This is a genomic window from Sphingomonas sp. EU05-FHT14C10, assembly GCF_058790595.1.
Window position 1 is genome coordinate 1 of sequence record NZ_JBYTEN010000012.1, and the last position, 52,953, is coordinate 52,953.

Sequence of the window (52,953 nt, forward strand, 5' to 3'; positions counted from 1 at the left end):
GCTTCCGCTTCATCTGTCCGTCCCTTTGTCGGGTCGGACTCTAGCTCCAACTGGAGGAAAAAGCGGGGGTCACGTCAGAGCCGGACTCTTCCTCTGAATGGTAACAATCAGGGGAGCATGTCACGCGTTTTCAAATGGACTTTGAGTGTTGACGGCACCAAGCATATCCGCAAATTTATCGAATGGCCGTCAAGTCTTTGGGGGTGAGTTGTTCGCTATTTGTCGCGATTGTTCGGCGAGTTCGAGAACGATCTCATTCATAAGCTCCAGCCTGCGGCATTGAACCTGATCCCTTGCGATGCGTCCGCGCTTTAGCCATGCATAGAATTCGGTTGTCGGGTTCTCCAGCCGGCGCTCCACGCGCAAATCCAGATAGCCGAGTTCCGACAGCTCAACGATCATCAGCTCGAAGCTCGCTGGCGTGAATATCCAAGCATGAGCATCTACATACTCATCTTTTTCGGCCATGGTCCAATGCGCTGACGCCCCCGCAAGATCTGAAGCGAAGCGAGACTCGCGCGCGTCAGTTTCGAGCCATCCGGCGTCACTGCCTCGATTTACCACAAATGCCGCATTATCGAAATGAGTCTGTGCCGTATGCCTGTCCCTGCATTCGTGAAAGGCGACTAAAGCTTGAGATGTGGTCGAAACGGGGCGAAAAAAGTCAAAGCTCTTTCGCTTGTCTGGGACAGCGAGAACGATCAGTCCGTCCGCCGAGGTAAGATTCTGCGCCGACAACAAAAATCGAACAACATCCGTCGAGTGTTCTATAACATGGCTCGCTATGAACCCCTTGAAAGTACCATGATGCTCTCGCGGAACGGCATCTACGATCGGACCTGATTTCCATACAAAGTCGACATGCTCGATCAACGTTGTATCGATTCCCATCGATCTATATTTTATCGCCAGATTTTCACGTACGTCGTGATCCAGCGTAAACGAATTCCATCCATCACTCTTCGGCGCGAGTGGGGCGTGGCTCGGCCCAATTTCTATAATCTTATCGGTTCTTGCCAATCCTTTCAGAAGAGTGTTTGTTCTATTCATGTGCACCATGCTCACTTATCAGAAAGATCAAAGTCTCGACCATTGATGTCTTATCTTGCAAGAATCTAGCGAATTATCCACCCCTACTGCGGCGACTTTTCGAGAATGGCGCAAAATTCAAATCGGTCTCGAGGTGTGTCGTAGACTCGAATCGGCTTGAGTCCCGTGAGATGCAATTCGAATAGTATAGAAGTTATCGATCGAAATGATTGAGGCGTAAAATACCAAGCGTGCGTATCAATGTAATTATCTCCGGCCTCATCGAAGGCGTTCATCCAAAATGTTATGCTTTCCGCCAATTTTCCGGTAAAAGATGGCGGAGATATTCCTTGCCAGTGCAGCGCCGGGTTGTTGTGAGTAGAAAATAAATTATATTCTATGACGCTTTGTAATGTATGTCGCCTCCGCTTTTCGCTAAAGGCCGGCAACACAGACCCGACCGTGCTTTCAGCTTTCAGGGCATCAAAGCAGAATCGCTTGTCCGGGATCATGAGGTAATATTTACCGCCATAGTCTAGCAACGCAGATACGGATTTCAGATGATGGACGAGATCAGGTGAATGTTCGATTGTATGGCTGCTCAGGACAAATGCGAACTTGCGGTCCACATTCTCGAGATCACCAACGAAATCTATGGTTTCCGGGCATAGCTGTGGGTCTAGCCCATGCTGTCTGGCCCGGGTCCGCAATTCCGGCGCATCAAAAGCATCCAAATATGCGACATTCGGCCCGCGGAGTATCGGACTACAGAATGGTCCAATCTCAAGGGCGTTTCCCGTTTCGTGGCTGACCAGTTCTTTTATGAACTCTTCCCGACGAGCCATCGGCGAGCCCTCAAGACCCGCCGCTGCGCCGTGTTCCCGAAAATGAGATTCGGCCTGCGAATCACTTGCCGTGGCGAGTTCCGGGTAGCGCGCCTTATAATATTCTGCATCAAATTCAGGCGGATAATCTTTGAGATTTTTCATAAAGCACCGACGGTTATGTGATTGATCGTGGACTGATCTCTATCAATCGCCAATCTAATATGTTCAAAGCTTGGGAAAATCCGACGGCCGCTTGCCAAATAGCTCGAAACCTGCCGCGATAATCTCCTGATTCTCCTGCGAGAGCTGTTCGAAATTCGTCCATAAGGACGTGTCGCGCTTGCTGGGATCCCGCCAAATTTCGACGAGCTGCCGGATAGGCGCAGCCATGAAATCTTCTGCAGCCCGATCCGACAGGTCGCGCCGCAGCGCCGCCTCTGCCTCGGAGGCGACCCAGGCAAGAGTGTGATTGGGACAGAAGTTCGTCGAAACGTGCAACAATTCTGTTTCGAATGCCTCGAACCAGCGCTCCATCCCATGCCGCGTGCAGTTGTAGAAGTGATAGGGCTTCTCGTGCAGCGGCTGCAGGAATGCGGTGCGGACATGTATCCGTCCGCCCGGTTTCAGCACCCGGTGCAATTCTGCGGCGACCCGGCGAGGATCGTGGTAATGTTCAAAGGCATTCATCACCACGATGGCTTCGAAGCTCTCGTCATCGAAGGGCAGGTGGTGTGCATCGCCGACGATGTCCGTGTGTCGGAACACGGCAAACTCCATCTCGACAACATGGTCGAACTTATAGCGCGAGCCGCCGGCGCTGAGGTTGAGCACCCAACCCTTGGTTTCGCGGATCACTTCCAGCGCTTCCTCAGGCAATTCGTTGCTGATGTGATCCGCAGGCATAACCTGCGGATCAGCCAAATCCTGCGACAGGCAGGGGCGTCCCTCCTTGATCGGCCAGCGCATTGCGCCATCGTAGCTGATTAACGCTTCACGTGCTTCGTCATAAGCGAGCTTCTGTCCAGTTATCGGGCAGCGCAGAAGCGTCAACAAATCGTCGAGTCTGGTCCGCTCACCTGAGGCGGTGATCCGCGGATCTCCATTGTACGGGTGTCGGCGCGTCTCGGTATCGACCAACGCGACCCAGGGGTGGCGCTGGGCGAAATCGCGGTGAAGCTTGCGATAATTGCCATCGACAACGGTCTGGGTTTTCATCATCGACGTCTGGTGCACGCGGTAATCCGCGAGAACTTCGGGCAGCCATTCGCCCGCCAGCCCGATTTCGGCCAGTCGGGCCCAGAAGTCATAATCCTCCCACCCGAAGCGTACATGGTTGTAGCCGCCTATCATGGCCCAGGCCTCCTTCGAGACCAGCGCCATAGCATCGACATAATTGCCAGCCGTGAAGCGCTGCGCACGATAAGGTGTGTTTGAAATCTGTGCGGTCGACGCACCGAAATGCTGGATCGTCGGGTAGACATAAGCTGCACCGCTTTGTTTGATCGCGGCCAACAGCCGTTGGCAACAATCAGGGCGCAGGCGGTTGTCGGCATCGAGGGGAAGCACGTAGGGCGTGTCCGCCGCGTCGAAACCGGAATTGCGGCAAAGGCCGAGACCGTAATTGGCAAGATTCTTGAGGACGGTGATACGGTTAAAGCGATCAGCATTACGCTTCGCCCATTCGAGCGCGACGTCCAGGGAATCGTCCGTCGAAAATCCGTCGACAATGATGAGATCGAGATCGCGCATCGTCTGATCGCGAACAGAATCGAGTGCTTCGACCACGACCGATGCATAGTTGTAGAGCGGAATGATGACGGATACTTCAGCCTGCCCGCCCTTGTCGGCCTCGAAGACCGTTGCCGAAGGATAGATCCCCGGAAGTGTCGATGGCTGACGAGCATTACTCGCGCTCAGCGCGAAGGCGCGCGCAGCGCTTGGGCCGCCCTGAAGCTGATCGAGCACGCAACCAAACTGGAGCGCCCGACGGCGCGGACCGAAATTGGCGAGAGCGGCCAGATAGGCATTGCGCCCGACCCTCTCTCGCAATCCGGCATCGTTTACGAGCCGCTTCAGGCAGGCATACCAATCATCGCCAGTGGCGGCGAGGAAGCCTGTCTTGCCGTGCGAGATGGAGTCGCGAAATGGCCCGGTAGGCGATGCAACGGTCGTGCAATTGACCAGGCCAGCTTCGAAAAATTTGAGCTGGCTCTTGGCCTCACAGAATGGATTTCCGACTTCAAGGGGCGCAAGATTGATGTCAAAGCGCGCCATCTCAATAGGCAGATTCCTGAGCGGCTGGATGGGCCGCCACTCGATTTGGTCGTGCAGATCGTCGAGTTCGGGATATTCCTCGATGTCCACGAGCGGCCGCAGCTCGTCCGGCGTGCGGAACAGGACTAGACGACATTCGCTATGCTCCCTCAGAATTCGACAGATTGCGCCCATCGCAACGCCGAGATCCTTCTGGTGAGTGCGGGAACCGCCAGCATAGCCGATCCGGATCAATCCGTCCCGCTGCGACACCCATTCTCGCGCGGCTCGGCGGGAAAGATCGTGAGTGAATTGGGTGAAGCCGTTGGGGTTGACGAATGTGGTCTTGTCGCTCCATCGCATGTGAAAAGCGAGCTGATCGGTAGTGGTAAAGCACAGATCGGCCGCCAACATCGACTCACGGATGCGTGAGAAATGTTCCTGCACGCCCTGTTCGGTCAGAAGGTTGGAACGGATGCCGTCGATGAACTGCAGCGTGGCCAGCCGCGGTTCCGTCATCAGATCGTCGCAATCGAAAATCACCGTTCGACCGAGAGAGCGCATTGTAGAAACTGCATCCTCCAGATTGGCGTCCCAAGACATCCGCCAGACGGCGAGGATATCGAACTCGCGAATTTCGGCCATGCGATTGGCCAGTTCATCTCCCCTTATCCAATCCGAGCGCCATCCATTTGCCCGAGCGGCTTCCACATAGTTGATCACTCGATAAAAATTACCCGGCGTATCAGGTTCGCCGGAAACGAACATTATGCTTGGCGATGCGGCGCCGGACTCAACCTGCACAGCTTCCGCGCTGCTCGGCAAATCGACCGGAGCGGGGCGAGCGACAGGGCCGTCCAGAGCAGTCCTTGGCAGTTCGCGAAGCTGCGATGGAGGCGGCACTGCATAAGCGACGCGACCTTCGTTTTTGCCGAACCGCAGATAGTGGACCAACGGATTTTCGCCTGCCTCGGCGACATCAGGATAGGCCGCCAGATAGCGTTGCCCTGAGAAGGCGGGACCGGGGTCATAGCCGGCGTGTGCGCCGATCGTCAGATAGTGACGGACCAGATCGGTTGTTCTGGCGTTATTGAGATAGGCTTGCACATACCAGTCGCCATCAAAGAGATCGGATGTACGAATAAGCTCCGCCTGCAATCGAAGCGCCCTTCGACTTGGCTTTCGCAGCGGCGGTGAGGGCGGCCGCGCCGTTAAGGTGGGCTTTGCCCCTGCTGCCGCCCGGCGCGCGGCGACACTGATGGCCGGCTGCGGCGCCATTGGATCATCCGAAATGACCCGATTCTCGCTGCGGCCGTGCAAGATGTAGTGCACCAGCGGATCGATGTCATGAGCGGCTACATCGGGGTAACGCTCCAGATAGTGTCGGCTCGAAAAATTGGGGCCCGGCTCGAAACCATAACGGCGGCCATAACGCAGATAATGAGTGGCGGCATCACCGCTGACGTGCAGCCCGCCGACATTTTCCCTCACATACCATTCGGCATCGAACAGTTCCGAGCCGCGGATGATATCGGCGGCGGCTGCAAGCTTGCGCGCTTTGGCACGTTTCCGGAACAGCAGGGGCAAGCGCAATCCTTTCTTCGTAAGAGAGCTGATCTGGGACGAGGCAGATTCAGATGTTCTTATTGTCGCTTTCGAGCGGTTGACCCAAGTTTTAAGACCATGAACGGTGGCTTGGGAAGTGCCGGTGGACAAGCTGGGCGCATCAAAAACTCGCGTCGCGGCGCAGGCGCGCGCTCCATTGATCTCCGCCAGCCCTTTTCACGGGCAGGTTTAGCGATTTTAACTTCATATTCCGTGATAGATTGCAAGCTGTCTCGGTAATATATTACCAGAAAGCTCAGTTGAGGCCGCGACTCCGTCTCTCGCTCATACCGTGGGTGATATAGTGGTGAAGAGGGTCCATTCCCGACGCCGCGACATCGGAATGGCACGCGAGATAAGCTGCATTGTCGAATAGGCCCGCCCTGCGCAGCAGGCCATATTCGCGTTTGCGCCGCGATGGTGCCGGCAAGAGATGCCACCAGAACGGTCGACCGTTCAACGCTATATGGACAGCACGAAGCCATTCCATGTCCACTTGATGGCGTTGCGCTTGTCGGAGCCGACTGGAGATGTCTTCAATTTCTCTCTGACGGGCGCCGGCCTGGGTTTCGGCTTCGATGCGCCGCGCGTTCCCGGCCTCGATCATTGCGCCAAGTTCATGTTCGCGCGCCTGGAAGTGCGCGAGTTCGGCGGACGCACGATCAATATGTGACTGATACTCTGTGCGAAGGCTGGTATGCTCTGCACGAAGGTCGGCATGTTCGACACGAAGGTCGAAATGCTCCGCACGAAGGCCTGCCAGGTCGCCCTGCAAGGATCCGATCAACGTCTGATCGCGTTCCTGCGCGCGCGCCAGGATGTCGCTCTGGGCCTGCAATGCCGTTACGAATGCCTCGATCTGCCGCTCAAGGCTGGCTGCCGTCGAGCGCAAATGTCCGGTTTCCGCTTCCGAGATGCGAAGGTCGCCGGCCAGCTTCTCCTTTTGTCGTTCCGCCTCAGCTCGTTCCGACGTGAGCTGGTCAATTGCGCTGAGGTGCCGACCGATCTCTTCCCGGCTTTGATGCAGGCCGTTTTCCGCAAGAGCGAGCTTTTCGCCGACGTTTGCAAGTTCCGCAGAAATGCCGCTCAGCCTGCCTTCCTGTTCGGCGAACTGTTGTCGCAAATCTCGTACCCGTTGCATGTCTTCCGGAGCGGAATCCTCAAAAAACAATGTTGGAGAATCCCAGGTCCGCGCATTATTCGAAGGATAGCGCTTGTATACGAAGTCACGATTCAAAGGGGCCTTGCTTGGACCTTTGCGGAAAATGGCGACGAAATCATTCCAGCCATCCCAGGCGTCGGAGGATTTTCGTCCGACGAAGCTTTCGACAAGCTGGATATCGATCCCCTGGGCTTCGGCGTAACTCACCAGAGCGATGCCTGCGTCGGGATAGAAGCGCCAGCAATCCAGAGGGTAGCGATGCACCCCGCCGTTCGATGGCACATTGACATAGATATGTCCGCCGGGCTGGGCCACGCGGCACATCTCGCCGAATGTCTCCCAGAAGCGCGGATCATGCTCGAATGCCGACGACGCCATGATAAGGTCGAAACTGTTGTCGTCGAACGGCAGCTCTTCACCGGGTTGGATGACGACATCGACACCTTTGCCGGCTTCAAGATCAAGGCCCACATAGCGCGTAGTGGGCGCGGCGGCATCGCGCAGGCTCCCATTGACGTCCATGGAACCGATCTCAAGGATCCGTGCGTTCGGAAGATCACAATAGGTTTGCATGACCAGTTCGCCAATCCGGTACGCGGAATCATGCATGTGATTTCAATCTCCTCCCACCCCAGGCTAGCGCGGACATCTGCCCGGCTGGACCGAGGTCACCTTCTCGGCCTCGCATTATCCATTATTGATCCTCGTGCAACATCGCAAACCAGGCACCGCGATGGACGGCCGGACGTGCAAACGAGTCGCCCGGGCGAAAATCGGATATTTGGGTCCGATACGGTCCATGTCGTGCAGTTTGTCGCAAGCAGGATTGGAACTTCGGCATTCACCCCGGATGATTTGCACTGGATCCGTGCGCTGCGGGCCATGAAGCGGCGTTGATCGGAGGCGCGCAAGGCTTCCGCCACGGCTAGGCGCCCCCCTCCTTCGGGAGGGGGCTCCATTCTTGCCGGGGCAATCCGAACCCGTTGACATATCGCCTCGGGAGCGGCTTACAGCGGGCATCCTTCGGGCCCGAAGCGGCTCGGGATGTTGCATGAAGTTCGCGCGCTACGCGGGTTTATTCCACGAGGACACATCCAAAAGTGACAATGCATATGATTGCCGGGGGGGCGGGTTTCATCGGCGTCAACCTCGCCGCCGCTCTGCTGGATCGTGGAGACCATGTGCTGGTCGTCGACGATCTGTCGCGCGGCACTCGCGAGGCGATGGAGCGCTTCAACAACAATCCGGCCTTTACCTTCGTTCAGGCCGATTGCAGCGATCCCGATGCGTTGGAGCCGATTCTCGCCGGTCAATCGATCGATGAAATATGGCATATGGCCGCGAATTCCGACATTCCAGCGGGCGTCGCCGATTATCGCGTCGATCTGCGGCAGACGTTCATGACCACAGTTGCTCTGCTTGACGTGATGAAGCGCCTGGGGATCGGTGTGATCCATTTTGCCTCGAGTTCGGCGATCTACGGCGATCAAGGCGATGCGCTGATCCACGAAAATATAGGCCCGTTGCTGCCAATCTCAAATTATGGGGCGATGAAGCTCGCATCGGAGGCGCAACTGCGCGCAGCTCACGAAGCCTATGTTGGGCGGGTTTCGATATTCCGCTTTCCCAATGTGATCGGCGTGCCTGCGACCCACGGTGTGATTCTCGATTTTGTCGGCAAGCTGAAGGCCACGCCCGACCGGCTCGACGTGCTTGGCGATGGCACGCAGCAGAAGGGTTATCTTCACGTCAGCGATCTTGTTGCGGCAATGCTGCATATCGCTGACCGTGGTGAGCCGTTCGCTGTCTATAATATCGGACCCACGGACGAGGGCGTGACCGTTCGCTTCATCGCGGAATCCGTGCGCAACGTCTTCAAGCCCGCTGCAGCTATCCATTTTGGCGAGGGTAATCGTGGCTGGGTAGGGGATGTGCCGCGCTTTCGCTATTCGGTGCAGCGGCTGCTCAAGACGGGCTGGGCGCCGGCGCTTGATTCACGGGGTGCCCTGGCGCGCGCGGTCGAGGAGATTGTCGATCAGGAGCGCGATCGGTGACGCAGGCCGTCATCCTGGCCGGCGGTAAGGGAACCAGGCTTGCGAGCCGCCTTGCAGGCAAGCCGAAACCGCTGGTCGATGTCGACGGTGTGCCGTTGCTGCGCCGTCAGATCGAAGCGCTTGCCGAATATGGCGTCGATGACATCGTGCTTCTGGTGAACCACGCCGCCGACCAGATCGCGGAGTTCGTCGCCAGGGCAGATCTCCCGGCGCGCATCGCGTTGATCGATGACGGCCAGCCGAAGGGAACGGCGGGAGCGACGCTGGCCTGCCTCGATCGCCTGGAGGATCGCTTCGCCGTCGTTTACGGCGACACGCTGTTCGATCTCGATGTCGAACATATGATTGCCGAGCACGTCGTTGCGGGGGCCGATGCTACATTACTCCTCCATCCGAACGATCATCCTGCCGATTCGGATCTGGTCGAGATCGACCGGGATGGCTGGATCACCGCTTTCCACCCATATCCGCATGATCATGGCCGCAATCTTCGGAACCTCGTCAACGCCGCCTTCTACATCGTGGAGAAGCGTGCTCTGGAGCCGTGGGCAGGGAAGATGGGCGTCGGTGATTTCGCGAAGGATCTCTTCCCTGCGATGTTGACCGAAGGCGCGCGCCTCAAGGGTCATGTCTCGTTCGAATATATCAAGGACATCGGCACGCCGGCACGTCTCGACAAGGCCGAGAGGCATTTGCGCAGCGGTCTCGTGCGCCGCGCGCGGCGCGATCGTCGGCAGCGCGCAGTTTTCGTCGATCGCGACGGCACGCTCAACCGGCTGAACGGCCATATCAGCCGCGCGGACGATCTCGAACTGTTCGCGCATGTGGGTGCGGCAGTGAAACGGCTGAACGATGCCGAATATCGTGTGGTGGTCATAACCAACCAGCCGGTGCTGGCGCGCGGCGAATGCGACGAGACTGGCCTGGCGCGGATTCATGCCAAGCTCGAGGCCGGACTTGGCGCGGACGGAGCCTATCTGGACGCGATCCATTATTGTCCGCATCATCCGGATCGCGGCTTTGCGGGCGAGGTGGAGGAACTCAAGCGCGCCTGTGACTGCCGCAAGCCGGGAACCGCAATGGTCGAGGCGGCGGCACAGGCAATGAACATTGATCTCGCTCAATCGTGGATGATTGGGGACAGCACGGCCGATATCGCGATGGCCGAGCGCGCCGGGCTGCGTTCGGTATTGGTGGCTACGGGCGAAGCGGGACGCGACGGCAAATGGCAGGCCGAGCCGACATTCCGCGCGGCGGATTTCCCGGAAGCGGTCGATCAAATTCTTGCCACAACCCCGATCACCGAGTTCAAGTAGGTCAAAAATATGATCATCAGCCAGACACCGCTACGCATGAGTTTCGTCGGAGGCGGCAGCGACCTTCCTGCTTTCTATCGGGAGCATGGTGGCGCGGTGCTGTCGACCGCGATCGATAAATATGTCTACGTCAGCATCAACCGCAAATTCGACGGCGATATCCGCCTTGCCTACTCCAAGACCGAAGAAGTCCGCTCCGTCGACGAGATAGAGCATGAACTGGTCAAGGCTGCGTTTCGCATGCAGGGCCTGCGTGGCGGCGTCGAGATCACGACGACGGCTGACATACCTTCGCGCGGCACGGGGCTGGGTTCGTCATCGACATTTACCGTTGGCCTCCTCAATGTCCTCAACGCCTACCAGGGGCGGCACGTGGCGGCGGAGGAGCTGGCCAAGGGCAGCTGCGAGATCGAGATCGATCGCTGCGGCCAGCCGATCGGCAAGCAGGATCAATATGCGGCGGCGTTTGGCGGCCTGAACCTTATCGAGTTCCATCCCGACGAGCGCGTGTCGGTGTCGCCGGTAGTGATGCGTCGCGATCTGCGGGAATTGCTTGAACAGCGTATTCTGGTGTTTTTTACCGGCATCACCCGGAGCGCCTCCAGCATTCTTGCCAGTCAGTCTGCCGAGACCGCGAGTTCGGGCGCAAAACAGGCCGCGCTCAAGCGCATGGCGGAACTCGCGCATGTTTTGCGCGACGAACTGAGCTGCGGCAATATTGATAGTTTCGGCGCCATCCTGAACGAGAACTGGTCGCTGAAGAAGTCGCTGACAGCCGGGGTTTCGAGCGCGGCGATCGACGACTGGTATGACAGGGCGATCGGATCGGGCGCGCTCGGCGGCAAGTTGCTGGGCGCCGGTCAGGGGGGGTTCCTGATGTTTTATGCTCCGAAAGAGCGACATGACGACATTGCCAACGCAATCGGATTGCGCCGTGTCAATTTTGCATTCGAGCCGCTCGGCAGCCGAATATTGTTCTATAATCCACGCTAGGATTGAAGAAGGACCGTTTCCTTGACCTACTTTCCTGATCGACTGATCCCGGATGCCGGGAGCTATGCAGACGAATATTTTGAGCGCTTCGCCGCTGCAGCCGCGACCGTTGATCGTGAAGCGCTGAGCGCTGCAGGCGCGCTCATCGCGGAGACGACGGCCAATGGCGGCCGCATCTACTCTTGCGGCAATGGCGGTTCGGCAGCGATCGCCAACCACTTGGTGTGTGATTGTCTCAAGGGTATTCGGACGGGCACTGCCATCAAGCCCAAGGTACACAGCTTTTCGGCTACGGTTGAGTTGCTTACGGCGATCGTCAACGACATCGGTATCGAAGAGATGTTCTCATTCCAGCTCGAATCGATGGGCGAACCTGGTGACCTGCTAATCGCGATCAGTTCCTCGGGCGCCTCTCCCAATATTGTGCGGACCATCGAGATGGCGGCCGGCATGCAAATCCGCACGATCGCCATGACTGGATTTGGCGGTGGACCGTCGCGTCTTGCCGCTGATGTCAGCCTGCACGTCGATTGCGACAATTATGGCATCGTCGAGGATGTCCACCAGTCACTCATGCATATTCTCGCTCAATATACCCGCCACAGCCATCTAATCGCCCCGGACACGCTCGGCAAAGTGAAGTTCTAGTCTGCGGTTGATCGGCGCTTCTGCAGTCGAAAGATTTTTAGTATTCGCGCGGAACCGGGCTTAATCCGGCAGCTGCGGTTTTCGTGTCGTTGGGCGCGGTGAAGTGGCTAGCTCGGGTCGCTCCTACGCCACAGCCTACGTGCGGCCCTGTTCCGCAGCGAAAGCGTGCGAAATCATCGAACGGAATGCGGTCTGCGAACGCGCAGAGCCCAGGCATTGGGAAGCGGTGCGCATCCTTCAAGCGGAATATGGCGGAGACGGAGCCCATTAAATCAATCGGCATATTGGATTGATTTAATTGTATAAAATCACACGGATTTTGTCCGATACCATGAATTATACCATGGATATGAAATCCGCCCCAGTTTAGGGCCTTTCACTGACGTTCTCCATGTGTTCTCATGGCGCACCATGACGCGAATCGGAGACAAGGCCCTCACTAAGTTCGCCCTGCTGGCGCTGGAGGATGCCGCGTCGCGCGGGCGAGCGGCCCCGATCGAGCGCAGCTGGGCGATCAAGCTCGCGCTTGCCTTCCTATACGATCGGCACGGCGGCGAACGGCACTGGTATGATCAGTTCTGGGCGAGCATGGATAAGGGGGCGCTATCGCGCCACAGCGCCTATCTCTCCGACGTCCACCGTCACAATGCCATGCATTCCAGCATCGAGGCGATCTACCGCTATGCCGGCGTGCAGAGAACGGTGCGGATGATGATCGACGGGAGAGTTGGCGGGGAGCCCGCAGCCCAGGAGCGCGCTTGAAGCATCGATACGTCACGCCAACTGGTCGCAGCCGCTGGTATCCTTCGCTCACGGATGCCCGCCGCGCGGCCGCACAGGCGGGACACGGCCATCTCGATCGGTTCGGCAACTTCTACTCGGGGATCTTCGTCAAATTCGAGAGCGCGCCTGACGAGCGCGATGCGCTACGCGCCCAGCTGCGCGAGCTGGAGGACAAGGCCCGCGCCGAGCGCTACGCCGCGCGAGGCGAGGCTCTGCACTCAAAGGCCAGCCGAGAGGCCCATGCGCGCGCGAGGATGCTGGAAGCTGAGGCTGCGACGATCAGACGGCGGCTGGCCCTGCCCGACTGATCATGCCTTTCGCCTCATACCAGTATAGGCGCCAGCGCTGATCATAGATCGCGACATCGGGAATCAGGCACTCGCCATGATAATCGTGCGGGCCGAAGCTATTCACGCCGCCCGCCACAATTTCGTCGGGCTCCAAACCCCGATCGATGGCCATCTGTCTGGCAACGCGCTCGATGTCCTCGTCACTCACCGGAGCGGGTGCCTTCGCGCCGCTCAATCTCGCGTTCAACGGCCTCGCGGATGAAGTCGGTGCGATCCTCGCCCTCGCGCAGCAGGGGCTTGATGCGATCGAACGTCCCCGCCTTGAAACGAGCCTGCATATTTTCCGACCAGAGCGGCGGGCGTCCCATCCTTCGTGGACTATCGCATATCACTTTTTCCGCCAAGCGATTATTCCTCATATCACTTATTGACCTCATAACTGATACGAGTTATATAAGTCATATCAGTTATGGAGACAAGTGAAATGGAACGCCCACTGACGAAGCCGCAGCGGCTCATGCTCTGGAAAGCTATGAAGCGCGGCGATGTCTGCGTTCACGGCGCCCAGTGGCGGACCGCCAATAACTTGGCCGATCGCGGGCTTCTCGAACACCGAGGCGATACCCAATTCGACATCTGCTTGCCGGGGCTGAAGGCCCTGCGCGACTATTGGATGCGCAAGGATGCGGCCTCCGGGTGCATCGCCTATCAACAGAACCGCGCTACGGTCGAGGCCGCCATCGCCGAAGCGGAGGGCCGCTGAGATGGTCGAAGTCTCCTACGTCTATGACGGCGAATGGGCGCGGGTGGGGTGTCTGGCCGTTTACCCGCGCGACGAAGACACCGCACGCAATCCGACCACATATTCGATCGGTCGCCCCGATGCGCCCCGCTGCTTCCGGGATCTGGCTGGCCAGACTGGCTTCGAGAACATGCAGGCTGCGGTCGATCAGGCCATCTGGTTGGTTGAGACGCCGGACGTTTTGCGGAGCGTGTGGTCATGATGAAGATCGACCGCACCAAGCTCACGCCCGGCATGTTGTTCGAGCTGCGATGCCTTCGGAGCACCTCACCGCATCGGCCCGGGCCGATGCCGATTGGAAAGCGCAGTAAGTTATCATTCCGGGCCCTCTGCCGCCGCGGATTTGCATCCTACCGGGCGATGGGATGGGGCCAGTACGGCGCATATATCAAGGCGTCGGGGCAAGATGCATTGGCGGCGGCGGAGCTTGCCATCTCGAAGCACGGGGCAGTCGCATGAAGAAGCGTCAATCCTTCTTCCGCCGCCTCCTATGCGCGGCGTCTGGCCATCGGGGAAACGTGCGTGAGCATGAGACGCTCAGCGTCGCGCACCATGCCTGCCCACGCTGCGGCGCGCGCTGGACGGACGATCGCCCCTAAGGCTGACGCGGCTCGCAAGACAGGATCGGCGCGCCGGGGCATTCACATGGGTTAAGACGACGATACGAGATAGACATTGCCGCCAAGGCAAATACCCTGTTCCAACGCTCGATAATGATATTCGCGCGCCAAGCTCCTGTGGATATCCGCGACCGATGGTGATTCTGCGCGCTGCGCTAATCTCATGTGCGCTTCAGCGCGGCGCAAGAAATAGCGGCTAGTGGTCTCGGGCATCTAAGGCACCTCTCTCACCCCGCTCGCCTGTGAGCATAAAGCGAAAGCGGTGCCCGGCCAATAAATTGGATCAATGCCGCAAAAGAAAGCCCGGCGGAGAGGACTTCCCGCCGGGCTAGGCGAAGGGAGGTCAGCCCCTTCGGTCGCCATACGATTATGTGGTGAACGCGAGCGATTCGCAACAATGGTCAGGGCTGCATGCACTCCACCTTCATGCCGTTGCGCGCCGCCCAGCGGCACAGCCGCCCCACAGCCGCCGCCGCGCGCTCACCCCATGCTTCGATAGCCGCGCTGTAAGCGGCGGCGGCATGATCGTCGGTGACGATCTCCGGCGTGGCAATCGGTTTGCAACGAACGGCCCGGTTCGAACCGAGCGGATCGGTGGCGGGACAATCGGCCTCAACGATCAGATCGACAGGCGGCGGGAAGATCGGCTGCACGCGTGCCTTGTCGCCGCAGCCGCTCACAGCCGAGAGCGACAGTAGCAGGGCCAGGTGCGCCGGGCGGAGCTTTGGCGATGGCATCGTTCAGTCCTTTCTCTTGCTCTGAAATGCGACGATCATCGGCGCGGCGCTCGGTCGCGGCGGCATCCTTTGCGCCGTCGTTCCGCGCCGCCGCCTTCGCGCCGGCCTTGGCATCGTGCGCCGCGATGATCGATCGATCATATGAGCATTTGGCGATGGCCAGCCCGGTGAGCGCCAGCGCAATCAGCGCGGCGATCAGCACGGGCTTCGCGACGCGCTCGGGAACGCCGGCTGCGATCAGGCGCGCGATGATCCATGTCATTGCGGTGGCTCCTTCGGCTCGCCGGCCTGATCGGGTCGGATCATGGTGCTGATCTCGAACTGCTCGCCGATGCGCGCCTTGATGCTGTTCGCCTGCACGGCGATGGCGACGACGCCGCCCGTCATGGCGATGCGCAGCCATTCGCTGTAGAGGATCACCGTCTTGATCAGCGCCGGGTCGAATCGTCCGCTGGCGATCACGAGCAGGATCACGGTCAGCCCCTCCACGGCGACGCCCGCGAGCATCCCCCAGCACATCAGCGCGCGGATCTGCGTCGCGCTGAGCGACAGCGCGTAGCGGAGGCCGCGCGGGATGAAGCCGAGCAGCCAGCCAAGCGCGCTGCCGATCGAGGCGAAGAATGTGCGGATCATCGGAGCGCCTCCGATATGGCGCGCTGCACGTCCTCAACTCGGCCACCGATCGAGATTTTCTCGCCGGTGTCGAGGTGGATGCGTACGGAAAGACCACGCGAGCCGCACCCGCCGTCCTCAACATAAAGGACGCGCTGCGGAACGACGTACACGTCATGTCCGTAGTAATGGACGAACCGGATCATGCCGCCTGTCCAATACGATTGGCGAGCCAGCCATAGACGAACGCCTCGTCCGCCGGGCGCTTCTCGGCCAGGTCGAGGTATCGCGCGCCCTGAAGGCAATCGAGCGCCTTGAGCAGCACGGCTTCACCAGCCGCGCCGCGCGTGCGGCGATACTGCTCGAGCGCGTTCAGCGTGCGCGGCCCGATCGCGCCGTCGACCGCCATATCGGGATAGTCGCTTGCCTCGCGGTTCAGCGCGTTGAGTGCGCGCTGCAGGAAGCTGGTCGCCACTCCGTCGCCCATGTTGATGCCGGTGTCGAACATCTCGGCCGCGACGAGCGGATAGACCTGCGCCACCTTGTCGAACTGCGGCCGCAGCCAATAGAGGCGCTTGTACACCTCCATCGCCATATCGCGGGGGAAGTCGCGCATGTCGCCTTTCCAGCCCTGATTGCGCGCGGTCGCCTGCGTGACGCCCCACCGCGTCGGGCCGCCCTTGTCCGCCGGGTGATTGGAATAGCCGCCCTCGCGGCCGATCACCTCGTCGATCAGCTGGTCGATCGTCTTTGCCATAGTGCCTCCAAGGCCGCGCGGCAGCGGCATTTGTGTCAAATTGGAACGGAAGGTGACCCCGGGTGGACTCATCCGGCGGCATGGCGTCACTCTCCCCGCGAAAAGGGGAGAAAACTTATGCGATTCGCTCTATTGGCGTCCGTCGCCGCGCTGGCCTGCGCGGCGCAAAGTGACGCGGCCGTCGTCTATCAGAAGACGTTTTCAGCGGAGGGTCGCAACCTCATCTGGGAATGGGGCGTGCCGACTATCGGGCTCGGCATTGCGCCCGGCGACTATACGATCACGGTTGAGGCCCAGGGGCAGGTCGCGCGGATGAATGGCGGGTACGCCATCTACAAGCACTATGATTATCAATGCCGGTCTGGCCCGGATGCGCCTTGGCAGGATTGCGGCGGCAATGACGGGGGAGCCGAAATCGCGTTCGCAGGCGGGGCCGTCCAGACAATGACAGGCGCCTTCACGATCCTGCCGCCTTACCAAACTGAAACCGACGATTGGCGCGAGACCGGCAGCTATTCGCTCCGCTATTACCTGATCGATTACGATGTCGGCAATTTTGACCCGACGACGATCACCGTCACGATCTCCGACGCTGCGGCGGTGCCCGAGCCCGCGACCTGGCTCATGCTGATCGCGGGCTTCGGGTTGATGGGCGCGGCGGTGCGGAGGCGCTATGCAAGCGCGCCGATGCGCGACATTGCCGAGCGCGAGGCGTTGGTAAGGTCGAACTGAAGCAGCGAAGCCGTGGTCGCCAAGTTCCCGCCGGCTTTCGCCGAGAAGTCGCCATTTGCCTGATCATTGATCAGCGCGGCGATCGTCGAGCCTGCATTCTTCGCGTTGGTGACAGTGACGGCAGAAGAGAAGCTCGTCGCCTCGGTGAAGTTGCTGTCGAACGCCAGCGACAGCGTTTTGCCTGCATCACTCGAGATGCTCCGAAACACGCTCGCGCGGATCGAGGATCGGGCATCCATGTTCCCGCGCAGCGCGAACCGGGCGTCTGCGAACGTGCAATGCAGAAAGTGCGCGTTCTGGAGCGCGACGCCGATCTGGGCGAGGATGCCGGTCGAAAAGCCACTGCCGCCCACCGCATAGTTGGCGACGACGATATCGGAGATGGTGTCGACATCGCTCAGGAAGAACTGTTGCGGCGCAATGAGCGCCGAGCCATCGACGTTGATTAGCGCGATGTTCTCGACCGTCGTCGACCCATAGACTGTAGGCTGCACGACATCGCCATGAACGTCGGCGACGACATATGCTTGCCGCGTTACCGATTTGACGCTCTGCGGATTTACGACACCGCCGAAGCTGACATCTGTGCCGCCCGCGATCGGCGGGCTGCCGCTGGCCATGCCCGATTGCAGGCACGCGGCGGGCAGTTTATTCGACTGGAAAACGGCAGTCCAGCCTGATCCGCCCAGCTGGTCGTTGATCCGCGTGACGACGTCGGACACGTCGAAATAGATGGCCCCATCAGCGTCGGCCGTGCCGCTGACATTGATCACCAGCCGCGTCACGCCGCCGCTCTTCAGTGTGATTTTGGTGTTCGCGCCATAGGACTTTTCCCATGTCGCGGTCGAATCGGCGCCGTCGTAGCGGAGGGTCATCGCTGCGTTGCCGCCGTCGGCAGTGCCGAAGTAATCGCGGTAGTAATCGTTGCGGCCGTCATCGGCGGTCAGGCCATAGATATTGGTGACCGTCTGCGTGAAGTCGCCGGCGATGGTCTTCAGGCGCGCATTTCGGATCAGCGCAATGCCGTTCGCGCCGCCGATGAAGCCATGAAGACAATCGTGCATATAGGTGTCGTCGAGGATGAGGACCTTATCGCCACCGCTGCTGCCGGCGTGAATGAACAATTCAGTCCGGACGCCGCCCATCTTGTTGAATGCACCGGACGTGGCGAAGATTTCCACGCCGTCGAGGATGACACCCTTGGTGGCAGTGCCGAACTCATAGGTCAGGTAGAAGCCGGCGAAATAGTCATAGTCGAACTTGATGCCCGAGCCTCGGAAAATCATGCCGTTATAATCGCAGTAGATCTGGCCGGGATTGGCCTTGATCGTGCTTTCAACCCGGTATGTCACGGCGACGCCAGGCGCGTGCGTGATCGTCAGAAACCCCGCGCCGCCGGCATATGCGAATGATGGTCCCGCCCAGACGAGGGTGGCGTTTTCCATATGCGTGAGGCGAGGATTAACGGCGCTCACCGACCGCAGATAGGTGAGAGCCGCCTGTTGAGTGTTGAAAATCGTCGTGCCGTTGGCCGTCAGGCTCGCGCCGACCTGAATGTCATAATCATAGCCGGTGAAGGAGACGCGGGTGTATTTGAACGGCCCGAGGACGCGGCGCTGCATGGTCGCATCACCGGCGGTGGGGTCGCAGGTCCAATAGACATTGACGCTGCCGTTCTGGGAGAAAAGGCTGTGCTTCAGGCGCGCGAAATAACCCCATATGGTTCGCGCATTGCCGTTCGCGTCCGTATAGCTGTAGCTGCCGAACGGGATATCGTAGCTGTTCCCTTCGATCCAGACGGTGACCGTCTGCGCGACAGGGCCGGTCGCGTTGAGCGAATAGGCATGCACGCCGATAACGCGATTGTTCGGATCGATGACGTGACCGCCGACATCGACGAGGGTCCGCAGGACGGGTTTCGCCGTCGTCCGCGTCGGATCGGTCGGTGAGCCAGCCACAGAACCGGCCGTGCCGTTCCAGCCAGCGCCCGGCGCGATGTCCGTGATGGTGGGCGTAGGAGTCGGTGCCGGCGCGGGGCCGCCAGCCGAGACGACGGCAGCGGCGCCGAGCCCCAGAGCGATGGCCGCCACCGCCGAGGGCACTGCCAGCCGCACCATGAACTTGCGCTCGCCTTCGACCTGGCCGAGCGCGATCATCACCGGATTGTCAGGCGATACCGCGCCGCCAGCCGACAGTGGACCAAGGTCGCGCGGATCGACCGGCGTAGCGACGCCGGCACGAACGGCCGCCGATGCGATCGTGTCATCGACAGTGACGCGCTTGGGCTCCACGAGCGGGGGGCTCCAGATCAGGATCGTCTTCATTCCCCAGCCTCCTTGTCGGACTTGTCGGCGAGCATCCGCCGAATCTTGATGGTGGACTCGGCGATGCGCAGCGCGGTCCAGACGATGGTGAGCAGCGCGGCAATCGTCGGCAGCATGTTGATTAGGACCCCCACGATGACGGTGATTGAAAGGAAGTCGCCGTACGACTTGGCCGGCTCACTGATGTGATCGAGAAGGTGACTGAGGTTCATTTGTGCCAAGCTCCGAAAAAGCAGTGCATCAGTTCGTGCCCCCACCACTTTCGCTCCCGGTCGACTTCGGGCCGGAGGACGTGGATCTTGCAGAGAGGCTGGCTGAGCGAGACGGTGGCGAACCCCATCGTCGTGCCAAGCGCCTCGACCTTTGCCCCTGCCGCCCGCGCAGCAACGCCGAGCGCCGCTTCGCTGGGATATTCGACCTTGGTCACCGTCACCGTGGCGCGGTCGATCTGGCGGTCGGCGAAGACGAAGCCATCGTCGCCCACTGCAGGTTTGCATGATGCGAGCGCCAGCAGCGCCGCGATCAGCAGCGTTCGCTTCATCGGTGATCCTTTCGTCAGATCGTGAGCAGGGTCGCGCGGGCGGCCATGAAGGCCGCGCCCAGCTTCGCGAGTTCGGCATCGTCGGGCGGCGTGGGCCATTCGGGGTTGAACGGGTCGGCCACCGTCTCGGGCAGATCCTTGAGCGCCTGCCGATAGGCTTGCCACGCCGCGCGATATTCGTCCGTCTTGTCGGCCAACTGGGTCGGGTCGGTCGCGAACATCAGCGTGTCACGGCGGGCGCGCAGATCGGCGAGTGCCTTTTCGGTGTTCGGGACGATCGTCAGCGCCTCCCAATCGACGGCGCTGGTCACCCAAGAGAAGTCGTCATCCACGACGATGACGGTCCGGTCGGTCAGATCGTGGCCGTCGGTATCGTCGACCAGCTGCGCCTGCTGCTGCGAGAGATCGAGGATCACATGCCGCATCATCCGTTCCACTGCGTCTGGAGACTGCCGCCCACGCTGCCTACGCCGCCAGCGCCCGTGCGTCGCATGATCAGGCGGACATAAACGACCTGCTTGGTCGTAAGGCTCGCCGACGAGCCGCTGAACGAAGCGGAGCCGAAGGCGTCGAGCCCTTCGCCCGGTGGGAAAGAGCCACTGCTGCCGTTCGATCCGCTGATCGTCGACCAACTGGAGCCGTTGAGGCTGAATTCCAGATACCCGTCGATCGCTGCGGCCGAACCACCCGTGACGATGCCGGAAATGTTCCACGCGCAGGTAAAGCTGCCGTTCGGACCGCAGAGCAGCGTATTGCGCGCAACCTCGCCATAGCTCGTCCCCGGGGCGCTGATCGTCGTGTCTTCGTCGGATGCGAAGGCCGCTCCGTCCTTCGACTTGCTATATTCGACGCGCGCGGTGCCGCTGGCGCCAGAGCGGCTGACCGGCACCGAGACATAGCCCGTATCGGCGGTCATGCCGGATATCGTGACCGTGCCGCTGGAATTGACGCTGGCGCCCGAAATGCCGGACGAAGAGATGCTGCCATATGTCGCGCTGGACGTGACATCGCTCCCGCCCTGCGAAACGCTGATCTGGAAGCCCGGCACGGTCGCCTTCGGGGTACCGTTCGCATAGCACTGCACAGTCACGTTGTTCGGCGAACACGAAATTGTCAGCGCGTTGATGCCGGGCGCGCCCGGCTGCCCTTGAATGGCCGCCTGCAGGTCAGCAACGGTGCCTAGCGCGCCGCCCCAGCGGCTCTGCCACGTGCTTGCCGAGATGGCCGTGTCGGTGGTGTTGTCGGTCCAGCTGGGCGACAGGCCCATCAGGTAGCTGTAGAGCGCGCCCATCGCCGAACTGGCGGCGGCGCGCTCGGTCGCGGCGATGCCGAGCGAAGCGGCCTTGGCGTCGAGAGCGCCCCAGTTGCTGTTGAGCCCGACATAGGTGGTATAGACGCCCGGCTTCTCACCGCGGGATAGAACGCTGTCCGCGCCAATGTTGTTGAGCGTCGTGATGACGGTCGAAGCGGCAACGCCGTTGATGTTCAGCGTGTCGAGCGCCGTATTCTCGCCGGTGACATCCGCCGCGCGATCGGAGGGGCCGACGCCATAAAGAGGCGGGATCGTCTGGGCCGGGTCGACCTTGGCGAGGAATTCGCGACTCCAGAACACATATGGATTTGCCGCGCCGGTCGAGACGCCGCGCGCAAGAATGGCCGCATATTTCGCACCAGCCGGGACGGTCGCGAAGCCGCCGCTCACCCGCGCAAGCGCTGGATCACCATAATGAAAATTAAGTGTCGCATCTTCGTTAAGTTGATTGCCGAACACGGCGGAGCTGGAGAGTTCCGTGCCAGCGGCGTCGAAATAGGTCAGGATCGAATAGACGTGGCAGCGGCGGCCCGCCATCGTCATCGCGAAATAGAGGTAATCGCCCGGCGAGACCACCATAGCCCATCGGCGAAGCTGGGCCGGGTCGGTCGAGACGAAGGTTCGATAGCCGTCGAACAATTTCCCGGCCGCAGGCGTCCCGACGATCGTCGCATAGGCGACGTTGAGGACGCCATACCAGTCCGACGAGAGGTTCAGACCACGACTGACGGGCAGTCCGCTGTCGCCATCCCAGCCGGCGACATGACCCTTCAGCCCGGCGACGAACTCGCTGTTGACGATCTGGTTGACGCCGAGGGCCACTTGCGATGCAGCGGCATAGCGCACCCAGTTGGCGTTGGTGTCCGTCGGCGCCGACCCCGCCAGTGGCGTCGTTCCGACAAATATCCACCGCGACCCGTCGGTCAGCGAGACAATATTGCCTTCCCGGTAAGTCGTCGTCCCGTTGTAGATTCCGAGGTCGATAATATCCGCGGTGAACGCGATCTCATCGAAGGAGTGGATGGTCCAAGTCCGCTCGGCCGTGACCCCGATTTTCCAGTAGGGAACGCCGTTGTCATCCTGCTCGAGCGACTTGATCGGCGGCAACGTCGAGCCATCGCCCTTCACGGTGAGCGTCGGCGTAGTGAATCCGACCGGGGCGACGAACAGCTTGCCCAGCCAGCTTACGCCATATGCCGCGTTCACGCTGGCAGCGAGGGGCGCAATGAGGTCGCGGGCCGTGGTCTGTGCATCGACCCAGAGGCTGAGATTATAGGGCCGCGCCGCGTCGAGATTGTTCAGCGAGGCATCGTCGATCTTGCCCGCGCCGCCCGCGAGAAGCGCGAGCCGGCGGATGATGGCGCCGGGCTTGCGCACCCAGCCGCCCGCGCTGCCATTGTCCCCCTGCACGAGGAAACTGATCTTGCCGGACGGCGGCGCGCCCAATCGCGCATAGCCGGTAGCAAGCGAAGTCGCCCATTTGCCCGCCGGTATCGTGGCAGCCGCGAGCGCCGCATAGGTCGCATAGTCCGCGATCGGCGCGCCGAAACGCGCCAGCCGCTCCAAGGCCGCCTCTACGGACTGTATGGAGCCGTAGGCGGATATCTGAAAGATCGACAGGGCGGCATCGACCAGTACGCCGGGCACATAGCGCGGTGCGCCGATCGCCAGCGGCTTGGCATTTCCTTTCAGCGCAGCCGGCCCCTCCGCACCAGTCGTGCCGGCATAGACGGACAAGATCGGGGTATCGAGCCAGCGATCATCAACTGTGAATTCGAGTTCCGCGATGCCGTCGCTGACCTTGGGTTGCGAGGTCACGCGGCCGTCGAACCGCAGCGTGTATCCCGCCCATGTGCTGCCCAGTTCGCCCGTCCAGATACGCAGCCGCGCATCGGCGATGGCGTAGCGCTCGAACAGCGGCCACGGCTCGACCGTCAGCGAAGCGCGCGAGGAAGGCGTGTCGATCTTGCCGTTTTCGTTCGCGCCGGACAGATCATAGGTCAGGGTCGGCAGCTTGGTCAGCACCGGCCACCACGTACTGCCGTTCAAATGGCAGGCCTGCGCATCATCGACCGAGCTGGTGAACAGCGAGACAGGCGACGAAGCGGCGGGATCGTACCCGTCGATCCGGATCAGCGTGACGAGCATGTCAGAACAGGCTCACGATGCCGGCGCGCCATTCCCAGCCGTTCGCCACGCGCCATGTGGTGCCGAGGTCGCCGACGAGCGGGCCGAAATAGCAGCGGCGCTGGCGCAGATCATCGGGCGCGGGGTCGGTTACGAGCGCAATCGGCTCGCTGTTGCCGGCCATTTCCAGCAAAGGCTGCACCTGGCGCTCGATCTCGTCCTTCTGGACCGATGGGAACGAAATGCTCGCTACCCGGCGCTTCTTCGCCCGACGGCGGATCAGCGCGCCACGCGACGAGAAATCGACCGAACTGAAGTCGCGCACACCGAACGTGCCGCCGAACGCGAAATTGCGGCTGAGCCGCAGGCGGGTGCCTATGGCGACGCGGCCGATCTCCACGGCATAGTCAGCCGGGCCGTCGAAGCGGATCATCACATAGCGGACAGCGGCAGGAAAGCCGGTATCGGGCGCCGTCCAGAGCGCGACACCCTTGCCGTTCACCAGCATCGTCGCGCCGGCATAGAGCGCCAGCGCTGCTGAGGAATAGCTATAGGTCGCAAAGCTCGACCCCTGCGCCGCCGTGGCGAAGAACAGCTGCATGGTCGCGGCCGAAGGCGCGCCCGCGATCCCGAACATCATGAGGGTGTCGAGGGCGGCATCGACACCCAGATCGACAATCAGGTCGATCGATCCGGCGCTATTCGAGCGCCACACCACGCCCTCGTAATCGTTCGCGACATTGATCGCGTCGAAGCCTGCCGCCGTGGCCGTCGAAGATGCGGCCGTGATCGGTAGCGGCAGAAGCGCCCAGGCATTCATCCGATCAACTCCAAGGCGCTGGTTTCAGCCTCCAGATCGACGCTGAACTTCGGCGCGATCGTGTTGAGGTTGACGGTCAGTTCGGTATCGATGAGCGTGATCTGCGGGAGACCCTGAGAGGGATCGAGCCACAGCAGCCCATCGAGCGTCAGGGCGAAGCGGCGACGATTGGCCCCGAAGATCGCGCCCCGGGCATTGGCGACCAATTGCGCATCGCCGGTGGCATCGAAGTTGGCCTCGATCGGCGATGCGCTGTTGTCCCGCGCGGACGGATAGAGCGCCTGAATGGCGGCATCGCTCCATGTCGCGACGGTGTATTCGCGCGACCCTGCCGCGATATCTGCGACTGTGGCTGGCATCAGACCTGCTGCGTGAGAAGGCGGCCGTCACCGAAGCTCGCGCCGCCGCCGCTGCCATTCGCGATAAGGTTCGCGATGGTCTGCAGCAGGACGGTGTTCTGCGCGAGGATGTCAGCGGCGGCCTGCGTGTTGGCGGCGGTTTTTTCGGCGAAGGGATCGCTGGCGGTCCGGATCGGCGTCGCGTTGTCGATCGTCGATATCGCCTGAGCCGTGGCCGCTTGGATGCGGTCAAGCTCGGCGAAATAGCCGTCGGTGGAGCCCTTCAGCTGACGTTCGATATCCAGATAGGACTGGGCTGCCTGAATATACTTGTCGTTGTCGACCGCCTGTCCCGCCGCGATCTTGTCCAAGAACGGCTGGAGGTTCGAGAGGGCCGAGGCCTCCTGATCACGCAGCGAATAAGGGCTGCTCGACCCGAATTTCAGGGAGTCGACGAACTCCTTCAGCGACGACGATGCGCCGGCCGTATTGTTCTTCGCGTCATCCAGTTCGAGATTGTAGAGTTGCTGCGCCTGCGCCATCTGCTCGGCGGACGCACCACCCTCCTTGAGCGCGGCGACCGTCTTCTCCCACTTCTCGTTCACCTCGTCGATCGCGGCGCCAACCGGGTCCAGCCGCTCCTTCAGCGCCTTCGGGATGGCTTCGATCAGCGATGCCTTGGTGATCGCGCGCTCCAGATCCTGACCGGAGGCAAGGATGCGCTGCGACGCGGCGCTGATGCCGCCGATCACGCCATCGGACAGAGCGTCACGAATGGCCGCCTGGACGGCATCCTGCTCGTCGGTGAACTTGAGGACGCCCGCGCCCTTGGTGCGGCCGGCGCCGGTGGGATCGACGACGAACTTCTTGTTCCGCTGACCGATCGATACGCTGATAGCGCCGCTCAGATCGCCGCCGAGCGCCTCGGCGATGCTCTGTAGCGAGTCACCGACAGAACCGCCCAGCTTGGTCGCGTTGCTGCGTAGCCCCGCGTTGTTGCCGCCGACGCTGCCGACACCAACCTCCCCGTTGGCAATGGACAGCGTGGCAACGCCGGTCTTCGTCTTCTTGAGCAGCCCGCCGACGACGGAGCCCAACAGCCCGCCAGCAATTGAGCCGAGCGGCCCGGCAAGATTGCCCAGCGTTTTGCCGAGCGTCGCGGTGATGGTCCCCTTCAACGCCTCGCCGGCCACGCCGCCGATGGCGCCGCCGAGCGCGGCGCCGGTGTTGCTGCCCTTATTGCCAAGAACGAGCGATGCGGCAGTCTGGCCGTAGAATGCACCCTGCAGGGCGGTGCCGACCTTGTCGCCGATGATTTTCCCGGCCTTGTCGCCGAAAATCTTTGAGATGAGCTGCGAGCCCATCGTGTTGAATACTTCAATCGGGCTGGTCGCATATGCATTGCGGCGGCGACCAGTCACGACAATATCGTCGCCCTGACCCTGATTGTCGTTGGCGGCCTTCGCGATCTGTGCGGCAGAAGCCGCGATCGAAGTAATCGCGACCGGCCCACCGCCGAGCGCGGTCTCGGCCGATGTTGCGGGCTTGCCAGCCAAACCGTTGAGCGAAGCGGTCACACTGTCCGCCGCGGTCGCAACGCGGCCAAGGGCCGCCGATATAATATCGGCAGACCGATCGACCTTGCTCGCACCCGAAACCTTGTCCTCAATGTCACGGAAAATGTTCCCGAACAGCTTTTCCGTGATCTCCTTCGAGACCAGCACATTGAAAGAGCCGCGCAGATTTTTGACGAAGTTGCCGAGCGATTTTACGCCCTGATCGGGAAGTGTCTCGAAGACTCGCTCCACCGAGGCGCGGACATCGCGGACGGCACCCAGATAATTCTGGGTGCGCTCGAATGTGACCTGCGCAGCCCGAGCTTCGGCGCGGCGCTGGTCAGCAATATCGATGAGCGCCTGCAGGTGCTCAGCATCCAGCGGACCTTGCTGCTTTTGCAGCCGCAGCACGTCCTGCAGTACCCCGGCTTCAAACGATCGGCCCTCAGTAATCAGCTTCTGGATCTGAAGCGCTTCGCGCTCGCTATCCATGAAATCGCGATACGGCTTATCGAGCCCTTCGCGAATGATCACCGCTGTGTCGGCTAGCTGCTGCTTGATCAGGGCGTAGCCCGGAAGGCCCTTGCCCGTCAGTTTGAGCAGGCGCGTGTTCTTGCGCTCGAGGTCATCGGTGATGTCGGCGACTTCGCGCAACGCCTTCGCCGCCGCGTCGATCATCTTGGGTTGCCCTGCGAAGGGAGCCTGAAGGTTGGCGAGCCGGTCGAGCGTGTCGCGGCCGAACTCCTCGATCGAGGCAACTTCCTTCGATCGGTCGCGCGGTTTCTTCGTCTTGCCCCGCTTGTACGGCGTCAGTTCATCGGGGACATCGCCACCGGCAATGACGCCGATCGACTGGAGAGCCGCCGCCTTGTCGGTGCCGGTATTAGCCAAGCTGATCAGTTGCAGCTTGGCGTCGGTCAGGCTCTTGCCGGCGAGCTTGCCCTTGATGGCCACCTGATCGAGCGCCGATATGGAGACCTGAAGGATATTGCCGACGTTGCGGGAATATTTGCTCGGATCGGAGTTCGCCAGCGCATCATTGTTGACGGCGTTGAAAATCGCCTTCTGGGCCGCGTCCAGCACCTTCTGCTGGTTTGCGACGTCCTTGGCGGCGCCAACCGCCCGGTCGAGCGCGTCGCCGCTGGTGCCGGAAATACCGTAGACGCCGAGGGACGGGTTTTTCAGGGTCAAGCCGCCGGAGAGGCCCAGGTCCTTGCCGCTATCCTCGATCTTCTTGTTGGCAGCGAACAGGGCTGCCTGCGCCTGCAGCTTGACGGTCTGGATCAGAACCTGATTCTGGGTCTTCAGTGCGCCAGTGGTCAGGTCGATGATCTTGCCCAGATTGCTTTGGGCATTGCCGAAGCTGTCGGCAGATTTCGCCGCACTCTCCAGCGCCTTGGCCTGCTTTTCGGCGCTGTCGGAGAATTCAAGCACCTTCGGGATGAGCAGGGTCAGTAATGTCGTGCCAGCAAAGATCGCTGTGCCCCATGGGCCGGCGAAGATGCTCGCGACCTTGCCGACCTTGCCACCCGCGTTCGACAGGACAAAGGCCAGCTGCGAACCCTGTTGCGAAAACGCCGTTAGGACGGACTGACCGCCCTGAACCTGCACGAAGAAATCCTGAAATTGCTGCGATGCCTGAATGGCCGCCTGCGACGAGGCGCCCTGGCTTTTCACGACGGACTTGTTGCTCTCCGCGTAGGCGCGCGTGGCTGAGGTAGTCTGATTGAGTTCTGTCTGTATGCGGTCGAAAGCGGCGGCCTGCGCATTGAGATTTAGCGCTCGCTGCTCTTCCGATGCGGCAGCAGATGCGGCAGCTTGAACCGCGAGCCGCGATGCGTCGTTGGCCTCACCCTCGGCCGCTGCTGTAGCGCGAAGAGCCTGCTCCAAATCGCGCAGCGCCGCAGCACGCAGTTGTGACGCTTGCGCCGCTTCTCGGAATTCGTTGGCATTCAAGTCAATCGCGCCAGCCGAGTTGAGAGGGCGCGATGTCGCTTCGTCGGCGATGCGTTTAATTTGGTCAAACGCCGTGCGAAAATTCCCTTCGGCCTGGCGCGATGCGCCTTTCGCATTGGCCTCGAACTGCGCCCAGATCCTCCCGCTCTCCGAAGAGAACTGCTGCCCCTGCAGCTGGAGGCGGGCAATGACGTCTGCTGCCATATGGCCTCCTGCTGGATGGTGGGGTAGAACCTCCGGCCGATGCGATCAGGGGGAGCGCGAATGGGCCGGATGATGATCTTGATGGGCGCTGTGCTCTTGGCGCAGCCGGCGTCAGCGAACTGGCAATATACGAAGTGGGGGCAGAGCGTCGCAGAGGTGCGGGCTGCCTCGGCGGGCGCGGCCCAGCCTGTCGATCAGCCTGGACGGAACGGGACGGGCTTTAAGACGCTGCTTGAGGCGCCATACAAGGCGCTGGGCTATGAATTCATTGCCAGTTTCAGGTTCAGCGCCGCGACCGGCGAACTGATCGCGGTTCAGCTGGAGCCGGTGGTTCGTGACTGCCCCGGGCTTCGCGTGAAGCTCGTTGCGATCTATGGGGATGCCTATAACCGCACAAGGAGTGCGATTTACTCGCTCGAGCAATGGCGCGACGATGCGGGGGGCAATTTAGTCGATTTCCTCGATATCGGCGGGAAATGCGACATCTCTTATCGGCCGATCATTAAGAAGGGGTCGGGTCTATAGCCATTCCGGCTCACCCGCGTTCCGCAAGCCTCACCATTTCGCGTTCCGCAGCCCGGATATAGCCCTCCAGCGCCACGCTATTCGCGAACGCCACGCTTGGCAGCAGCACGAATATCACGATGGTGGTATTGCCGCGTCCGGTAGCGCGGCGGCGATCGGTATTGAGCCGCCCGATCTGGCGCTTGCCGCTCAGGACGCCCTCATCCAGCACGAGCAGCGAAGGCCGACCGGGCCGATAGACAAACCGAAGCCGCGCCCCGTTGCGGCGCTCCCACTCGCCGGGCGTCAACATGCCGCTGCGGTCGCGGGGTCCAGCCGCCGGGGTCGGGATGGCCAGATAGAAGTCGTCTTTGGATCGGATGCGACCCGGCTTCGTGAAGAAGGTGAACGCGCCGACGGTGCGGTCGCGGCCATTGAGGAATATGCTGCCCGACGGGTTCTGGGCGATCCCAGTCTCGGGATAGACATTCGACGCGACGGCCCGCCACAGCCGCCCACCGACCGTCGATCGCACCGCTGCTTCGATCGACCGCTCCAAATTCTTGGTCGCGGTCCTCACGGCCGAAGTGCCGATGCGGAGGCGCTCGCGGACGATGCGCTCGCGAGCATCCCGCAGGCTGCGCTGATCTATCAGCAGCTGAAGGCTATCCATCGCCATCCTCAGCCGCGATCGTGTCGAGAATGGCGAAGCAATCCATGAGCAGCGCCGGCTGATCGCCCACGGCGCCCGAACAGGGCAACGCGGACCCGCTCATTCCGCCCCAGCGACGGCACTGGAGCCAAAGGTCAACTATTCCGTAGGCCCACTGTGGGACGGCGAGGCGGGGGTTTTCTGGCCAGTGGTGGCCGTCGATGCGCCATCCTCCCTCGATCCGTCGCCCGAATTCGAAGTCGCCGGGGCGGCGTCGGACGGCGAGGGCTGCGGAAAATTTGCCTTCGGGCCGGTATCGTACTGGAGCCCATAGCAATGGTTGCCGGCAGCGATCAGTTCCAGCGGATCGACGGCCGCCAGAGCGTCGTCGGTCACGAAACCATCCATGCCCTTGGCGTAGGGTGCGCCGACCTTTTCCCAGCCCGTGCAGAAGCGGCGGAACATCAGCACCGGCGCAATCTCCTGCCGGCGCGCCTTGCGCGCGAGCAGTTCGCGATATTCGGGCCAATGCTCGGCGAGCACCGACTTCACTCCAAGCAGGATCTGCCGGCCGGACGGGTCGATCGTCTCGTCGCCGTCCTTCTCGCGGTCGATCAGCTCCAGAACGTGATCAAGTTCGGGATCGTCGGCCAGCAGCGTCATCACGCCTGCGCGCACCGCATTGATGATCTCGAACATGAAGACGCGACCGGCCTGATGCTCGCCGGACAGTTCTGCCTCCGCCGCGCTGCGCTCGATCACGCTGCCGCGACGGAAGTAGAATTTGGGCGCGTCGTCATCGCCGACACGCCATGAGGGCGTGAAGGGAAGGTTCGTTTTCGTGTCCATGTGCGCTCCGGATCAGAAGAAGCAGATGATGCGTTCGCCGTCGCGGCCATACGCATCCTTGCCGGGATTGAGCGCCTGCAGCCGCAGCGTTTCCGACCGCAGCGTGCCACGCTTGCCCGGCGTGCTTTCGATCGGCTGCGCGAGCGGGCACAGGACGGACAGGCGATTGCCCGCCGCCGTGCCCATTTTGAAGCCGACGGGATACTGCGAGAACGCCGCGATTTCGGCGAGGGAGTCGCGCGTCGCGACGAGGGTCATCAGCGGGTCGACTTCGATGATGGGGACGCGCGTCGAAATCTGGCCGCCGGCATAGCCGAACGTGGTGTTCGGATCGTCAGGCGACTCGATATCGCCGCCGTTGTTGATCGACCACTGGCTGATCGGGAGCGGGTGGCGATTGGCGTTCATCGCAGGCGGCTTGCCCGTGCCCTGCACCAGCAGCGGCGCCGAGTGATTGGCGATCACCGCATTGGTCGGCACGGCCGCATCGACGGGGTTGCCCATGTAGATGCCGGTGAAGTTGAACGTGGCGATGCCGGGACGTGCGCTGTTGCCGCCCAGATCAACCGTGCCGCGCGCATCCATGATCTGGTAGAGGCGGCCATCCTCATACCAGTAGATCGTGACGCACGGATGATCGGTGGCGCGGGTGGCCAGGTCACCCGGCGACGTGCCGGCATAGGTCCAGTTCGCGGGGATCGCGCCGCTGGTGGCGACATCGAGGGCACCGGGCATCAGATCCGAGAGGGTTGCCACGCGACCAGCGGTATAGCCGGTGATCAGCGGCATCTGTCCGGCGCCGACTCCGCCGGTGAGGATGAGGGGCATGCCGCGATAGGCGTCCGCCGTCGCGACGAATGGCGCGGCAAGCGTCGCCGTCGTCGTCGAGCCGGCGGTGAGCGCCGTCGCGGCCACAGAGGCCGTGAACTGGCCGCGCAGGCCGCACGCAAGCAGAGGGGCGTGCAGCGGCGGCTTGACCGACGCGGTGTAAGTCGTGCCACCGCCCGCGCCCTTCAGGCGGCTGCGGAAAGAGAAGGTGGCAGGCTGGCCGACAACCAGCGGCGCGCCGCCGACAAGCGAACCCGACACCTCGGTCGAGGCCTCGGTACGCCACGGCGTGTTGTAGCTGACCGAATCGTCCTCGAGCGGCACCGCGTCCAGCAGCGGGGAGAGCGTCGCGGGCGTGCCCTCGGCCGACTGGAGGCCGATGAGCAGGACGCCATTCGACGGGCGAATAACGGGATCAGACATTGAAATCCTCCTTCGGGATTTAGGCGAGCGCCGGGTCTATCCGGCTCGTTACAAACTCGATCTGGAATTCCTGCGCGAAGCCGATGCGCCGCGCGTCAGAGTTGATCGCGACATCGACGCGCAGATCGCCGGGCTCGATAAACTCGACGAGCTGGGCAAGCTGATCGTCTTCCATGATCGCGCGCACTGCGTCGGCGTGCAGATCATTCAGGATCGTGTGCGTGGCCGCGCCGCCGGCGCCCTCGACGAAGCCCTCGACGATCAGCGCGAGTGCCCAGCGCGTCGAGCCAACCTCGCCTTCGATCTTGCGCTGGCCGCCATCGTGCGCCGCGAGAGCGGGCATCACGTCGGGATAGCCCGAAGGCTGGCGCTCATAAGATGCGATGCTGGGCAGGATCGACAGAACCGCATCGACCCGGGCAAAGATGAGTTCGCGGCGGGCGGTCACGGCGCGCGCTCCACGACGACGATCCATGCGGCTACATCATCAAGGTCGGTGATCTGGATCACTCGATATTGGCCGGTGGCGTGGCCGATGACGTCGCCATTTTTGGCGGGGCGCTCGACCATGTCGGAATAGGCGATCTCGAACGAGACACGGCGGGCGGTGTTGCCGACACCCATCGCATCGGGCGCCGCTTCGTTGGAGTAGACCGCAACCATGGGGCGATCCGATGCCCATTTGCTGGGTGGGTCGTAGCTGATCGGGTCGGCGAAAGCCGAACGGATCGTGGCGAGATGCGGGTCCATCAGGACTTCGCGGCGGCCTTGTTGGTCGCCTCGACCGCTCCGGTCGCGAGCATATTCCTGACCAACTGCCCAGCGCGCTCGGCATCGATCATATCGCCCTTATCGCCCACATCGATGTCGGCGCCCGCGTCGCGGAAATTGCCGCCATTATCGATGGCCGGCGCGTGAAGCGTGATGCTCTTCATGTGCGTGCTCCCATAAGCAGCCGGCCCCTACAGGGGGCCGGCGCTCATGTTGCGTCGAGTTAGCGAATGGTGCCGTCGAGCAGCGCATCGCCGCTGGTGGCGGCGGCGAGCGCATCGGCGGCGGCGACACCGACGAGCAGGTTGCTGCCGACAGTCGTCGTCAGCGCCTTGTTCGTGTCGTCCCAGTAGAGCTTCGTCGTCCAGGCGGTCCACGCCTGCGCGGCCGTCTTCGGGAGGCCGAACACGCCTTTGCGCTTGATTTCGACGGGCGCATTCAGCGCCGCATCGGTCACGGCGACGCCGAAGGTTGCGCCGACCTTGACGCCACCGCCGGAGGCGACGGCATAAGGGGCGATGACGGTGACCGTCTCGCCCTGCTGACGAAAAGTTTTCATTTTGGTTCTCCTTGGTGTGCGGCGGGCGCCGCGCGCCCGCCGAAGTCACGTCGGGGCCGATCAGGCGCCGGGGTTCTTGTCCATGCCGCGCCAGTCGATCGCGGCCGCGGCGAAGTCGAGCGTCGCCTTGAATTCGACGCCATCGACCGTGAAGCCCATGCGGCTCGAAAGCTGCACGCCTTCCGCGCCGTCGAGATAGGCATACTCGACGGTGTCGACCTGATTGCTGTTGGCAGCGGTGTACCAGGCCGTTGTGGAGACGCCGTCGAGCACCGATTCGACGATCGGCTCGAGCGCCGTGCGCCCGCCGGAGCGGAACTCGTTCACATCGGACTGCTTGGCGGGCACATACTGCGACGAGGTGTACTGATACGCCTTCTGCTCCTGCGTCGCCGGCACGATCAGAAACGCGGGAGCGAGGTTGAGTTCCTCGTTCTGCAGGCCCTTCTGGAGGCGCATGCGCGTGCGCGAAGCGCCGAGCGACGTGGCGTCGATCGCGGCGCCGGTGCCGGCAAGGTTCCCGTGCTGGGTGCTGAACAGCGCATTCCCATCCGGGAAATTGCCGTTCGTGGTAAGGATCGAGTAGACGGTGCGATTCTCCAGCCGGGCCGCCGAGCCGGCATAGCCGGTGGTCAGGCGATCGAGCGCGCGCAGATCGTCGTTGATGATCATCTGACGGGTGAAGCCGATGATTCGGCCATAGGTCAGCACCTGATACGAAACCTTGCCGTCACTGATCGTGCCGTACTTGATCTCGCCGCCCTCGTTGACCTTGAGCAGATCGGGCATCGCCGAGACCTGCACGGCGTCGATCGCCTTGAAGTCGGGCGCATTGGGCGCGCGACGCGCCCACAGGCGATAGGAGGGATTGTTTTCCTCATAGGCCGCGCGGAGGCGGCGGTTGAGCGTCGCGCCCATCAGCGCCGGGAAATCCGACGTTGAATGGAGCGAACGATCGGCGATCTCGGCCGGCGACATACCGCGCACGCTGACGCCCGTCGAGGCGAGCAGTTCCTCCGCCATGCGGAGCAGGCTCATGCCCCGGAACTGGCGGCCGTCTTCGGTGATCTGCGAACTCGGCATCATGCGATGCACGAGCGCGTCCTGCATGGCGCGCTGCATGGTCACCCCGTTGCCGAACTGTGCAGGAACGCGGTTGACCGTCTGCGCCGGGGCGTCGCGCTCGGCGAACTGACGGCCGATCTCCGCGAACAGGCTGTCCCGGGTGAACCGCTGATCGGCATGACGCGCGAGCAGGTCCATCGTGGCGTCGTCGGTCAGCCCGGCATTACGGGCAGCGGTGCGGATGGCCGCCCCGTCGACCTGCGCGGCCTGTTCGGGAGCGCGTTCGGACTGGCCGGGCGCCGGGATGACATTGGTCGACGCGGGCGGCGTCTGGGTGTCGGGCGCGCGGGTATCGGTGGCCGGATTTTCGCCGGCCGTCTGCTGGGTGGCAGCGGGCATCGTGGTAACTCCTTCGTGGGTGGCCGGCGAAATGCGGCGGACGATGCAGGGATTTCCCCCCTGCGCGGGCTCTCCGCTTCGCACCTGCGATCCCGCGTCGAACGGGATCGGCACGAAGCTGATTTCCATGGGTTCCCAATCGGTCGCGCGGTAGAGCGGGCGCTGCCCCTCGCGCTCGGTGACCTCATAGGTGTGAACGACGTAGCCGACGCTCAGATTGCGGATGATGCCGGCGGCAACATCGGCCTCGATCGGCTGCACGCTCTCGCGCTGCGAGAACTGGACAGTCGCGATCCCGAGGCCGCTTTCGACGCGGGCAGTGCCAGGCACGACGACGCCGATCTGGTTTTCCAGTTCGTAGCGCTGGTGGGTGTTCAGCAGCGGCGCGCCGACATTCATGCGGTCGAGCCGAACGCTTACATCATCGACGACAAGCTCTTCGTCGACCCAAGCCCAGCGATCCCACATAAAGCGGGCGCCGCGTGCGCCGGTCGACCAGCAGACTTCGACGGTGTGGTTTTCGGCGTCATAGGAGCCGGGGCGGATCGACAGATCCCGCGTCATCATCGGCGCGGCACGCGTCTCCTCAGCCGCAGGTGCGGTTGCAGTGGGCATAGCTTACTCCGGGGATCAGGCCGACTTGTCGCCGGCCGGTTGTTCGTCCTGAGGCATCGACTTCAAGCCGGCGACGGCCTTGCGAGGGTCGCCGTCGAACATCACGCCCGCGCCGAGAATGTCGTCGGCGTTCGCCAGATCGTCGGCATACTGCAGCAGGAATTCGAGATAATCATAGCCGCGCTCTTCGACGAGCTGGCTCAACGTGACCTTGCCCATGCGCAGGTTCGCAAGGTCGGCCTGCGCATCCTTGTAGGGATCGACCGAGATGAAGCCGGGCGGCGTCCAGCGCCAGCCGAAGTTGGCGACGGGGAGAAGCCCGGCGGCGAGCGACGCCTCACGATAGCGGGCGATAATCGGCCGACAGAGCTTGTGGACGAAGACATGCCACTGCAGCCGTTCCATGCGACGGCGGAATCCATGGTGGCCGGCGCGCCATGACGAATAGTTGACCTTGGAGAAATCGCCCGTCGCGTGCTCGTACATCACGCCCGCGCCGGCTGCGGCCTCACGCAGATAGAGTTGCGCGAACTCGCTGACGCCCTGAGCGTTCGACGGCGTGTTAAACGTGATTTCCTCGCCCGGGAACAGGCGCGTCATCATCCCCGGCTCGAATTTCTCGATCTGCTTGCCGTATTTGAGTTTCAGCGCCTCGCCCGTCTTGGGGTCGGTCCCGATCGCGAAATCATCATCGGCGGGTGATGTGATGAAGCCGGCGAGGCAGGATTCGATGCGCTTGCGCGTCAGTTCGGCGTCGAAATAGCCTTGCAGATCCCGAAGGGTCATCACGGCGGGGGCGAGCAGCGGCATACCGCGATCCTGCCCAGGCCGAACCTTGTTGTAGAGATAGACAAGCTCGGACGCCGGAACGCGCGTGCTCTCCAGCGATTTCACGCGGAAGCTGGCAACGTCGCCAGGGTGGGCCGGATAAAGCCAATAGGCGATCTTGCGGCCCTCGGCGTCATATTCGATGCCGCGATCGATCAGCGCGCCGCCGCGCGTGATCAGCGACGTCTTGGTGACGTCGATGAAATCCGGCTCGAGGACTTGCAGTTTCAGCGGCGCAGTGGTGACGGACCCGTCGAACTGCTGACGCCGAAAACGAACGATGCTCGCACCCGACTCCAGCATTCCGCTGGCGGCCTGCCACATCAGGCCGTTGATATCGTGATCGTCGTCGAAGTCGCAGACTTCGCCCCACTCTCGCCAGCCTTCGGACACCTTCTTGGCGTTGCGGCCCTTGATGCCGGTCGGCGCCCCCACGATGCCGGTGCCGACGACATGGTCGGCGACGGTGTCGATGATCTGGCCGGCATAGCCGTTATCGCGACGAAGCGAACGCGAGCGATTGCGCACGATTTCTTCACTCGTGCCGACTTCCGCATTCGCACTGTCGCCCGTGGCGCGCCAGCTTGCCGTGCGCTGATCCTTGCGCGCGGCATCATAGGCTCGCTCGTGCAGCGCCAGCGCGCGGCGCGCGCCGATGCGACGCACGCCCGCCGTCGGGCTGAACCATGAAATAGCGCGATCGAGGACGTTCACGTCAGAACGCCGCCACGAAGCTGCGCGATGGTCGGCCGTTCGACGACGAGGACGCGATATCATCCTGCATCATCTGCAGCAGCTCGCGCATTTCCTTGAGCGAGCGATACTGGACCTCTCGCCCATCAGCATAGCGGACACGATTGGTGCCGCTGGCCAGCGCCTGCTTCAGGCGATCGATGTCATCAGCCGTGAACGCCATACCGATCCCCTAAATCCATTCGCCGCCATCTGCCGCACCGCCGATCCAGTCCGGCTCTTGGGGACGTGCCACCTCGCGTGGGCGTTCGGCGAAATTGTCCTGCTCCACGGGCGCGGCGGGCTCCGCCGGCTCGGCATCCTGCTGATCGGCGATCGGCTCGGCGCGGTTCTTGGTTACCATGTTGAGCTTGAGCCCGAACTGCATGAGGCCTTGAAGGGCCGCATAGGCATAGACCCGACAGTCCAGCGCTTCATTGGCTCGACCTTTCGGCAGTTCCCAGACAGTGAAGCGGCGCCCGCCGACAACCTTGGTGATCAGGCGCTCTGCGGTCAGCTGGATATACCAGCCCAGATCGCGCAGCGCGCTGAAGTGCATATACCCCGGTCCGGGCGCGGTGAGCGCCAGGCGGTTGCGGATCGAATCCTTGGCTGCGTTCGTGCCGATGATCACCGGCTTGAACTTGCTTCGGTTCTTGGCGCTCGGCCGTGTCGGCGGCCAGACTGGCGTCCTTTCGCCATTCCTTGCGCTCTGGCCCTTGATTGCCCAGACCTTGCGGCCCAGCCGCGCCTTGGCGAAATTGTACACGGCCTGCGTGTGATGGCCGCCGGAGTCGATGCAGCAGGCTTCGGCGACAAACTGGCGCCCGTCGGCGCGCGCGAACTTGCGCAACATCTGCGCGTCGACGCGTGACCAGAATTCGTCGGTCGCTGGGTCGCCCTCCACAACGACATGGTCTAGCGACCAGCTTTCCTCATTCTCGCCCCAGCCTACGAACTCGCCCTCGGCGCGATCGTCCTGCACGTCCCAACCCGAAGTGATGACGCCGACGCCGTCGGGCACATCTCCGGCCCATGTCTCGGCGCGCTGCGCCAGCGTCTCCGCAGCCACATCCTTGGATGACGCCCGGCGGTGCGGGCGGCCCATCTGGGTATTGTCGAACGTGACGCGCTTGTCGGTGTCGTCTTTCGCCGCGATCCATTTCGCGGCGATCTTGGGCGGGGCGTCCTTCGGCCACGGGCTGAACAGCTTCGATGCGGTGAAGGAGGCATGTTCGTTCGACACCGCCCACCGCCCGCAGTCCGAGCATTTGGCACGGTAGACGCCGTGACGATCGCCTTCCCACCAGTCCCACACCATGCCGACCGGCGGCGGCGCGTTCGAGCTCTGCTCGGGCTCGCGCCATGATCGATCATAATCCTCGAGCGGATTGTGTCGCTTGCCGCAGCAGCTGAATGCGCGCGTCTGATGCCAGCGCGTCGTCTGCAACGCTTTCAGGCGCTCGCCTTCTGCCCACGCTACCCCGCATGCCTCGCAATGGACCTGCGCGGTGGCGGTCAGATGCTCGCCGGAAAGTTCGTCCTTGTCCCAGTGGACGTGTTTGAAGAAATCGAGAAACTGGCGATGTCCGCAGTGACCGCATTCAACTGAAGCCTGCCGCTGATCGCCTTCGAGGTAGCTCGCCTCGATCAGGCTCTCGCCCTCGATCGTCGGCGAGCAGACCCGGACTGACAGCCAATTGGCGAACGTAGCCATACGCTCGTCGCCAAGGTTGATCGGGTTGCCCTCTCGCGTGATCGGGTACTTGTCGACTTCGTCGTAATAGACCCGCGCGACGGGGCGGCGCGCGAGGTTGTCCGGACTGCCCGCGCCGGCCAGTGCCAGAAAGCCGCCGGGGAAGGCCTTATACAGCAGCGTCTCGTCGGCGTTGCGCGTCTTGCCTGAGCCGATCAGGCCGCGAAGCACCGGCGTCGCGCGGATCATTGGCGTGATCCGCTCTTTCGAGAATTGCTCGGCCGCGTCTTCCTTGGGCTGCACCAGCAGCGAGGGGCCGGGATCGAGATGGGCGAAATAGCCGACGAGGTTTTCGAGGAACGCGGTCTTCAACAGCTGCGTGCAGACCATGCCGGTGATGATGTGCACACCCGGCTCGGTCGCTGCGAGCATCAGGCCGCGCGCGACCTCGACAGTTCGCGTGCGCCAGCGGCCCGAGTTGCTGCCCGCCTCCTTCGCGAGCCGCCTGTATCGATCAGCCCATTCGGGAACGCTGATCCGTGGCGGCGGCGTCCACCCTTTGCGCGCCGAAGCGCGCAGGATGTCAGCCTTGCTGATCGCCGGTGAAGTCGGCTTCCGGGTCGCCAAGATCGTCGAGCTGCTGGTGGACATAGGCGGTCAGCGACTCCACGACCTTGTCCGCGTCGACGCCCAGATCTGCCGCCAGCATCGGTCCCATCCGGGTAGGGAAATTCAGCCAGGCATCGCGCTGAGAGCGCTGGGTCTCGAACAATACCAGCTTGGCCGTTTCGATCTCGACGAGATTGCCGGCATCCTTTCGCGCCGCGATCAGATGCTTGGCCGCCAGCGCATTTTCCTTCACCCGCTCTGCGGTCCCCGTATCGGCATAGTTGCCGGCAAGGACGTTATCGAGAAAGCCCTCGGCCTCCTCGGTGAACAGCTCGTTGGCGCGGGCATCGACCTCTTCGGCCGACGGTGCGGACACCTTTTTCGCGGTGCGGACATTTTTCGGCTTAGGTGCGGACATTTGCGAAATGTCCGCAGTGTCCGCACTCCGCCTGTTCTGCTTGCGCCAGCCGGTTTTCGCGAGGGCCGGGTCGAGCTTGCCATCGTCGGAAAGCCGCAGCTTTCCTGACTGAATGGCCCTCCTGACCAGTTTTTCATTGCATCCGTCGAGCCTAGCGAACTCGCGAACGGATACGCCTGCAGGTGCGGACATTTCGGTGCGGACACCTTTCACAACCCAGCGCTGGGGATTTCACACGCCTTTGCGCCCCGTATACGGTCCCCGCCGGGAAGGACCCGCGCCCCGGGGGATGATGGTGGCACCGGCCGGACTTGAACCGGCGACCTTCGGATCATGAGTCCGACGAGCTGCCTCTGCTCCACGGTGCAATGAACTGGAGCCGTCGGCAGGGATCGAACCTGCGCGCATCCCCTTAGGACGGGGCTGCTCTGTCCGCTGAGCTACGACGGCAATCGTCCGATGCGCCTCGGGGTCACCCCACTGGTTGGCGCTGCCAGCTAAGCCCGGCTCGGAACGATCACCGGGGGCTGCGACCCGAGCGCTGGGAAAAGGGTAACCAGCGCGGCGGGTATGGAATGAAGCCTGTCCACGCTCTCGCACGTCGCGGGAAGCGCGTGGCTTCCACCGCGTGATAGGCGAGGGCAGTAAGGTCTCCGACCAGCCGGACCAACTCGCCGATGCCGCTGCGATGCGGAACAGGATGGGAACGTGTGTAAATCATTCAGGGAACGAAGGGAAGCGCCAAATCACGCGGCCTGCGCCGTCGACGGGCGAAGAAGGAACGTGCTGATCTCCACCTCCAGCCGACCGCCGAAGCAGACCAGCGTGCATCGCCCGTCGCCCCGCTCGACCACACCCGACATGCCAGCGAAGGCGCCTTCGGGCACGCGCACGATCTCGCCCTTCCTGAATGCCTTGACCTTCTGCTTGGGCACGGCGCGCAGTTCGGCGGAGCGCAGGGCCTCGAGCGCGACATCATCGATCGCGGGCACGCGGCTATGCCAGCGGAAGATCGAGAACTCGGCATGGTCCTTGATGGCCCGTTCGGCCAGGCGGCGCAGATCGTCCAGATGGTGAGCCCGAGCGAATATCCACGTCGGCATGATCGGCACGCGGCGCTCGCGCTTCGCCTTGGATCGCGGCACGCGACGCTGCTGCACCTCCATGGGCGTCCAGACGTCGAAGCCAGCCGCCGCCAACGAATTGGTGAGGCTGAGCGTGCACGACGGCTTCGTACGCAGCATGATCCAGTCCGTCATTTCCCGTCCCCCGTTTCGGCTGGCGCGGCGGCGCGCGCGCTGATCTGTTCAACCAGCCGCTCGTAATCGGCGGCTTCGTCCTCGCGCCCGATCCGACGCGATTGCCGCGCGGCAGCGGTATATCGTTCGATCAGTTCAGCATCGCTCAGCGGGCCGGCGGCGGCCTTGCCCTTGGCAAAGCGCACGCCCGCCTTCTCGGCGCGCTTCACACGCTCGGCGACCTGCACGATGCGGTCGCACCACGTCTTGGGCCAGTCGATCTTGCGGGCGCGCTGCCGGCCCTCGCCCTGCCAATAGTTGAGGAACGCCTCGGCCTCGGCCTCATAGGCTCCATCGGGCCACTGCTCGGCCAGCGCACGGGCGGCTGGCGGCAGTTCCTCGATCGGCGGCGGGCTCCATTCAGGATCGATCCTTTCGCCCCGCTCACGCCGCGCAGCCCCCTTGGGGGGCGAAGGAGCGTTAGCTCCTTGGGGGATATGGTGGTTATATGATGGTTTGGGCGCACGACGTGCGGGGGTTTCGCGCACGACGTGCGCCCCGCATTTGCTGCGCCCCGCATTTCGTGCGGGGGTGTGATCGAGCGGCAGGGTATCCTGCGGGTGAACGGTGTAGATCACACCCTTGCCCGGCCGTTCATCGCGCGAAAGATGGCCGGCGTCGACCAGCCGGCCGATCGCCTGCTGGATGCAGCGCTCGCTGAGCGACGTCTTCTGGCGCAGGCCCAGCCGGCCGTTCCGACCGGACATGGGCAGCCACGTCAAACCGTCGTCGTTCGCGCCGTCGGCGAGCGCCATCAGCACCATCTTGTCTGTGCAGGGCAGATCCATGCGCCAGACGACGTTGATCAGGGCGATGCTCATGCGGCGGCCCCCACGAACATGTCGGCCTGGCGCTTATCGTCATCCGCCAGCCGGCGTTTGCCGCGTGCCGGCGCGGCCTTGATCCGGTTGCGCGCCATCTCGGCATACTCGGGATTCAGTTCGATCAGGATGGCATCGCGGCCCAGCCGATCGGCGATCAGACCCGTCGTGCCCGCGCCGCCGAAGGGATCGAGGACGAGGCCGCCAGCCGGGCAACCAGCCATGATGCACGGCGCGACGAGCGCAGGCGGAAAGGTGGCGAAATGCGCTTCTGAGAAGCCCGCCGTGGCGATGTGCAACACATCAAGCTCAGCGATTTCGCCGGGGATGATCGCCGACAGATCAGGCTCGTAGTTGCGGAGATAGCGATCCTCAACGACGGCGGTGGTCGCGGCATGGAAACTATCGTTCGCACGATCGTGTCGACCAGCCATGGCCGATTTTGGGCCACAACCTGCGGGTCGACCTTTCTCGCGTCCGTTACGATGGTGGAAGCCGTGAGCGCCGGGGGCGGTATCCCAGCCGTCGGGCATCTTGTAGCCTTTGGCGATGCGCGAGTGGGTGTTGCCGCTAACCGGCATCTTGACCGCTTCGCTGTCGTAGAACGACTTTCCCGACTTGGTGAGCAGGAACAGCTTTTCGTGCGCGGTGGACGGGCGATAGCGTCCGCTGCTGTCGGGCATCGGGTTGGGCTTGCCCCATATGATCTCGGAGCGGACCCACCATCCGGCATCCTGCAGCGCGATGGCCAGCCGGTTGGGGATCATGCACAGGTCTTTGGGCTTCAGCGTGCCGCCAGCCATGATCCGGCCGGGGGTGTCCGGCGGCGGCGATCCCTTCAGCGTCGAATGGTTGCCCCTCCGATCGCGCTCATGCTCGCGGGCGTAAATCGGCCCGACCGTGCTGAACGGCTTGTCGCGGAACGTGCGATCGTCGGTGCCGGCGGCCTTGGTCGCCGCCGCGCTGCGTCCGTTGGGCTTCGTCGCATAGCAATCGCCGTAGTTGAGCCACAGCGTGCCCTCGGGCTTGAGAACGCGGCGCACCTCGTTGAACAGTTCGACCATGACGCGCAGATGCTCGCCAAGCGTCGGCTCCATGCCCATCTGGCCTTCGACGCCATAGTCGCGCAGGCCCCAATAGGGCGGGCTGGTGACGCAGCAGTCTACGGAATCGGGCGGCAGCTTGCGCAATTCCGCGAGCGCGTCGCCGATGATGATCTCGACGCTCATGCGGCCTCCAATGCGCTGCAAAGCTGCGCGAAATCCTGATCCTCGCTGATCAGCGCCTCGGCGCGCTGGAATGCGTACAAGATCGTCGTGTGGTCGCGTCCACCCAGCGCCCGCCCGATTGAGCGCGCAGACTTGCCAAGCTCGCGCCGGGCGACGTGGCACACGGCATAGCGGGCGCGCGTGTTCGCCTTGCGCCGGCAGTCGCCGAGGATTTCGCCGCGCGAAAGGCCGGTGAGGTTTGCGGCACGGCGCACGATCGCTTCGACCGTCCCGGGAACGGCGGTCATCGGCGCGCCTCCGCCGCGCGCTTCGATTGCGGCAGTTCACCCGTCTTGGCGAACGTCCGCGCATCGGCCGCGATCTGCTCGAGGATCATCCGCTTGGCCTCGGCGGCGCGGAAGCGCTGATTGGAGACGAGCGAGCGATAATCGGCGCGATATTCCAGCGGACACCAGCCCATGTAGAAATCGGACTGCTTGCGCGCGGCGCGGCGCCGGGCCGGCGACCCGGCTGGCGTCAGGATATTACCCTTGCGCAGCGATCCAACCTTTTTGCCCCGCTCGACCAGCCGAGCGCGAAGCTCGGGCTTTTCGGCCAGCGCCCGCCGCCAGCCGGCTTTCATCCGCGCGGCATTCTTCGCGCGTTCGTCGGGATCGGCGCAGCGCGCTTTCATGGCGATACGGCATTTCTCCCGCTTGGCGGCATCGCGGCCGACGATCTGGCTGGCGTGGCGCTGGCACATCGTGCCCTTGCGCCGGGGATTGTCCGCCAGCGGCGTCGTGCATTCGGGATGGGAGCAGACGAGGGCGGCCATCAGAACGGCACCTCGTCGGGAACTGTGAAGCGCTTCGTTTCGAAGGCTCCGCACACGGCGGAATAGAGTGGCGCGACGACGAAGAACTTCTTGCCCGGATAGACGCGCGCCAGCCGTTCGGCTTCGGCTTCGGCGGCATCCTGCGTTCCGTGGCAGTGCCTGGGCGGCGTCGGTCCCTGCGGGCACCAGACCAGATAGAAAGGCACATGGTTATCCATCAGCGATTCTCCTGAAGGGCACGGGTCTTTTCCTCGCGGGCGATCCGTTCGGCCTCGCGCTGGCGCGCCGCGCGGGTACGGCCGCCCGCGCTCAGCCGATCGCGCAGAACGGCAATGTCGCGGTCGTTCTGGCGGCACTTGCCGGCGAGCGCCTTGCGCTGATCGACGAGGTCGCGGCAGTGGGCGTCCAGCCGCACAGAGCGGTCGCGCTCGATCAGCCAGAGGACGAACAGTGCGAACGCCAGCGCCGTCATGACCGTGGCGAGCATCGGCCAGATTGCCAACATGGCTATGCCCCCCATTTCGCGCTGAGCTTCGCCAGCCGCGACCGCAGTTCCGCGATCGATTGCTCGCATGCGGCGTGATGTTCCTGCTCCAGCGCAGCGAGCGTCACGATATCGGCGCGGATCGACGCCAGTTCGGGCGGCTCCTTCAATTCGCCGAAGCACGTCTGACGGAACCGGGTGACCATGGCGGGTGCGAGGCCGGTTTCAGAGGCGACCCGCGCATCCGAATAGCCGCCGCTATATGCGCCCTTTTCCTTGTCGAAATGCGATTGCAGCAATTCGAACATCTGGCCCTGCGCCTTCATGGCGCTGTCCGACTGCGTCGATGCCATTTTCGTCTTCTCCCTTTTGGCGGCGGCGATTTCGGCCTGGCAGTTCGGGCAGAGCCGTTTGCGGACATCCCAGCCGCGCGCGCTGAATTTCTGGTCGATCTGGTCTTCGGGCGGCATCGAGGTCGCGAAATTGACTTCGCCGCCCTTGTCGCAGCGCGAACAGGCCAGCGACGCGACAAGCGTCCGCTGGCCCATGCCGGGACGGGATCGGAATGCCCGCCCGTCCCGGCCGTCACGATAGGCGTGACCGCGCGCCATCGGTTATTCCGGCTGGCCGAAGAAGAGCGGCAGCTCGGTTTCGACCCGCACGCGCTCGCACGCCTCGGAGAAGGCGTTGTCGAACGCGCGATCGGCGCGCCACAGATCGTACCAGAACTTCACGCCCTCGCCCGTCTTGCGATACCGGAGGCGCGCCGCGATCCGGTATGGATGGCCGTTGCGGAAGACGGGGATGGCGATCAGGAATACGCTCGGCACGCGCAACTTGTTACCCGATGCGTCCAGATGCTCGGACTGGAAGGAAATCTGCCCTTCGCCGCTCGACAGCCGCACTGCTTCGCGGACAGATGATTCCTCGTTGACGACGAGCCCGCGCGACAATTCGAGCAGGCCGGCCGACGAGGCGATCGACGATGCGCCGCCCGCCGAGTTGATGAATTTCTCCAGTTCCTCGGGCAGTTCGTCTTCGCCAGCGATCAGGTCGAGCACGTCGGGCAGGCGGTCTTCGATGAACAATGCGAAGTCGCGCATCGACATGACGACGCCGTTCGCCTTGATCCAAGCCTTCCACTCGTCGGAGAGCGGGAACGCGAAATGACCGCGATGGCGGCCGTGTCGCTGCGTACCGTCCTCGATGCCGCCGGATTCGTGATAATCCAGCACCGTCGTGATCGACGGGCTAACGCGATCGTCATTGGCGAAGATAGCGCTGCCGTCATCCTTGAAACGGTTCGCGTGATCGATGATGCTGCCGATCGTCGTGAACTCCGCAGTGCCGCGACGGAACAGCGGCACCTCGCGATAGGGGTCGAACATCGCGGGGTTGATGGCGCTTGCGCCGGTCGCCGTCAGAACGGCGAGCGCGGCCACGTCAGTGCCCGGCTCTTTCAGCGTGCGCACCTCGGGCTTGATATAGCTCTCGACCAATGCGCGCGCTTCGGCGATCGGCCCCTTGTTTTCCTCTGACATTGGATTGTCCTCTGCTGGGTGGATGGTGACGGCGTGGATCAGGCGTCGCGGAAGCGGCCGTCACCGCCGCCACCGCTCGCATCGCGGATTCCGAAAAGCTGGTGCTGGCCGGGGCGCACGCGCGTGAAGCGGTTGTCCTCGGTCTGCCACATGATCGACTTGGGCCGGCGGTCGACCGGCTCGGAGACCTTGAAACCCGTCTTGATCTCGGTGACCTGGCCTTCCTGCACGAAGTCCAGCGTGATCGTGACCTTGCCCTTCGACTTGCCACCGTTGGCGATGGCGTGGTCGTTCATCTTGGCGGCCAGATCCTTGATCGCTTCGTAGCAATCGGCGTCGAACTGGCCGTCCTCGAGATTGCGGACGAATTCGCCCAGCGTGTTGCAGGCGCCCGGCACCATGCCGCCGTCTGCGGCGCGCGTCGGCTGGTCGATAATGGGGTTTGTTTCACTCATGCTCACTTCTCCCTTTCCGGCGCGGACAATCCCGCGCGCTCGTTCCACTCGGGGTCGGTGATGATCGCCGCCGGATAGACGTCGCCGATCGCTTCCCAGCCCTGCTGGCCCAGACGCCACCGCCGGAATGGCGGGCGCGTTTCTTGGTTCGCCGGATCAGCCTTCACGGCCCCGGCGCAGTCCTTTCCGGTCATGTCGTTTCACTTCCCTCCCGGGCGCGTTAACTAATTAACTAGTTGAATTAACTGCGAATTGCTCTTGTCAGGTCTTCCCACCGCATGGGATGCGGTGGGGATGACGAAGCGAGCAGTCAGAAAAGGTGCAGGCCCGGGCTTCGGGATGCCACGCGCTGATGCCGCACCGATTGCAGGTGCTGGCAGCGGCGTCGCCATGCTCATCGTTGGCGGGCTCTCCGCGGCAGAAGCGGACGGGCATCAGGCGGGCCACGCACAGGCCGGCGGCGAGCGCGAGGCCGCTCATGCCGCCTTCCTCGACTGGATGCCGTGGAAATCGTTGGCCGTGACCTTGCCGCCCGTCTCGCGCACGATCGCGGGCATGGTCAGGCGATCGGGGATGCGGAGGCCCAGCGCATACCGGCGCACGGCCTCGCCGCTGCGTCCGATCCGCGCGCCGAATTCGGCGTACGTCAAATCCTTTTCGGTCAGCCAGTCTTTGAGGGGCATGGAATGAACTCCTTACAACACCACTATGGTGTTACCAGCCGCCCGCAGTCAACACCAAATTGGCGTATTCCGTCGTCACACCATTTTGGTGCATCCTTGGGCGTGGCAACCGTCAACAACATCGAGGCGCTGCGTGAGGCGCGAGGCTGGAAGCGGCCGGAGCTTGCGCGCCGCATGGGCACCAGTCCGCAGCAGATCGAGCGGCTGGAAAAGGGGCTGAGAAGGCTCACTCGCGAATGGATCGACCGCGCAGCCGACGCGCTGAGCGTCGAGGCGGCGGCGATCATCACCGATGGCGCGCTGCCGGACGTGCCAGCCGCCGTTGAGCCGGCGACTGAGGGATCGGTTGCGCTCCGCGTGGTTGATCTGGGCTATTCGATGGGCGACGGGGCGAACATCGACGACTATGTCGAAGAAGGGGCGATGGAGTTCGACGCGGCGCTGCTGCGGTCGATCACCAGCTCGCCGGCCGTAAAGCTCTACGTCGCACGCGGCGATGGCGACAGTATGTTTCCGACGATCATCAACGGAGACATGGTGCTGATCGACACACGGCAGCGCGAACTCAACCTGCAGGATCGTATCTGGGCGTGCAGCATTCTCGGGGCCGGCGCTATCAAGCGGCTGCGGCGCGTCGGCAAGGAAACGATCGAGGTGCGTTCGGATAACGCTCTCACCGGCAACCGCGATGTCGACGCGGCGGACGTCCATATTCTCGGGCGGGTGATATGGATCGGCCGCAAGGTCTGACCAGCCGCGCGCTGAGCCTCGCCGTTGTCGGCGCGGACTACCCCAACAGGCGCGGCCCCGGCAGGCGATTCGAGATAGCCTTGTGTCGGCCAGGCGACATCATCGACCTGATATTGGAGCCACGCAACAAGGCCGATCGCAATGCCGTTGCGGTGTTCAGTGAGCGTGGCGTGCAGATCGGCTATGTCACCGCCGAGCGAGCACCTTGGATCGGCGGCATGATCCGCGACGGGCGCGACGTGACCGCCATATTCCAGCAGCAGACGGCATATGGAGCCGTCATCCGGGTCGGCATCGACGTCGAGCCCACACTCCCGACCATTGCTTCCGAATCGCAACGCCGTGCCGGAGGCGACGACACCGGCTTCTGGCCCGATCCGGTGTGGCCAGATTGAAAATTCAACACCAATAACACCGAAACGGTGTTGACGCTGTAACACCGATGTGGTGTTATTCCTTCACCGGCCGGACGCATGGTGCGACCAGCCGGGGGAGGAAATCCATGGTCGACAACACCACGCCGCCCATCGAGCGGGCTCATTGCGCCAAGCCCGGGAGGGTGGCGCTCATCCCGCTTGACGGGGACAAGGTGCTCTCCGTGCCTGCCGATCGTCTTGGATTGGGCGTGGTCGGGGAGGGGCCGGACGCGGAAATTCGCATCCACTTGGTTGTCGGCAACTATGCGTCCCACGCCGGCATGGACGCGCAGTCCGCGCGAATGCTGATGGCGAACATCGCCCGTGCGCTCGAGATCCTCGGCGCTGACGGCAGCACCAACTGATGCGCCCGCTCGAAGACGAAGCGCGCGAGATCACCATCCCCTACGCGCTCGCCCTGTTCTGGGTGGCGCTGGGTGTGGCGTTCTTCTTCTTCCTGCCGATCCTGTTCGTGGTGCTGCCATGAAGCTCGATCCGGTCAGCGCGCGCATGCGGGTGGACCTCGGGCCGCCGCAGTGCACCGGAAAGGATGGCTATCCCAGCCATGGCGAGGCCCTGCGCGTCCTGCGCCGCCTCAATGCCCGCCGCAACATCGCCAATCGCGCCGGCCGGCGCGGACTGCGGACCTACCGCTGTCCGCATTGCAGGCTCTGGCACCTCGGGAGTGATGCCCTGTGAATCTCGACCATCTGAAGAACGCGCCGTTGCGCGTCAGCGACATGCCCCCCGATTCGCTGCGGCGCTACTGCGCAATGCGGCACGAGCAGCACCGCGACGCTTGGTTGCGCCAGCGCGCGCGGCCGACGCTTTGGCAGCGCCTGGCCGCCGCGCTCGCGGGCGCCAGCCGGGCGGGTGCGAAGGCCGGCAGCAATGGCTGAGCCCTTTTCCGAAATCCTGCCGATCCCGGCACCTCGCGAACTGCAGCTGCCGACGCGCGACGATGCGATCGTCTTTCGCGTCACGCCATCGCGCATCAATCCTTGGCGCGGGCGGCGGGCAGACGGCAGCCGCTTCACTGGAAACCAGCTTTTCGTGATGCGGGAGCAGAATATGGACGAGGACTGCCGCGACGTGATCGTCGTGCGCAGTCCTTCCCTGCCGAGCGAGGTGCCCGGCGACCCTATTCCGGGCTTGCTCGTGCTGGATTTCGTCCAGCCGGTGTTCGTCATCCCTTGCCCCGTCCTTCGCCGATCGCGAGACCGGACGCGGGCGCAGGTGATCGCCGCTGATGGCTCCGTCCTCTGGATCAATGCCGACGGCACGCTCGAGGACAAGCGTTCCGCTGAGCGCGGGGCGTCGATCGGCGAGAAGGCCGACTATGTGCGCGCCGAGAGCCGCCAGCCGGCCGGCGATCATCATTGCCACTGGCCGGGCTGCCAAGAACGCGTGCCGCCCGCGAAGTGGGGTTGTCGCCGGCATTGGTTCGCCCTGCCGGCCGATATCCGCACGCGCATCTGGCGAGCGTTCCGGCCGGGTCAGGAGCGGAGCAAGACGCCCAGCCCCGAATATGTAGCCGCCGCGCGCGCCGCGCAGGACTGGATTTCCGAGCAGCAAAATCAGCGAGGGCAACGTTGATGGCGAAGGTCAGCACCCGCGATTTCGAGGAGTATAGCTGGCGCGTCGGGCGGCCATATCTGAGCGCGGGGCTGTGGGGCCAAGGCGGCTCCCATAGGGCAAGCATCTACCGTCACCCCGAAGGCGCGGTCGAGATCGACGAATACCGGGCGGGCTTCACGTCCATGGGCGTGACGATGAACGGCCATCACTACCGCCGGCGCTGGGAGGCGACCTGGGGCGACAAGACGCTTGCCCGTCTCGCCCGCCAATTCATCGAGGATATCATGAACGAGAGCCAAAATGGCTGATCTCGACATCGACACGCGCCACCTTCAAATTTTGCGCCATTCGCTTGGCTTGGACGAAGCGGGACGCGGCACGATCTATCGCAACCATTTCGTGACCGGCGAAGGCAGCACCGATCACCCCGATTGTCTCGCGCTTGTTGACGCCGGGCTGATGAAGCGCCGCGCGGGCAACGCTTTAACCGGCGACATGGACCTGTTTCTTGTCACCGATGAAGGCAAGGCCGTCGTCACAGCGATGGCTCCCCCGCCCGAGAGGCTGACGCGGGCGCAGCAGCGATACCGCGAATGGCACAATAGTGGCGCGGCCGACTGCGGGTGGTCGTTCGGAGATTGGCTCAAGCGTCCGAAAGGCATCCCCCATGCCTAACCGCACAGATATAGACGCCATCGTCGAGGGGATGAAACTGCGGATCGCGCCATGCAGTTTCGATGTCGCCGCAGATTTCGTTCGCCAGCATCATCGGCACCATACTGCGCCGGTCGGGCACAAGTTTAGTTTGGCGGCTATGCTCGGCGAAGAGATCGCTGGCGTCGTGATTGTCGGCCGCCCTGTCGCGCGACGACGGGATGACGGACATACCCTAGAAGTCACGCGCCTCTGCACACTCGGCCACAAGAACGCCTGTTCGTTTCTCTACGGAGCGGCAGCGCGCGCCGCCTTCGCGCTGGGTTATTCGCGGATCGGGACATATGTCCTTAAGTCCGAGCCGGGCACTTCGCTGAAAGCTGCGGGCTGGAAGCTGATCGCTGAGACGCCCGGAAAATCGTGGTCGGTCCCGACAAGGCCGAGATTGGACAAGCACCCGCTCGTTCAAAAGATGCTGTGGGAAGCGACCGTCGCTCCCGTCCGCTCCGCCCTCCTCGAAGCTCGGGAGCGGTGACGTGGATCGCATGAACCCTGCCAGCATCCGATATCTCGACGTGTGCGCCGGCATCAGCGCCAGCACCGTGGCATGGAAGCCGCTGGGCTGGGAGGCGGCGGCCTATTCGGAGATTGAGGCCGCGCCGCGCGCAATCCTCGCCCACCACTATCCCGACACGCCCTTGCACGGCGATTTCACCACCATCCGGGGCGATGAATATGGACCAATCGACCTTCTTGTGGGGGGAACCCCCTGCCAGGACTTCAGCATCGCCGGTCTCAGAGCGGGATTGGGCGGTGACCGTGGCAACCTGTCGCTCCAGTTTCTGCTGCTTGCTCGCCGAGCACGCGCCCGCTGGGTCGTTTGGGAGAACGTCCCCGGCGTTTTTTCCAGCCTTTCCCACGACGCTCCCGATGCGCGTCCGCCGTTCCACGACCTGGACGATGACGACGGACCCGAAGACGGGAAGGAGATCGTGGTTGAAGACGAATACGAAGCTGACGAAAGCCATGCTCTCGGATGCTTCCTGGCCGGACTTTCAGAACTCGGGTACGGCCTCGCCTACCGAGTGCTCGACGCTCAGTTTGCCGGAGTTCCACAGCGCCGCCGTCGCATCTTCGTTGTCGGATATCTTGGAGACTGGCGACGTGCCGCAGCGGTTCTTTTTGAGCGCCACAGCCTGTCGGGGCATCCTGCGCCGAGCCGAGAAGCGGGGAAAGTCGCTTCCACCATCCCTAGCCGCAGCACTGGAGGCGGTGGCCTCGGGACCGACCTCGACTGCGATGGGGGACTGATCGCCAGCACGGGCGATGTAGCCCACTGCCTCAACGCAGGCGGCATGGGCCGGCAGGATTACGAGACCGAGACGCTGATCGCGCACGCGCTGCGCGGTGAAGGCTATGACGCCAGCGAGGATGGCACCGGACGCGGCACACCTCTCGTGCCGGTATGCTTCGGATCTAAGCTGGGCACTCGCGGCGGTGATATATATTCTGATCTTTCGCCAACGATGCGGAGCGGAAAAGATGAGGGCGCGCGCCCTCCTGCCATCGCACATGGTGCCGCCGTTCGCCGGCTCACCCCGCGCGAGTGCGAGCGGCTTCAGGGCTTCCCCGACGACTACACGCTCGTTCCCTACCGCAAGGGCATGATGGCCGATGGCCCGCGCTACAAAGCGCTGGGCAATTCGATGGCTGTTCCCGTGATGCGGTGGATCGGCGAGCGCATCCAGATGGTCGAAGGCTTCTCCGCTCAATCCGACACGATGGGAGCAGCAGCATGACGAGCGCAGAGAGCGAACGCGCGGCTGTGGTGGCGAAAGATCGCGGCTGCCTATTCAGCGCTCCGATGGTCCGCGCATTGCACGGAGACAGGAAAACCCAGACGCGGCGCTTGGGGACATCGCCCCTTCGCCGCGTTGAGATCGGTGACCGTCTGTGGGTGCGCGAGACTTGGCGCGTGGCGCCCGATGCGTGTGAGGGGTGGCCGCCACAAGATGTTCCGTGTCGTGGCTGGATCGATTACCGAGCCGGCGGGGATGCGGAAGTATCAGCGCCATCGTTCAGTCACGTGCTCGATGCTTTTGGAAAGAGCGTCGATGTCGATTGGGATGCGCTTCCCGACAACTGGCGGCCCTCGATATTCATGCCGCGCTGGGCTTCGCGTCTCACGCTGATCGTCGAGGACAAGCGTTTTCAGCGCTTGCAGGACATCAGCGAGAAAGACGCCAAGGCGGAGGGCACCACGGAGCCCACGCTCCGAGCGTTGGGCGGCGCCTTGGCGCAGGCGGCTTGGTCCGAACGCCAAGTGTATAAGCGCCTCTGGGACAGCCTTCACACCAAGCCCGGCGAGCGTTGGGCCGACAACCCCGAGATCGTAGCGCTGACGTTTCGCGTCGTGCGCGCGAACATCGACGCCCTCGAGCGCGGCGATCACCTGAAAGGACAGAGCGATGGGTGAGGTGAGGCCACTCCACGAGTGGAACGAAGCATATGGCGACGTGCTGTGGTGGCTCTGGCCTATCGAGCAGCCGCCGTATGTCGGAACGCCGAACGACATCGGTCACGTCGTTCAGATCGACATCGGCGTCGCTGCGTCGGACGGGCGGCACGAGGCCGGCAAGATGAAGATGAGCGTTGGCGGTTGGCCTTGGTGCGACGCGGACGAGGAAACCGAAGCCAGGTTATTCTGGACCGAGCTTCCCGACATCGACGCGATCGATGTCGCCATCCGCGATCACATTCGCGGCGGCCCTGATCCGTTCACCCACCCCACAGGAGGCCCAAATGAAGAGTGATCTTGAGAGGGCGCGGGAGGCGATGTTCGAACGCTGGCCCGGCTATGCCGAGCAGTCATGGTCCGAACGGT

The 52,953-nt window shown here is 62.9% G+C and carries 69 protein-coding genes and 2 tRNA genes (1 of these 71 only partly in view); 25 read left to right on the forward strand and 46 right to left on the reverse strand.

Annotated features, from left to right (window positions below; translation table 11 throughout):
* Positions 1-189: 189 nt before the first annotated feature.
* The 4 genes from AC3WT0_RS12590 to AC3WT0_RS12605 all read right to left on the reverse strand — a co-directional run bounded on the left by AC3WT0_RS12590 (position 190) and on the right by AC3WT0_RS12605 (position 7,485).
* A complete protein-coding gene (locus AC3WT0_RS12590) occupies positions 190-1,050 on the reverse strand; it encodes a hypothetical protein (protein ID WP_492753746.1) in 861 nt (286 codons plus the stop codon).
* A gap of 83 nt (positions 1,051-1,133) precedes the next feature.
* Entirely contained in the window at positions 1,134-2,018 is an 885-nt protein-coding gene (locus AC3WT0_RS12595; protein WP_492753747.1) for a class I SAM-dependent methyltransferase, read from the reverse strand.
* Positions 2,019-2,081: 63 nt separating this feature from the next.
* Entirely contained in the window at positions 2,082-5,696 is a 3,615-nt protein-coding gene (locus tag AC3WT0_RS12600; RefSeq protein WP_492753748.1) for a glycosyltransferase, read from the reverse strand.
* A 274-nt stretch (positions 5,697-5,970) separates the two neighbouring features.
* Complete coding sequence (locus tag AC3WT0_RS12605; RefSeq protein WP_492753749.1) at positions 5,971-7,485, reverse strand: class I SAM-dependent methyltransferase; 1,515 nt, start codon at positions 7,483-7,485, stop codon at positions 5,971-5,973.
* 497 nt (positions 7,486-7,982) lie between these two features.
* On the opposite strand from AC3WT0_RS12605, the gene AC3WT0_RS12610 reads away from it, so the two are divergent.
* The 6 genes from AC3WT0_RS12610 (at position 7,983) to AC3WT0_RS12635 (ending at position 12,978) form a co-directional block, all read left to right on the forward strand.
* The gene (locus tag AC3WT0_RS12610; protein WP_492753750.1) at positions 7,983-8,930 is read left to right on the forward strand and encodes an NAD-dependent epimerase/dehydratase family protein; all 948 of its coding nucleotides are present in this window, start codon (positions 7,983-7,985) and stop codon (positions 8,928-8,930) included.
* Positions 8,927-10,246: an HAD-IIIA family hydrolase gene (locus tag AC3WT0_RS12615; RefSeq protein ID WP_492753751.1), complete on the forward strand. Its 1,320-nt coding sequence runs from the start codon at positions 8,927-8,929 to the stop codon at positions 10,244-10,246. The genes AC3WT0_RS12610 and AC3WT0_RS12615 overlap by 4 nt, the downstream gene beginning before the upstream one ends.
* A 9-nt stretch (positions 10,247-10,255) precedes the next feature.
* Positions 10,256-11,239 carry a GHMP family kinase ATP-binding protein gene (locus AC3WT0_RS12620; RefSeq protein WP_492753752.1) on the forward strand — a complete coding sequence of 328 codons (984 nt, stop codon included), beginning with the start codon at positions 10,256-10,258 and terminating at the stop codon, positions 11,237-11,239.
* 21 nt (positions 11,240-11,260) lie between these two features.
* A complete protein-coding gene (locus AC3WT0_RS12625; RefSeq protein ID WP_492753753.1) occupies positions 11,261-11,887 on the forward strand; it encodes a D-sedoheptulose-7-phosphate isomerase in 627 nt (208 codons plus the stop codon).
* 411 nt (positions 11,888-12,298) lie between these two features.
* Entirely contained in the window at positions 12,299-12,649 is a 351-nt protein-coding gene (locus AC3WT0_RS12630; RefSeq protein ID WP_492753754.1) for a hypothetical protein, read from the forward strand.
* Positions 12,646-12,978 carry a hypothetical protein gene (locus AC3WT0_RS12635; RefSeq protein ID WP_492753755.1) on the forward strand — a complete coding sequence of 111 codons (333 nt, stop codon included), beginning with the start codon at positions 12,646-12,648 and terminating at the stop codon, positions 12,976-12,978. Before AC3WT0_RS12630 ends, AC3WT0_RS12635 begins: the two co-directional genes overlap by 4 nt.
* On the opposite strand, the gene AC3WT0_RS12640 is transcribed toward AC3WT0_RS12635, so the two are convergent.
* Both AC3WT0_RS12640 and AC3WT0_RS12645 read right to left on the reverse strand, forming a co-directional pair.
* Positions 12,950-13,168, reverse strand: a complete 219-nt coding sequence (locus AC3WT0_RS12640; protein WP_492753756.1) for a hypothetical protein — start codon at positions 13,166-13,168, stop codon at positions 12,950-12,952. The genes AC3WT0_RS12635 and AC3WT0_RS12640 overlap by 29 nt on opposite strands.
* Positions 13,161-13,298, reverse strand: coding sequence for a YlcI/YnfO family protein (locus AC3WT0_RS12645; protein WP_492753757.1), 138 nt, complete (start codon positions 13,296-13,298; stop codon positions 13,161-13,163). Before AC3WT0_RS12645 ends, AC3WT0_RS12640 begins: the two co-directional genes overlap by 8 nt.
* 146 nt (positions 13,299-13,444) lie before the next feature.
* Here AC3WT0_RS12645 and AC3WT0_RS12650 point away from each other — a divergent pair, with 146 nt between their 5' ends.
* The 3 genes from AC3WT0_RS12650 to AC3WT0_RS12660 are packed head-to-tail and all read left to right on the forward strand — an operon-like array spanning position 13,445 to position 14,221.
* Positions 13,445-13,723, forward strand: a complete 279-nt coding sequence (locus AC3WT0_RS12650) for a hypothetical protein (RefSeq protein ID WP_492753758.1) — start codon at positions 13,445-13,447, stop codon at positions 13,721-13,723.
* Position 13,724: 1 nt separating this feature from the next.
* Positions 13,725-13,964, forward strand: a complete 240-nt coding sequence (locus AC3WT0_RS12655; protein ID WP_492753759.1) for a hypothetical protein — start codon at positions 13,725-13,727, stop codon at positions 13,962-13,964.
* On the forward strand, positions 13,961-14,221 hold the full coding sequence (locus tag AC3WT0_RS12660; RefSeq protein ID WP_492753760.1) for a hypothetical protein: 261 nt from the start codon (positions 13,961-13,963) through the stop codon (positions 14,219-14,221). Before AC3WT0_RS12655 ends, AC3WT0_RS12660 begins: the two co-directional genes overlap by 4 nt.
* A gap of 562 nt (positions 14,222-14,783) precedes the next feature.
* On the opposite strand, the gene AC3WT0_RS12665 is transcribed toward AC3WT0_RS12660, so the two are convergent.
* Genes AC3WT0_RS12665 through AC3WT0_RS12685 form a run of 5 tightly spaced genes read right to left on the reverse strand, consistent with a single transcriptional unit; the run spans position 14,784 to position 16,488 of the window.
* Complete coding sequence (locus AC3WT0_RS12665) at positions 14,784-15,035, reverse strand: hypothetical protein (protein ID WP_492753761.1); 252 nt, start codon at positions 15,033-15,035, stop codon at positions 14,784-14,786.
* Positions 14,995-15,381, reverse strand: coding sequence for a hypothetical protein (locus tag AC3WT0_RS12670; RefSeq protein ID WP_492753762.1), 387 nt, complete (start codon positions 15,379-15,381; stop codon positions 14,995-14,997). Before AC3WT0_RS12670 ends, AC3WT0_RS12665 begins: the two co-directional genes overlap by 41 nt.
* Complete coding sequence (locus AC3WT0_RS12675; RefSeq protein WP_492753763.1) at positions 15,378-15,752, reverse strand: hypothetical protein; 375 nt, start codon at positions 15,750-15,752, stop codon at positions 15,378-15,380. The genes AC3WT0_RS12670 and AC3WT0_RS12675 overlap by 4 nt, the downstream gene beginning before the upstream one ends.
* Complete coding sequence (locus tag AC3WT0_RS12680; protein ID WP_492753764.1) at positions 15,749-15,937, reverse strand: hypothetical protein; 189 nt, start codon at positions 15,935-15,937, stop codon at positions 15,749-15,751. Before AC3WT0_RS12680 ends, AC3WT0_RS12675 begins: the two co-directional genes overlap by 4 nt.
* Positions 15,934-16,488: a glycoside hydrolase family 108 protein gene (locus AC3WT0_RS12685; RefSeq protein ID WP_492753765.1), complete on the reverse strand. Its 555-nt coding sequence runs from the start codon at positions 16,486-16,488 to the stop codon at positions 15,934-15,936. Before AC3WT0_RS12685 ends, AC3WT0_RS12680 begins: the two co-directional genes overlap by 4 nt.
* 117 nt (positions 16,489-16,605) lie before the next feature.
* Here AC3WT0_RS12685 and AC3WT0_RS12690 point away from each other — a divergent pair, with 117 nt between their 5' ends.
* Positions 16,606-17,220: a PEPxxWA-CTERM sorting domain-containing protein gene (locus tag AC3WT0_RS12690; RefSeq protein WP_492753766.1), complete on the forward strand. Its 615-nt coding sequence runs from the start codon at positions 16,606-16,608 to the stop codon at positions 17,218-17,220.
* Here the strand turns inward: AC3WT0_RS12690 and AC3WT0_RS12695 are convergent.
* Genes AC3WT0_RS12695 through AC3WT0_RS12730 form a run of 8 tightly spaced genes read right to left on the reverse strand, consistent with a single transcriptional unit; the run spans position 17,160 to position 28,398 of the window.
* Entirely contained in the window at positions 17,160-19,544 is a 2,385-nt protein-coding gene (locus tag AC3WT0_RS12695; protein ID WP_492753767.1) for a hypothetical protein, read from the reverse strand. The genes AC3WT0_RS12690 and AC3WT0_RS12695 overlap by 61 nt on opposite strands.
* A complete protein-coding gene (locus tag AC3WT0_RS12700; RefSeq protein ID WP_492753768.1) occupies positions 19,541-19,756 on the reverse strand; it encodes a hypothetical protein in 216 nt (71 codons plus the stop codon). Before AC3WT0_RS12700 ends, AC3WT0_RS12695 begins: the two co-directional genes overlap by 4 nt.
* Complete coding sequence (locus tag AC3WT0_RS12705; protein ID WP_492753769.1) at positions 19,753-20,085, reverse strand: hypothetical protein; 333 nt, start codon at positions 20,083-20,085, stop codon at positions 19,753-19,755. Before AC3WT0_RS12705 ends, AC3WT0_RS12700 begins: the two co-directional genes overlap by 4 nt.
* Positions 20,086-20,099: 14 nt before the next feature.
* The gene (locus AC3WT0_RS12710; protein WP_492753770.1) at positions 20,100-20,510 is read right to left on the reverse strand and encodes a tail fiber assembly protein; all 411 of its coding nucleotides are present in this window, start codon (positions 20,508-20,510) and stop codon (positions 20,100-20,102) included.
* A complete protein-coding gene (locus AC3WT0_RS12715) occupies positions 20,510-23,545 on the reverse strand; it encodes a hypothetical protein (RefSeq protein ID WP_492753771.1) in 3,036 nt (1,011 codons plus the stop codon). The genes AC3WT0_RS12710 and AC3WT0_RS12715 overlap by 1 nt, the downstream gene beginning before the upstream one ends.
* A 1-nt stretch (position 23,546) precedes the next feature.
* Positions 23,547-24,344 (reverse strand): hypothetical protein, encoded by a 798-nt coding sequence (locus tag AC3WT0_RS12720; RefSeq protein WP_492753772.1) that lies wholly within the window; start codon positions 24,342-24,344, stop codon positions 23,547-23,549.
* Complete coding sequence (locus AC3WT0_RS12725; RefSeq protein WP_492753773.1) at positions 24,341-24,703, reverse strand: hypothetical protein; 363 nt, start codon at positions 24,701-24,703, stop codon at positions 24,341-24,343. The genes AC3WT0_RS12720 and AC3WT0_RS12725 overlap by 4 nt, the downstream gene beginning before the upstream one ends.
* Positions 24,703-28,398, reverse strand: a complete 3,696-nt coding sequence (locus AC3WT0_RS12730) for a hypothetical protein (protein WP_492753774.1) — start codon at positions 28,396-28,398, stop codon at positions 24,703-24,705. Before AC3WT0_RS12730 ends, AC3WT0_RS12725 begins: the two co-directional genes overlap by 1 nt.
* A gap of 60 nt (positions 28,399-28,458) precedes the next feature.
* Here AC3WT0_RS12730 and AC3WT0_RS12735 point away from each other — a divergent pair, with 60 nt between their 5' ends.
* The gene (locus tag AC3WT0_RS12735; protein WP_492753775.1) at positions 28,459-28,923 is read left to right on the forward strand and encodes a hypothetical protein; all 465 of its coding nucleotides are present in this window, start codon (positions 28,459-28,461) and stop codon (positions 28,921-28,923) included.
* A gap of 10 nt (positions 28,924-28,933) precedes the next feature.
* Here AC3WT0_RS12735 and AC3WT0_RS12740 read toward each other — a convergent pair whose 3' ends face one another.
* The 27 genes from AC3WT0_RS12740 to AC3WT0_RS12870 all read right to left on the reverse strand — a co-directional run bounded on the left by AC3WT0_RS12740 (position 28,934) and on the right by AC3WT0_RS12870 (position 46,671).
* Positions 28,934-29,575 (reverse strand): DUF6441 family protein, encoded by a 642-nt coding sequence (locus AC3WT0_RS12740; RefSeq protein ID WP_492753776.1) that lies wholly within the window; start codon positions 29,573-29,575, stop codon positions 28,934-28,936.
* 138 nt (positions 29,576-29,713) lie between these two features.
* A complete protein-coding gene (locus AC3WT0_RS12745; RefSeq protein WP_492753777.1) occupies positions 29,714-30,403 on the reverse strand; it encodes a hypothetical protein in 690 nt (229 codons plus the stop codon).
* 12 nt (positions 30,404-30,415) lie between these two features.
* Positions 30,416-31,654, reverse strand: a complete 1,239-nt coding sequence (locus AC3WT0_RS12750; protein WP_492753778.1) for a hypothetical protein — start codon at positions 31,652-31,654, stop codon at positions 30,416-30,418.
* A 19-nt stretch (positions 31,655-31,673) separates the two neighbouring features.
* Positions 31,674-32,102: a hypothetical protein gene (locus AC3WT0_RS12755; RefSeq protein ID WP_492753779.1), complete on the reverse strand. Its 429-nt coding sequence runs from the start codon at positions 32,100-32,102 to the stop codon at positions 31,674-31,676.
* Complete coding sequence (locus AC3WT0_RS12760; protein WP_492753780.1) at positions 32,099-32,404, reverse strand: hypothetical protein; 306 nt, start codon at positions 32,402-32,404, stop codon at positions 32,099-32,101. The genes AC3WT0_RS12755 and AC3WT0_RS12760 overlap by 4 nt, the downstream gene beginning before the upstream one ends.
* Positions 32,404-32,589: a hypothetical protein gene (locus tag AC3WT0_RS12765; protein ID WP_492753781.1), complete on the reverse strand. Its 186-nt coding sequence runs from the start codon at positions 32,587-32,589 to the stop codon at positions 32,404-32,406. Before AC3WT0_RS12765 ends, AC3WT0_RS12760 begins: the two co-directional genes overlap by 1 nt.
* A gap of 59 nt (positions 32,590-32,648) precedes the next feature.
* Positions 32,649-32,984 (reverse strand): DUF2190 family protein, encoded by a 336-nt coding sequence (locus AC3WT0_RS12770; protein WP_492753782.1) that lies wholly within the window; start codon positions 32,982-32,984, stop codon positions 32,649-32,651.
* Between the two features lie 60 nt (positions 32,985-33,044).
* Entirely contained in the window at positions 33,045-35,063 is a 2,019-nt protein-coding gene (locus AC3WT0_RS12775; RefSeq protein ID WP_492753783.1) for a prohead protease/major capsid protein fusion protein, read from the reverse strand.
* A gap of 15 nt (positions 35,064-35,078) precedes the next feature.
* Positions 35,079-36,605, reverse strand: a complete 1,527-nt coding sequence (locus tag AC3WT0_RS12780) for a phage portal protein (protein WP_492753784.1) — start codon at positions 36,603-36,605, stop codon at positions 35,079-35,081.
* Between the two features lies 1 nt (position 36,606).
* On the reverse strand, positions 36,607-36,807 hold the full coding sequence (locus AC3WT0_RS12785; protein ID WP_492753785.1) for a phage head-tail joining protein: 201 nt from the start codon (positions 36,805-36,807) through the stop codon (positions 36,607-36,609).
* A gap of 9 nt (positions 36,808-36,816) precedes the next feature.
* Complete coding sequence (locus AC3WT0_RS12790) at positions 36,817-38,946, reverse strand: phage terminase large subunit family protein (RefSeq protein WP_492753786.1); 2,130 nt, start codon at positions 38,944-38,946, stop codon at positions 36,817-36,819.
* Complete coding sequence (locus AC3WT0_RS12795; RefSeq protein WP_492753787.1) at positions 38,903-39,559, reverse strand: hypothetical protein; 657 nt, start codon at positions 39,557-39,559, stop codon at positions 38,903-38,905. Before AC3WT0_RS12795 ends, AC3WT0_RS12790 begins: the two co-directional genes overlap by 44 nt.
* Before the next feature lie 80 nt (positions 39,560-39,639).
* A tRNA-Met gene (locus AC3WT0_RS12800) sits at positions 39,640-39,714 on the reverse strand.
* 6 nt (positions 39,715-39,720) lie between these two features.
* Positions 39,721-39,796 (reverse strand) — tRNA-Arg (locus AC3WT0_RS12805).
* A gap of 296 nt (positions 39,797-40,092) precedes the next feature.
* On the reverse strand, positions 40,093-40,605 hold the full coding sequence (gene nusG, locus AC3WT0_RS12810; RefSeq protein ID WP_492753788.1) for a transcription termination/antitermination protein NusG: 513 nt from the start codon (positions 40,603-40,605) through the stop codon (positions 40,093-40,095).
* Entirely contained in the window at positions 40,602-41,465 is an 864-nt protein-coding gene (locus AC3WT0_RS12815; protein ID WP_492753789.1) for a hypothetical protein, read from the reverse strand. Before AC3WT0_RS12815 ends, nusG begins: the two co-directional genes overlap by 4 nt.
* The gene (locus tag AC3WT0_RS12820) at positions 41,462-42,694 is read right to left on the reverse strand and encodes a DNA-methyltransferase (RefSeq protein ID WP_492753790.1); all 1,233 of its coding nucleotides are present in this window, start codon (positions 42,692-42,694) and stop codon (positions 41,462-41,464) included. Before AC3WT0_RS12820 ends, AC3WT0_RS12815 begins: the two co-directional genes overlap by 4 nt.
* On the reverse strand, positions 42,691-42,981 hold the full coding sequence (locus AC3WT0_RS12825; protein WP_492753791.1) for a helix-turn-helix domain-containing protein: 291 nt from the start codon (positions 42,979-42,981) through the stop codon (positions 42,691-42,693). Before AC3WT0_RS12825 ends, AC3WT0_RS12820 begins: the two co-directional genes overlap by 4 nt.
* On the reverse strand, positions 42,978-43,508 hold the full coding sequence (locus tag AC3WT0_RS12830; RefSeq protein WP_492753792.1) for a hypothetical protein: 531 nt from the start codon (positions 43,506-43,508) through the stop codon (positions 42,978-42,980). The genes AC3WT0_RS12825 and AC3WT0_RS12830 overlap by 4 nt, the downstream gene beginning before the upstream one ends.
* Entirely contained in the window at positions 43,508-43,726 is a 219-nt protein-coding gene (locus AC3WT0_RS12835) for a hypothetical protein (RefSeq protein WP_492753793.1), read from the reverse strand. Before AC3WT0_RS12835 ends, AC3WT0_RS12830 begins: the two co-directional genes overlap by 1 nt.
* Positions 43,726-44,013, reverse strand: a complete 288-nt coding sequence (locus AC3WT0_RS12840; RefSeq protein WP_492753794.1) for a hypothetical protein — start codon at positions 44,011-44,013, stop codon at positions 43,726-43,728. The genes AC3WT0_RS12835 and AC3WT0_RS12840 overlap by 1 nt, the downstream gene beginning before the upstream one ends.
* Positions 44,014-44,015: 2 nt before the next feature.
* Complete coding sequence (locus AC3WT0_RS12845) at positions 44,016-44,603, reverse strand: hypothetical protein (protein ID WP_492753795.1); 588 nt, start codon at positions 44,601-44,603, stop codon at positions 44,016-44,018.
* A gap of 3 nt (positions 44,604-44,606) precedes the next feature.
* A complete protein-coding gene (locus AC3WT0_RS12850) occupies positions 44,607-45,533 on the reverse strand; it encodes a DUF2303 family protein (RefSeq protein WP_492753796.1) in 927 nt (308 codons plus the stop codon).
* Positions 45,534-45,571: 38 nt separating this feature from the next.
* Entirely contained in the window at positions 45,572-45,988 is a 417-nt protein-coding gene (locus AC3WT0_RS12855) for a YfdP family phage-associated protein (RefSeq protein WP_492753797.1), read from the reverse strand.
* A 2-nt stretch (positions 45,989-45,990) separates the two neighbouring features.
* Positions 45,991-46,155 (reverse strand): hypothetical protein, encoded by a 165-nt coding sequence (locus AC3WT0_RS12860; RefSeq protein ID WP_492753798.1) that lies wholly within the window; start codon positions 46,153-46,155, stop codon positions 45,991-45,993.
* A gap of 94 nt (positions 46,156-46,249) precedes the next feature.
* Entirely contained in the window at positions 46,250-46,468 is a 219-nt protein-coding gene (locus AC3WT0_RS12865) for a hypothetical protein (protein WP_492753799.1), read from the reverse strand.
* Positions 46,465-46,671: a hypothetical protein gene (locus tag AC3WT0_RS12870; protein WP_492753800.1), complete on the reverse strand. Its 207-nt coding sequence runs from the start codon at positions 46,669-46,671 to the stop codon at positions 46,465-46,467. The genes AC3WT0_RS12865 and AC3WT0_RS12870 overlap by 4 nt, the downstream gene beginning before the upstream one ends.
* A gap of 102 nt (positions 46,672-46,773) precedes the next feature.
* Here AC3WT0_RS12870 and AC3WT0_RS12875 point away from each other — a divergent pair, with 102 nt between their 5' ends.
* From AC3WT0_RS12875 to AC3WT0_RS12940, 14 genes are all read left to right on the forward strand, one after another.
* Positions 46,774-47,421 (forward strand): XRE family transcriptional regulator, encoded by a 648-nt coding sequence (locus tag AC3WT0_RS12875; RefSeq protein ID WP_492753801.1) that lies wholly within the window; start codon positions 46,774-46,776, stop codon positions 47,419-47,421.
* Positions 47,400-47,816 (forward strand): HIRAN domain-containing protein, encoded by a 417-nt coding sequence (locus AC3WT0_RS12880; protein ID WP_492753802.1) that lies wholly within the window; start codon positions 47,400-47,402, stop codon positions 47,814-47,816. The genes AC3WT0_RS12875 and AC3WT0_RS12880 overlap by 22 nt, the downstream gene beginning before the upstream one ends.
* A 107-nt stretch (positions 47,817-47,923) precedes the next feature.
* Entirely contained in the window at positions 47,924-48,202 is a 279-nt protein-coding gene (locus tag AC3WT0_RS12885; RefSeq protein WP_492753803.1) for a hypothetical protein, read from the forward strand.
* Positions 48,202-48,324 carry a hypothetical protein gene (locus AC3WT0_RS12890; protein ID WP_492753804.1) on the forward strand — a complete coding sequence of 41 codons (123 nt, stop codon included), beginning with the start codon at positions 48,202-48,204 and terminating at the stop codon, positions 48,322-48,324. Before AC3WT0_RS12885 ends, AC3WT0_RS12890 begins: the two co-directional genes overlap by 1 nt.
* Entirely contained in the window at positions 48,321-48,536 is a 216-nt protein-coding gene (locus AC3WT0_RS12895) for a hypothetical protein (RefSeq protein ID WP_492753805.1), read from the forward strand. The genes AC3WT0_RS12890 and AC3WT0_RS12895 overlap by 4 nt, the downstream gene beginning before the upstream one ends.
* A complete protein-coding gene (locus AC3WT0_RS12900) occupies positions 48,533-48,736 on the forward strand; it encodes a hypothetical protein (protein ID WP_492753806.1) in 204 nt (67 codons plus the stop codon). The genes AC3WT0_RS12895 and AC3WT0_RS12900 overlap by 4 nt, the downstream gene beginning before the upstream one ends.
* The gene (locus AC3WT0_RS12905) at positions 48,729-49,433 is read left to right on the forward strand and encodes a hypothetical protein (RefSeq protein ID WP_492753807.1); all 705 of its coding nucleotides are present in this window, start codon (positions 48,729-48,731) and stop codon (positions 49,431-49,433) included. The genes AC3WT0_RS12900 and AC3WT0_RS12905 overlap by 8 nt, the downstream gene beginning before the upstream one ends.
* On the forward strand, positions 49,433-49,723 hold the full coding sequence (locus AC3WT0_RS12910; protein ID WP_492753808.1) for a hypothetical protein: 291 nt from the start codon (positions 49,433-49,435) through the stop codon (positions 49,721-49,723). The genes AC3WT0_RS12905 and AC3WT0_RS12910 overlap by 1 nt, the downstream gene beginning before the upstream one ends.
* Positions 49,716-50,090 carry a hypothetical protein gene (locus AC3WT0_RS12915; RefSeq protein WP_492753809.1) on the forward strand — a complete coding sequence of 125 codons (375 nt, stop codon included), beginning with the start codon at positions 49,716-49,718 and terminating at the stop codon, positions 50,088-50,090. The genes AC3WT0_RS12910 and AC3WT0_RS12915 overlap by 8 nt, the downstream gene beginning before the upstream one ends.
* Positions 50,083-50,604 (forward strand): XF1762 family protein, encoded by a 522-nt coding sequence (locus AC3WT0_RS12920; RefSeq protein ID WP_492753810.1) that lies wholly within the window; start codon positions 50,083-50,085, stop codon positions 50,602-50,604. The genes AC3WT0_RS12915 and AC3WT0_RS12920 overlap by 8 nt, the downstream gene beginning before the upstream one ends.
* 10 nt (positions 50,605-50,614) lie before the next feature.
* A complete protein-coding gene (locus tag AC3WT0_RS12925) occupies positions 50,615-51,868 on the forward strand; it encodes a DNA cytosine methyltransferase (RefSeq protein ID WP_492753866.1) in 1,254 nt (417 codons plus the stop codon).
* Positions 51,865-52,545, forward strand: a complete 681-nt coding sequence (locus AC3WT0_RS12930; RefSeq protein WP_492753811.1) for a hypothetical protein — start codon at positions 51,865-51,867, stop codon at positions 52,543-52,545. The genes AC3WT0_RS12925 and AC3WT0_RS12930 overlap by 4 nt, the downstream gene beginning before the upstream one ends.
* Positions 52,538-52,882 carry a hypothetical protein gene (locus AC3WT0_RS12935; protein ID WP_492753812.1) on the forward strand — a complete coding sequence of 115 codons (345 nt, stop codon included), beginning with the start codon at positions 52,538-52,540 and terminating at the stop codon, positions 52,880-52,882. The genes AC3WT0_RS12930 and AC3WT0_RS12935 overlap by 8 nt, the downstream gene beginning before the upstream one ends.
* A gap of 22 nt (positions 52,883-52,904) precedes the next feature.
* A protein-coding gene (locus tag AC3WT0_RS12940; protein ID WP_492753813.1) for a hypothetical protein crosses the window boundary here: on the forward strand, positions 52,905-52,953 show its 5' end (the start). It continues 284 nt past the right edge of the window; only the first 49 of its 333 coding nucleotides appear in the window; it begins with the start codon at positions 52,905-52,907; its stop codon lies off the right edge, out of view.

Bases quoted from the DNA above. Each gene is read 5' to 3' on its own strand.
- AC3WT0_RS12890 (WP_492753804.1), top strand. From the start codon at position 48,202: ATGCGCCCGCTCGAAGACGAAGCGCGCGAGATCACCATCCCCTACGCG.
- AC3WT0_RS12880 (WP_492753802.1), top strand. From the start codon at position 47,400: ATGGATCGGCCGCAAGGTCTGACCAGCCGCGCGCTGAGCCTCGCCGTT.
- AC3WT0_RS12750 (WP_492753778.1), bottom strand. From the start codon at position 31,654: ATGTCTGATCCCGTTATTCGCCCGTCGAATGGCGTCCTGCTCATCGGC.
- AC3WT0_RS12770 (WP_492753782.1), bottom strand. From the start codon at position 32,984: ATGAAAACTTTTCGTCAGCAGGGCGAGACGGTCACCGTCATCGCCCCT.
- AC3WT0_RS12925 (WP_492753866.1), top strand. From the start codon at position 50,615: ATGAACCCTGCCAGCATCCGATATCTCGACGTGTGCGCCGGCATCAGC.
- AC3WT0_RS12610 (WP_492753750.1), top strand. From the start codon at position 7,983: ATGCATATGATTGCCGGGGGGGCGGGTTTCATCGGCGTCAACCTCGCC.
- AC3WT0_RS12935 (WP_492753812.1), top strand. From the start codon at position 52,538: ATGGGTGAGGTGAGGCCACTCCACGAGTGGAACGAAGCATATGGCGAC.
- AC3WT0_RS12840 (WP_492753794.1), bottom strand. From the start codon at position 44,013: ATGTTGGCAATCTGGCCGATGCTCGCCACGGTCATGACGGCGCTGGCG.
- AC3WT0_RS12845 (WP_492753795.1), bottom strand. From the start codon at position 44,603: ATGGCGCGCGGTCACGCCTATCGTGACGGCCGGGACGGGCGGGCATTC.
- AC3WT0_RS12710 (WP_492753770.1), bottom strand. From the start codon at position 20,510: ATGCGGCATGTGATCCTCGATCTCTCGCAGCAGCAGGCGCAGCTGGTC.
- AC3WT0_RS12775 (WP_492753783.1), bottom strand. From the start codon at position 35,063: ATGCCCACTGCAACCGCACCTGCGGCTGAGGAGACGCGTGCCGCGCCG.
- AC3WT0_RS12930 (WP_492753811.1), top strand. From the start codon at position 51,865: ATGACGAGCGCAGAGAGCGAACGCGCGGCTGTGGTGGCGAAAGATCGC.
- AC3WT0_RS12605 (WP_492753749.1), bottom strand. From the start codon at position 7,485: ATGCATGATTCCGCGTACCGGATTGGCGAACTGGTCATGCAAACCTAT.
- AC3WT0_RS12745 (WP_492753777.1), bottom strand. From the start codon at position 30,403: ATGGACACGAAAACGAACCTTCCCTTCACGCCCTCATGGCGTGTCGGC.
- AC3WT0_RS12785 (WP_492753785.1), bottom strand. From the start codon at position 36,807: ATGGCGTTCACGGCTGATGACATCGATCGCCTGAAGCAGGCGCTGGCC.
- AC3WT0_RS12765 (WP_492753781.1), bottom strand. From the start codon at position 32,589: ATGAAGAGCATCACGCTTCACGCGCCGGCCATCGATAATGGCGGCAAT.
- AC3WT0_RS12760 (WP_492753780.1), bottom strand. From the start codon at position 32,404: ATGGACCCGCATCTCGCCACGATCCGTTCGGCTTTCGCCGACCCGATC.
- AC3WT0_RS12650 (WP_492753758.1), top strand. From the start codon at position 13,445: ATGGAACGCCCACTGACGAAGCCGCAGCGGCTCATGCTCTGGAAAGCT.
- AC3WT0_RS12680 (WP_492753764.1), bottom strand. From the start codon at position 15,937: ATGATCCGGTTCGTCCATTACTACGGACATGACGTGTACGTCGTTCCG.
- AC3WT0_RS12820 (WP_492753790.1), bottom strand. From the start codon at position 42,694: ATGAGCGTCGAGATCATCATCGGCGACGCGCTCGCGGAATTGCGCAAG.
- AC3WT0_RS12590 (WP_492753746.1), bottom strand. From the start codon at position 1,050: ATGAATAGAACAAACACTCTTCTGAAAGGATTGGCAAGAACCGATAAG.
- AC3WT0_RS12700 (WP_492753768.1), bottom strand. From the start codon at position 19,756: ATGAACCTCAGTCACCTTCTCGATCACATCAGTGAGCCGGCCAAGTCG.
- AC3WT0_RS12885 (WP_492753803.1), top strand. From the start codon at position 47,924: ATGGTCGACAACACCACGCCGCCCATCGAGCGGGCTCATTGCGCCAAG.
- AC3WT0_RS12865 (WP_492753799.1), bottom strand. From the start codon at position 46,468: ATGAGCGGCCTCGCGCTCGCCGCCGGCCTGTGCGTGGCCCGCCTGATG.
- AC3WT0_RS12720 (WP_492753772.1), bottom strand. From the start codon at position 24,344: ATGAATGCCTGGGCGCTTCTGCCGCTACCGATCACGGCCGCATCTTCG.
- AC3WT0_RS12595 (WP_492753747.1), bottom strand. From the start codon at position 2,018: ATGAAAAATCTCAAAGATTATCCGCCTGAATTTGATGCAGAATATTAT.
- AC3WT0_RS12685 (WP_492753765.1), bottom strand. From the start codon at position 16,488: ATGGCAAAGACGATCGACCAGCTGATCGACGAGGTGATCGGCCGCGAG.
- AC3WT0_RS12705 (WP_492753769.1), bottom strand. From the start codon at position 20,085: ATGAAGCGAACGCTGCTGATCGCGGCGCTGCTGGCGCTCGCATCATGC.
- AC3WT0_RS12630 (WP_492753754.1), top strand. From the start codon at position 12,299: ATGACGCGAATCGGAGACAAGGCCCTCACTAAGTTCGCCCTGCTGGCG.
- AC3WT0_RS12905 (WP_492753807.1), top strand. From the start codon at position 48,729: ATGGCTGAGCCCTTTTCCGAAATCCTGCCGATCCCGGCACCTCGCGAA.
- AC3WT0_RS12870 (WP_492753800.1), bottom strand. From the start codon at position 46,671: ATGCCCCTCAAAGACTGGCTGACCGAAAAGGATTTGACGTACGCCGAA.
- AC3WT0_RS12645 (WP_492753757.1), bottom strand. From the start codon at position 13,298: ATGCAGGCTCGTTTCAAGGCGGGGACGTTCGATCGCATCAAGCCCCTG.
- AC3WT0_RS12715 (WP_492753771.1), bottom strand. From the start codon at position 23,545: ATGCTCGTCACGCTGATCCGGATCGACGGGTACGATCCCGCCGCTTCG.
- AC3WT0_RS12725 (WP_492753773.1), bottom strand. From the start codon at position 24,703: ATGCCAGCCACAGTCGCAGATATCGCGGCAGGGTCGCGCGAATACACC.
- AC3WT0_RS12855 (WP_492753797.1), bottom strand. From the start codon at position 45,988: ATGAGTGAAACAAACCCCATTATCGACCAGCCGACGCGCGCCGCAGAC.
- AC3WT0_RS12620 (WP_492753752.1), top strand. From the start codon at position 10,256: ATGATCATCAGCCAGACACCGCTACGCATGAGTTTCGTCGGAGGCGGC.
- AC3WT0_RS12910 (WP_492753808.1), top strand. From the start codon at position 49,433: ATGGCGAAGGTCAGCACCCGCGATTTCGAGGAGTATAGCTGGCGCGTC.
- AC3WT0_RS12735 (WP_492753775.1), top strand. From the start codon at position 28,459: ATGGGCCGGATGATGATCTTGATGGGCGCTGTGCTCTTGGCGCAGCCG.
- AC3WT0_RS12830 (WP_492753792.1), bottom strand. From the start codon at position 43,508: ATGGCCGCCCTCGTCTGCTCCCATCCCGAATGCACGACGCCGCTGGCG.
- AC3WT0_RS12730 (WP_492753774.1), bottom strand. From the start codon at position 28,398: ATGGCAGCAGACGTCATTGCCCGCCTCCAGCTGCAGGGGCAGCAGTTC.
- AC3WT0_RS12915 (WP_492753809.1), top strand. From the start codon at position 49,716: ATGGCTGATCTCGACATCGACACGCGCCACCTTCAAATTTTGCGCCAT.
- AC3WT0_RS12920 (WP_492753810.1), top strand. From the start codon at position 50,083: ATGCCTAACCGCACAGATATAGACGCCATCGTCGAGGGGATGAAACTG.
- nusG (WP_492753788.1), bottom strand. From the start codon at position 40,605: ATGACGGACTGGATCATGCTGCGTACGAAGCCGTCGTGCACGCTCAGC.
- AC3WT0_RS12675 (WP_492753763.1), bottom strand. From the start codon at position 15,752: ATGATCCGCACATTCTTCGCCTCGATCGGCAGCGCGCTTGGCTGGCTG.
- AC3WT0_RS12835 (WP_492753793.1), bottom strand. From the start codon at position 43,726: ATGGATAACCATGTGCCTTTCTATCTGGTCTGGTGCCCGCAGGGACCG.
- AC3WT0_RS12895 (WP_492753805.1), top strand. From the start codon at position 48,321: ATGAAGCTCGATCCGGTCAGCGCGCGCATGCGGGTGGACCTCGGGCCG.
- AC3WT0_RS12670 (WP_492753762.1), bottom strand. From the start codon at position 15,381: ATGACATGGATCATCGCGCGCCTGATCGCAGCCGGCGTTCCCGAGCGC.
- AC3WT0_RS12660 (WP_492753760.1), top strand. From the start codon at position 13,961: ATGATGAAGATCGACCGCACCAAGCTCACGCCCGGCATGTTGTTCGAG.
- AC3WT0_RS12695 (WP_492753767.1), bottom strand. From the start codon at position 19,544: ATGAAGACGATCCTGATCTGGAGCCCCCCGCTCGTGGAGCCCAAGCGC.
- AC3WT0_RS12850 (WP_492753796.1), bottom strand. From the start codon at position 45,533: ATGTCAGAGGAAAACAAGGGGCCGATCGCCGAAGCGCGCGCATTGGTC.
- AC3WT0_RS12825 (WP_492753791.1), bottom strand. From the start codon at position 42,981: ATGACCGCCGTTCCCGGGACGGTCGAAGCGATCGTGCGCCGTGCCGCA.
- AC3WT0_RS12690 (WP_492753766.1), top strand. From the start codon at position 16,606: ATGCGATTCGCTCTATTGGCGTCCGTCGCCGCGCTGGCCTGCGCGGCG.
- AC3WT0_RS12655 (WP_492753759.1), top strand. From the start codon at position 13,725: ATGGTCGAAGTCTCCTACGTCTATGACGGCGAATGGGCGCGGGTGGGG.
- AC3WT0_RS12815 (WP_492753789.1), bottom strand. From the start codon at position 41,465: ATGAGCATCGCCCTGATCAACGTCGTCTGGCGCATGGATCTGCCCTGC.
- AC3WT0_RS12740 (WP_492753776.1), bottom strand. From the start codon at position 29,575: ATGGATAGCCTTCAGCTGCTGATAGATCAGCGCAGCCTGCGGGATGCT.